The following is a 55976-nucleotide window of genomic DNA, read 5'->3' as shown; positions in this document are numbered from 1 at the left end:
GGCCGGTCTGGCCAAAGCCGGTCACCGAGCAATAGATGATGCCGGGATTGATCGCCTTGATCGATTCGTAATCGAGCTTGTAGCGCTTGAGATCGCCGACCTTGTAGTTCTCCATCATCACGTCGCAGCTCTTGGCGAGTTCGCGGATGATGTCCTGCCCTTCCGGGCTTGCGATATTGACGGTGACGGATTTCTTGTTGCGGTTGGCGCAGAGGTAAAACGAGTTGTTGTTGTTCTGCTTGCCCTCGGGGTCCTTGAGGTATGGCGGGCCGAAGGCGCGCGCATCGTCGCCACCGCCGGGACGTTCGATCTTGATCACCTCTGCACCGAGATCGGCCAGCATCTGCGCCGACAAGGGCCCCGCGAGCACCCGTGTCAGGTCGAGAATTTTGATGCCCGAAAGTGGCAGAGCCGACATGAACTTCCTCCGAAAGTTTTTGGCGTGGTGGCGCGGATCGCGTCCGGCGCTTTGATGCTTGCCGATACACTATTTTATACGGCTGAGCCCTGCGTTGTCGGCATGACGCCATCCGTTCGCCACACTCGCCGGCGCGCAAGGCAGCCGGACTGACCGCAGCGTCAATGCGGCATTGCAGGCAAAGGAACAGCCTGGACGTTGCTGAAAACAGAACGGCCCGCCAAGGCGGGCCGTTCCATCGTCAACCGTAATTACTGTAGCTACCGGTTGCTGCTGGCCTTGGCGCGGCTCGCGCGCCACTCCAGGAATTCGCGGTACAGCGGATCGCGTTCCTGCGGGGCAAGTGCTGTGGCTGGCGAGGTAACCGGCGCCGGCGCCTGAACGGCACCCGATGCCGCCGACACGGCCGAGCCCGGAGGCAGCGGCATGTTGCGGTCGAGCCATTCCTGCGCCGCCTTGAAGCGCGTCCATCCCGATACCGTCGCGCGCGGCGCCATTTCCTTCCACTTCGGATGGAACGGCGGACGCTGCAACTGCGACACCTTGTCGAACATCGTGTCCACCAGCAGCGCCAGGCGGCGGTAGCGGTCGCTGTTCGGCGCCCAGTTATACGAGGCCAGCACCGCTTCGGCCGCGATCGTCTCGACGAAGCCGCCTTCCGGCACCAGGCCCGGGTAGTCCGCCGACGTAAGCTTGGACGGCAGATATTCTTCCTGGACCTGCTTGGCGTACTCGACCGGGACCAGATGCAGGTTGCGATCGGTGATCTGGTTCAGCCACTGCAACGGCTTGCCTTCGATCGCAACGATCGCGTCAACCTCGCCCTTGCGCAGCATGTCCAGCGCCAGACGCGGCTCCTGATAAATCAGATGCGGCCGGATACCGAGACGCTCGAACACGTTGATCGCGGTCACGAAGGTCGAGCTGTCAGGCAGATCGACCACCACGGTCTTGCCGTCGAGGTCACGCATGCTGGTGATCGTCCTGGGCGCGAGGACGTGCATTTCCTCGTTGAACATCTTCGCCACATAGACGAACTGGTTGCGGATATCCTTGGCGAAGTCCTTGCGGTCGAGATAGGACAGCGTGTCCTTGCGGACGATGCCGGCATCGACACCCCTCAGCAACAGGATATCCGACACCGCCTGCACCGATCCGCGGCCCATGACGGGCAGGATCCGCAGGCTGGTACCGCTGTCGAGCACGGATGCGAGATCCGCGCCGACCTGGGCATAGGTGGAGCCGAACGAACCCGTCATCAAGCTCACCGTGTTGGCGTTGAGCTGGTTGGCCAGATCGCGCTTGGTGGCGGTGCCGTACTTGAAGATGGTCTTGAAGGAATCGCTGACGGCGCCCGGATCGATGCCGCTTCGCACCGGGCCGAAGTGCTGCCACTGGCCGTTGGTGAAGCGCATCATCCGCATCTGCTCGATCGGCGCGTGGTCGGACGGGCTGGTATTGATCAGGATGCCCTGCACCATCATCGGAAGCTGGATGCCCTTGAGCAAGCGGGCCTGCTTCATGATGTTTTCGCGCGACAGGTCATCGCCGCAGTTCTTCAGCACCTCGACCGTCAACCTGCCGACCAGATAGCCGAGGACCGCCTGGCCGTTGGTCTTGCTCACGCTCGGGACATAGCGCTGCATGAAGGCGCTCCACTCGCGGAACACTGCGTCGCCCGCCGCAGCCGAGTCTTCGCCCTCGAGCCTGTAGGCCGCAGACAACAGGCCTTCGGCATTTTGCGGGCCCGCCGGCTGAATCACCGCCGAGTACGAATTGGAGATCGACGCGGCAAACTGTAGCGGCTTCCAACCGAGTTCGGCGGCACGCCGGATCGCCATGACAGCGAATTTCGGCGTGGTGAACTCAATGAGGACGTCGGCGCCGGAGGCCTTCAGCTTGGCCATCTGCGCATCAATGGTGGTGTCCGTGACTTTATAGGGGGCCTCGGCCACGATCGGCATCTTGCCACCCAGGCCGTCCTTCAGGCCCTTCAGGTATTCCTTGCCCATTCCGTCCTCCTGATAGAGGACGGCGATCCGGCTGCGGGGATGGTTCTCCAGCAGGTACTGCGCAAAGATCTGAGCTTCAGCCGTGTAGGTCGGCAGGAAGCCGATGGTCCAGGGAAACTCGCGCGGCTGGTCCCAGGCCGCGGCACCCGACAAGGCAAAAAGCTGCGGGACTTTCTTCGAGTTCAGATAGGGCTGGATCGCGGCATTCGTGTTCGTGCCGATGGTCCCCAAGGTCAGGAGGACCTGGTCCTCCTCGACGAGCTTGCGGGTCATCTCCATCGTCTTGGTGGGCTCGTAGGCGTCGTCATAGGTGATCATATTGACCTTGCGGCCATTGATCCCGCCCTCGGCATTGATCTTGTCCAGATAGGCCGCGACGACCTTGGCGATAACGCCGTAGGCGGAGGCCGGACCGGTATAGGGCGCGGTGTTGCCAATGCGGATTTCATTGGGGCCCGGAGGTGCGGCGTGCACCTGATCGCTGATCGCCGAGCCGGCCATCGCGGCCACGACCAATGCGGCCGCTGCATTGCGCCGCGGCGCGGTGAAAAGCCGGCGCAAGGTGCCACGGGCCACTGACCCGGACAATTGCACCGCCGCCCTACTAGTGTAGATCAAAGCCCACATTTACCTGTCCCCCAATACAAACTGTGCCATTTTTCGAGCAGCCAGACGGGCAGCGTTTCAGTCCTACTCGCTGACATTGTGTCTCAATTCGATTGATTTTGTGTCAAGCCCCAGTCGCGGCGCGCAGTTAGTCGACCGTGTGTTCCGCCGCGACAATGCCGACATTAGTGTTACCAAAAGCGTTACCAAACCGGCATCGGCCGCCCCCCGCGAACGCGGATTCGCGGCATAGTTGCGCCAATACAACCTGTTATTGGATTCCCGAGCACCCTTGCCGACGATACCGACTAAAATACGGCATGCGTAGGGCGCCGGATTCCAGGAGCAAGGACGGTCCGCCGAAGCGGGGCCGTCCTGTGGTCAAACCGTGCTGACCGGCCTGATTACTTGGCGCTGGCCTTGGCGCGGTTGGCACGCCATTCCAGGAACTCGCGATAGAGGGGATCGCGTTCCTGCGGGGCAAGTGCTGTGGCCGGCGCAGCACCCGATGCTGCCGACACGGCTGAACCCGCAGCCAGCGGCATGTTGCGGTCGAGCCATTCCTGCGCCGCCTTGAAGCGGGTCCAGCCCGATATCGTTGCCCGTGGCGCCATTTCCTTCCACTTCGGATGGAACGGCGGACGCTGCAATTGCGCGACCTTGTCGAACATCGTGTCCACCAGCAGCGACAGGCGGCGGTAGCGATCGCTGTTCGGCGCCCAGTTATACGAGGCCAGCACCGCTTCGGCCGCAACCGTCTCGACCGATCCGCCTTCCGCCACCAGATTCGGATAGTCCGCCGACGAAAGCTTGGACGGCAGATACTCCTCCTGCAGAGTCTTGGCGTACTCGACCGGGACCAGATGCAGGTTGCGATCGGTGATCTGGTTCAGCCACTGCAACGGCTTGCCTTCGATCGCAACGATCGCGTCAACCTCGCCCTTGCGCAGCATGTCCACCGCCAGCCGCGGCTCCTGATAAATCAGATGCGGCCGGATCCCGAGACGCTCGAACACGTTGATCGCGGTCACGAAGGTCGAGCTGTCGGGCAGATCGACCACCACGGTCTTGCCGTCGAGATCCCGCATGCTGGTGATCGTCTTCGGCGCAAGGACATGCATTTCCTCGTTGAACATCTTGGCGACATAGACGAACTGGTTGCGGATGTCCTTGGCGAAGTCCTTGCGGTCGAGATAGGCAAGCGTGTCCTTGCGGACGATGCCGACGTCGACGCCGCGCAGCAGGAGGATGTCCGCCACCGCCTGAACCGATCCGCGGCCCATGACGGGCAGGATCCGCAGATGGGTGCCGTTGTCGAGCACGGACGCGAGATCCGCGCCGACCTGCGCATAGGTCGAACCGAACGATCCCGTCATCAGGCTGACGGTGTTGGCGTTGAGCTGGTTGGCCAGATCGCGCTTGGTGGCGGTGCCGTACTTGAAGATGGTCTTGAAGGACTCGCTGACGGTGCCCGGATCGATGCCGCTTCGCACCGGCCCAAAGAACTGCCAGTGTCCACCGGTGAAGCGCATCATCCGCATCTGCTCGATCGTCGCATGATCGGATGCGCTGGTGTTGATCAGGATGCCCGGCACCATCATCGGAATCTGCAAGCCCTTGATCGAGCGGGCCTGCTTCATGATGTTTTCGCGCGAGAAGTCGTCGCCGCAGTTCTTCAGCACCTCGATAACGAGCCTGGAGTTCAGATAGGCGTAGACGGCCTGGCCGTTCGACTTGCTGATGCTCGGGACATAGCGCTCCATGAAGGCGCTCCATTCGCGGAACACCACGGGCCCGGCGGCCTGTGCGTCCTCACCCTCCAGGCGGTACATCGCCGACATGATTCCTTCGGCGTTTTCCACGCCCGCCGGCACCATCACCGACGATACCGATTCGGACACCGAGGCGAGGAAATGGATCGGCTTCCAGCCGAGTTCGGCATTTCGCTTGATCGCCATGGTGGCGAATTTCGGCGTCGTGAATTGCATGAAGACATCGGCGCCCGAAGCCTTGAGCTTGGCGATCTGGGCGTCGATATTGGTGTCCGTCACCTTGTACGGTGCCTCGGCCACGATCGGAATCTTGCCGCCGAGACCGTCCTTCAGGCCTTTGAGGTAGTCCTTGCCGAAACCGTCGTCCTGATAAAGCACCGCGACCTTGCTGCGCGGATGGTTCTCCAGGAGATACTGCGAATAGATGTGGGCTTCGGTCTGGTAGCTGGGCAGGAAGCCCATGGTCCAGGGAAAGTCGCGTGGCTGGTCCCACATCGTCGCGCCCGAGGCGACGAAGAGCTGCGGGATTTTCTTGGCATTCAAATAGGGATGAACGGCCTGGCTGGTATTGGTGCCGAGGCTCGCCAGGATAAAGAGAACGTTGTCTTCCTCGACGAGCTTGCGGGTCGCCTCCATCGTCTTGGTCGGATTGTAGGCGTCATCATAGGAGATGAAATTGATCTTGCGACCCCTGATGCCACCCTCGGCGTTGACCTTCTCGAAATAGGCCGCCATCACCTTGCCGATCACGCCATAGGCGGAAGCCGGGCCGGTATAGGGCATGGTATTGCCGATCCGGATCTCATTGGCGCCCGGGCCCGCCGCCAAGCCCTGCCCGAAAGCCGGCCCCGCCATTGCGGCCAGCATCAGCGCCGTAGCCGCCCTGCCCAAAGGCGCGGCGAAAAGCCGGCGGACGGTCCCACCTGCCGGAGAGGATATTTGCTCGATTTGTCGACGTGAATCGATACCAGCCCGCATAGCGGCGCCCCCCTTTTGTATCCCCACAATGTATTTTTATTGTTTTTGTTTTACGTGCTGCGCGTCGCACGAGTGGACAGCGTTTCAACGCTAGTCGCCGACATTGTGTCTCAATCGGACTGATTTTGTGGCGAGTGCAGGCGTTCCGTGCGGCATGGTTACCGCGCACATCTCGACCGAGAAATGCACGGGATAGATGCCCTGCCTGCTAGATCGAGGAATCCTGATCGGCCATCGCCGGACGCGATACCACATATCCGGCACAGGCAAGGAACAGCAGCGCTACAGCCGCGGCAAGGGGCAGCGATGGATCGACGCTGTACCAGAACACGACAAACCCGATCGTCATTCCCGCGCACGCCGTGGCCTTGGCCGGCCGTGGGATGGCTCCCGTGGCGCGCCAATCCCGCAGCGGTTTGCCAAGTGTCGGATGATCGAGCAGCCATGCCTCGAACCGCGGCGACGAGCGCGCAAAGCACCACGCTGCCACGATCAGGAAAACCACCCCCGGCATCAGCGGCATCACGAGGCCAATCACGCCGAGCGCGACCATCACCCAACCGAGGCTGAAGTAGATGATGCGCATCAGGCCTGCCGCCCGTCCTTCCCGTCAAACAAAGACCGCTCGCTTCCCGTTCATGCCACGGCTTGCCGAGCCGTAGCTCGCGGCCACGAGCCCGCCTTCGCCCACTGGGCTTCGGCGCGGCAGCCTTCCCTCGCTTTGCGAGCGAAGGCTGGAGCGGGTGAAGGGAATCGAACCCTCGTATTCAGCTTGGAAGGCTGCTGCTCTACCATTGAGCTACACCCGCGCTGGCGTTGACCTAACACGCCGTGCCGGCGGCCTCAACCCGCCCCGCCGGCCCTCCTCCCGAACACCCTGTGCAGGCCCGGTGCGACCCGGCCCCCACCCCTTAACAGGGGCCGATTCGCCACCTATATTGCTGCTTCCATCAACAATGAAAGGAGGTGATCCAGTGTCTTATACCAAGCGCTGTCACCTCGCTGGGATCGCCCGCTAGGCCTGTTGAAGGCTTGGCTCCGGGCGCTCTCAGGCCTGGACCAGCGAGCACAAAAGTTGGAGCGCGGCGGGAGCCATCCCGCCGCGCTTTTTTATTTGCTGATCAAAAGCCGCAGAGATTGACGAAGCGCGGGCGCCGACCGCGGCGGTCTTCGACGATGCGCTCGCCGCCATTGATGGCTGAACTACCGTAGTAGCGGTGATGGCCGGTGACGTCGTGCCAATCGCCTGACAGCGACGATGACGGCGAGGCGCAGGACCTTGCGGCATCGCATATGATCGTGGCTGCCTTGCTTCGCATGACCGTCTCCGTGAATGGTGCGCGTTGGCTCGCGTTCTGCTCATCAGTCGTGGGCTTGCCAAGGCACGTTCAAGGGGCAACGGGTATATCGTGTTTCCGGACTGTTTCGTGGGCTACCCGTTTGTCGGGATCGGCTGCGGCGAAACGTCCTCGGAAGGGCGGCCAGTCCGGCCCGCCTGGAGCTTCGGCTCTGATTGAAAAGCTGTGTGAAGGAGAAAGCGATGCTCTACGCCATGCTGGCCTATCACGTCGAAGCCGAGGTCACGTCCTGGACCCCGCAGGAGGACGCGGCCCTGATGACCGAACTGCTGGCGGTACATGAGCGGCTGAACGCGAAAAAGCTGCTCGGACCGGCGGCCCGGCTCGGCGGCACGGCGGAAGCCCGCACCTTGCGCGGTCCGGGCGCGGGAACGGTCATCGACGGGCCGTTTGCCGAGACCAAGGAGCAGTTGCTGGGTCTGTACGTGTTGAATTGCGCCGATGAGGACGAAGCGATCGCGATCGCACGCGACCTGCGCCGCGCCAATCCGTCTGCGGTCTACGAAATCCGGCCGATCAGGCTTTATCTCCCCGGCGAGGCGTTGCCGGAAACAGCGAGCGACCCCGGTCAGGCTTGACGCTTCGAGCCGGGTTTGAAGAAGCCAGCGCAGGACGGCGCTATCAGGCACCATCCTGCACGTTGCTTGCATCAATATTGATACTGATATTGCCCTGGGCAAACATACTGACCGTAGCTGTCATAGTAACAGCTAGAGCGGTTGTAGTAGCCGTAAGCGCCCGCCGCAGCAGCCGCGCCGACAGCGGCAGCACCGTAGCCCCAACCCGGACGGTAATAGCCGCGGCCCGGATAACCCGCGACTGGACGACCTGCTATCGGACGGCCCGCTATCGGATGCGATGGCCGTGCGATGCGCCCGGCTTGCATGCCGCCGCCGCGGACGCCAGCGGCGTGAAAGCCGCCCCCGCCGCCACGGAAGCCGCCGCCACCACGGCGAGCGTAGGCGTCATCCGGAATGAGGGTTGCGGTGACCAGCACGGCTGATGCAAGAGCAACGAGAATAGATCGGAGCATGGCGAGTCCCTCCCTGGGGTTGCCGAGGGAGCGTGTGCCGATTGCAGGACACTAGATTGATGTAGATCAACGGATGCAGTCAGAGGTCTTGCCGACAGGGTGATAGGACACAGTTGGGCAATCACATTATCATCGAACTCAAACGACATTCTTGCCGAGCCTTGAGACTTGCGCGCATCGTAGCTCGCTTCGCGAGCGAAGCATTGGGAAAACTGGCTCGCCTAGCCGTAGCTCGCGGCCACAGCCCGCCTTCGCCCGTTGGGCTTCGGCGTGGCAGCCTTCTCTCGCTTCGCGAGCGAAGGCTGGTGGGGAAGGAAGGACTCGAACCTTCGAAGCCATACGGCGGCTGATTTACAGTCAGCTCCCTTTGCCACTCGGGACACTTCCCCGTCCGTCAGCGTCAGGAACCAGCCGCCCGAGTGGCGGAGGACCGGACCATGGATGACGCTGAGGCCGAAAGCGCGGATCGAACCGGCTGCGGCCGGCGCGTTTATGGGCGAAGGGGGGTGGCAAAGTCAACCAACGCGGAGCACCAAAAACGCGCTCATGAGGGCCAAATTGCCATATTCGGGGACCCGTGACACAAGCTCCCCATGAGCGATCGCGACCGAAAGCCGCCGTTCCGCCGTGGTGGCGGCAAACCCTTCGAAAAAGGGCGGAAATTCGCCCGTCCGCCGGGCCAGCGCGACCGGGAATCGAGCCCGGACGGGCCGGTGATTCTCTATGGCTGGCACACGGTCTCGGCCGCCCTGGCCAACCCGGAACGGCGGATCCGAAAACTGTTCCTGACCGAAAACGCCGCCCGGCGGCTGGCGGACGAAAATATCGACACCCGCGTTCCCCCTGACATCGTCCGGCCGAGCGTGATCGACCAGCGGCTCGGCCCCGACGCGGTGCATCAGGGCATGTTGGCGGAGGCCGAGCCCCTGCCCTCGCCGGATATCGATACGCTGCCGCAGCAAGGCATCGTGCTGGTGCTCGATCAGATCACCGATCCGCACAATGTCGGTGCGATCATGCGCTCGGCAGCGGCCTTTGCGGTGAAAGCGATCGTCACCACCGCCCGGCACAGCCCGGAGGCCACCGGCGTGCTGGCAAAATCCGCCTCCGGCGCGCTGGAACTGGTGCCGCTGGTGACGGTGCAGAATCTCGCGCGCGCGCTGACCGAGTTGAACGACCGCGGTTTCATGACGGTGGGGCTGGACAGCGAGGGGACCGAGAACCTCGGCGCGGTGGCGCTGCAGCAGCCCTTGGCGCTGGTGCTGGGCGCCGAAGGCAAGGGCCTGCGGCAACTGACCCGCGAGACCTGCCGCGTGGTGGCGCGGCTCGACGTGCCCGGTGAGATCAAGAGCCTGAACGTCTCGAACGCCGCCGTGCTGGCGCTCTATATCGGCGCGAGCCGATTGGGACTTATGAAATAAGAACGCCCGCTCGCGGAAGCGAACGGGCGTCGAAGCTTTCAAGCTACGATTGGATCAGTAGTAGCGGCGCAGCACGCGCTGGCCGCGATAATAGCCGTAGCGCTGTGCGCGATAGTACGGACGGTTGTAGCCATAGCCGTAGCCGGAGACCGAACCTTCGCGATAGACGGGATACGGCGCAAAATTGCCGGGACCGCTATAGGTCGGGCCCTGGTTGATCCAATAATACTGCTGCTCCGGATCGGGCAGACGCTCGCGGACCCAGCCGCAGGGGTTGCAGCCGCCATAGCCATAACCATAACCGTAGGCCGCGACCGGGGCGACATAGACCGGCGCTGCGCAAGGGGCGTAATAACCGCAGGCCATCGCGGGTGCTGCGGCCATGACGGCCACCGCCGCCACCAATCCTTTAAGTATCTGACGCATTACTCTCTCCTGTCGATGTTTTTCGTTGTCGTAATTTTTCTCAGCGCGGAAGGCGGTGCGGCCGTCGTCGGTCATCCTGCGGCGCGTAGATGATCTCGGGCGGATCGACGGGCACGTTGGATTGTGCCGGTAGCGGCGCTGACTGCGCCGACCAGGACTGATGGTAACTCTCGGCCGGCTGCGGCAATCTTCGGTTCGCCGGCGGCTCGATTTCGAGGCGCCCGTAACCGGGCATGCGGCCAGCGCTCGGATAATAACGGCCGACCTGCGGGACCGGATCGATGTAGCGGCCACCATAAATGGTCGGCTGGACATGGGTGCCCTTGCCGAGGCCCCAGTCGCCCTCGACCACCGCATAGGATGCGTCGATGCCATTAATGATGATGGGAACTCTAGGACGGCCCGGAATCACGATCTCAAAACCGCCGCCGGCGAAGGCCGTCGACGTCATCGCCGCCAAAATTGCCAGTGTCGCGCCAACCCGCATCGCCTGGGATCCCGGTTTCCTAGAGTCCCAATTTAATGCAACTGGCGATTTCAAGGGTTAAGGCGGCTGGCCAAACTGCCGGTAAGGCTAACGCGCAGGGCTGGATCGCCGCTCAATTGCGAGAAATGGCGCTATCCAATCGTTAACGCCGCTGGACCGCACCGCCGCTCGATTGTTATCTGCACGGCGATATCGCACCATCCCGCCCCCCAACGCCAGCCGAAATGCCTGAGATGACGCCCAAAATACCTGCGAAGAACGTGCTCTGGATCATGTGCGACCAGCTTCGCTACGATTATCTCGGCTGTACCGGGCATGGCGTGCTGAAGACGCCGAACATCGATGCGATGGCCAAACGCGGCGTGTTGTTCTCCAACGCCTATGTGCAGTCGCCGATCTGCGGCCCGTCGCGGATGTCGTTCTATACCGGCCGCTACATGCGCTCGCATGGCTCGCACTGGAACGGCTGGCCGTTGCGCGTCGGGGAGCCGACGCTCGGCGATCACTTAAAGAAGATCGGCGTGCGCAACGTGCTGGTCGGCAAGACGCATATGGCGCCGGACCTGGAGGGGCTGAAGAACCTCGGCATTCCGCCCGACTCGATCATCGGCGTGCATGTGTCCGAATGCGGGTTCGAGCCCTATGAGCGCGACGACGGCCTGCATCCGACGGGCAGGCCGCGGCCGGCTTATGACAATTACCTGCGCCAGCACGGCTTTGACGCTGAAAATCCGTGGGAGCACTGGGCCAATTCCGGCGCGGCTGATGACGGCAGCCTGCAGAACGGCTGGCTTCTCGTCCACGCCGACAAGGCCGCGCGCGTGCCGGACGAGCATTCCGAGACGCCCTACATGACGCGGCGCGCGATGGAGTTCATCGCGGAAGCCGAAGATGACGGCAGGCCATGGTGCCTGCATCTGTCCTACATCAAGCCGCACTGGCCCTACATTGCGCCGGAGCCCTACGCCAGCATGTACGGGCCTGAGGACGTGCAGCCGGTGATCCGCTCGCAGGAGGAACGCGCCAACGCGCATCCGGTGTTCGCCGCCTATATGGACATGCGCTACTCCCGCAACATGTCGCGCAACGAAGCGCGCGAAAAAGTCATTCCGACCTATATGGGCCTGATCAAGCAGATCGACGACCAGATGGGCGTGCTGATGCAATTCCTCGAAGCGCGCGGCCTGCTCGACACCACCATGATCGTGTTTACCTCGGACCATGGCGACTATCTCGGCGATCACTGGATGGGCGAGAAGGATCTGTTCCACGAACAGTCGGCCAAGATTCCGCTGATCGTGATCGATCCCTCAAGCGCTGCCGACGCGACGCGCGGCACGGTCAGCGACGCGCTGGTCGAGGCGATCGACCTGGCGCCGACCTTCCTCGACTACTTTGGCGGCACGCCGCCGGATCATGTCCTGGAAGGGCGGTCGCTCATGCCGCTGTTGCACGGCACGATGCCTGCTGATTGGCGCAAGGTGGTGTTCTCCGAATACGACTACGCCATGCAGGACGTCCGCGTGATGCTGAACCAGCCGATCGATCGATGCCGCCTGTTCATGGTTTTCGACGGGCGCTGGAAATTCATTCACGCCTCCGGGTTCCGGCCGATGCTGTACGACCTCGAAACCGATCCGCAGGAATTGGTCGACCGCGGCGCCGATCCTTCATGCGCCGAAATCGTGGCGCGGCTGCAGTCGGAGCTGTTCGACTGGGCGCTGCATCCGAAGATGCACATCACCACGCCGAACGCGAAGATCGCGGCCTATGCGGCTCAGCAGCTGCAGGTTAAGAACGGCATGTTGATCGGCATCTGGGACGAGGCGGAACTCGGTGCGATCAGGGAACGGATCGGGATAAAACCTTAAGCGACCGGCCCCGCACGCGCCAATTATTCTGCTCCGGGCGCCTGGCAAAACCATCGAGGCGCCTCGGTGTTGCGGCGGCGACACGTCGTGTTGGTAAATTGCGGCCGCTCACGCCACGTTTATTGCGGTTCCGAGCGCCCGGGCGCTACGGTCGCCCGGCGAAACACCTTGCAGTCCCCTTGAGGCGCGCAATGAAGCCCTATCGCGGCAATATCGGATCTATCGGCTGGTCATCCTTTTCCCGCCGGGCATCGTGGCGTCGACTGCATGCGATCGCGATTGCGTTTCTGCTGCTCCTGCCGATCGGCGCAAGTCCAACGCTGGCAGCGCCGAGTACCGCGTCGGCAGCCTCGACTGCTCACGTCTATCTGCTCCGCGGCGTGCTCAATATTTTTTCGCTGGGGCTTGATGACATTGCGGCACAACTGCGCGCGCAGGGTATCCCGGTCACAGTCGCGAACTTCGCCTCGTGGTCGTCACTCGCCGACGAAGCCGCCATCGCGTACAAGAGCGGCCGGATCAAGACGATCATTCTGGTCGGCCATTCCTCGGGTGCGACTGCACTGCCCGACATGGTCGCCAAGCTGGATCAGCTCGGCGCTCCTGTGAAGCTGGCCATCGGCCTGGATTCGGTGTTCCGCACCAGGCTGTCGGGGCGCGTGGGACGCTACGTCAACTTCTACATCGCCAACGGCAATGGCGAGCCGGTTGCGAAGACCGCGCAGTTCCAGGGCAAGCTCGAGAATATCAATGTGCAGAACGTTCCCGGCGTCGGGCACATGTCCATCGAAAAGAACCAGATCATGCAGCGGAAGGTGATCAGCGAGATCGACGCAGTCGTGTTCGACCGATCCGCACCGGCTTCGAGGGCGCCGAAGCCGCGGCAGCCTGGAGCGGCAGACGCGTCAAGATCAGGCGCGGCACGCGCCGCAGCGGTACGCCAGTAGTACAAACGCCGTCGCTGAAGCGCCGCAAATTCTGCCGATTTCTCGACGATAGATCACCCCGAGAGCGTCGGGTGGCGCGGCCGGCCGGCATTCAGGGTCAGGCGTAGCCTTACGCCCAAATCGCGAGCGGAATGTGCATGACAAGTCCCACGCAGGTTGCGGCGGTGATGATCCGTACGGCCCTTTCCGCCTGCATCTTGTCGGCTGCTTGCAATCTGGCGGTGGCCGATCCGGTCGCACGCACGGCCCCTGCTGTCGCGACGGTCGCTCCTGATGCGCCTCCGGCCGCGACCCAGCCGCAGGCGCGCGTCTATCTGTTCCGGGGCGCGCTCGGTCCGATCTTTTCGCGCGGAATGGACCGCCTGACCAAGCGCCTCCAGGAAGCCGGTATTCGGGCCGACGTCTATGAATTCACCATTTGCCGGCTGATCGCAGATCAGGCTATCCGCGATTACCGTGACAATGCTGCGCCGATCGTCCTGATCGGTCATTCGATGGGCGGACTGTGCGCCTTGACCTTCGCCGGGATTCTGAAATCCGAAAACATCTCGGTAAGCCTGGTGGTCACCATCGATCCTGCTCACGCAAGCCCGAAGGTGCCGCTGAACGTCGAGCGCTTCATCAACATTTTCCTGTCCGACAGCGTCTTGGGCGGCGGCGACGTGGTGGCGGAGCAGGGTTACCAGGGTCACTACGCCAGCTTCGATCTGAAGCAGCACGAGGAAGTCACCCACATCAACATCGACAAGATGGATTCCGTCCACGAGCAATTGGTGACGGCAATTGCACAGCTTCCGGCGACGCCTTTGCCGCCCAAGGGAGAGGCGCTGCCGCTGCGCTACGTCGTTCCTCCCGATGCCCCGTTGGAGCTGTGGGACAGCGGCACGCAGCAATTCGCCCGTTCGGGCGATACCTTGCAGAGGCTTGCGGCGCTTAACCACGTACCGCTGTGGTCGCTGACCCAGGCCAATCAGTATTCGGACAGTGCACCGCTGTCAGTTGGCCAGCGCGTCCTGATTCCGCGCCGTCTTGTGCCACCTGTCGCGACATCACCGGCACCGCGACCGAAACGATAGATTGCAGATGTTGCAGCGTCAGGTCGGTCGCAGGAACGGAATCAGCATCGGGACGCGGCGGCAATACGATCCATAGGCATCCGCGCCGAGTTCTGCCGTGAGGAAACCCTCCTCCATGCGGGCCTTCAAGCCCATCCCGAGCGAGATCAGCGCCGCACCCAGCATCGCAGTCACAGTTCCGACCGCGATACCCGTCACCAGCATCCCGGCGATAAGCCCCGTATAGATCGGATGGCGCACCATGCCATAGGGGCCGGTGTCAATGACCTGATGGCCTTCCTTGTGAGTGATCGCGTTCGACCAGAAACGTCCGAGATGAATTCTCCCCCACCAGGTGAACGAGATCCCCGCAAGGACAAGGCAAGCCAGCACATAGACGCCGAAATTGCCAAACTGCCAGAGCGGCGTTTCCCCCAGGAGCTTGCCGGTCAATGGCAAGAAGAGAGTCGCTCCCATGTAAATGAGAGAGCGGTACTTGAGCGAGTCCGAGCTCATCACATTCTTTTTGGTCTGCCCGGACCAGAACGATGCGACGACCCAGCTGATGACCCACAAAATCCAGATGATGGCGAGCAATTGTGTGGGCCAGGTCGTGGTCCAGCCACTCAAGGCGAAAGTAAACCATTGCATGTTTGTGGACCGCCTTAAACGAAGGGATCAACCGCCGAGCCGGCGCTCGACGTGAAACGGTCGAGAGCGAGCACTCGGCGCTGAGTCCCATTCAGGTTGATTGTTGCCGGCATCAAGCAGATGCGCAATGGTTTCACGCAATACGGGTTCTACGGGACCCGGCGCATAGCCCAGCTCTCGTTGCGCTCTTTCGATCGACAACGCCCCCGCCCGCAATGCGATACGAACGCCTTCGGCCGTACCGGACGGAGGCCGGCGCGTCACGTGATCGGAGATGAACTCCAGCGTTGCAGTGACCATTTCGGCGATCTTGCCGTTCACGTGAATGCACCGGACGCGACGGCCGCTGACCTCAGCCATGAGTTCGAGAACGCGTCTTAGCGGTATGCTTTCGCCACCGAGCACGTAGCGATGTCCGGCGCGTCCGCGCTCCATCGCCAGGATCAGCCCTTCGGCGGCGTCGCGCACATCGACGAGGTTCACGACAAAATCAAGATGCAATTGAAGGCGTCGGTTGAGAAAATACCGGAGCATCGCCGTTGGCGGGGTAACGTTGTGGTCATAGGGCCCAACGGGCATGGTGGGACAGCCGATAACGACCGGGTACCCGGATGCGGCCGCCTCCATCGCGAACCGGTCGGCGAGCATTTTTGAGCGCGTGTATGGACCCGGCATGTCGTCCGGCAGCAACGCATCGTCATCGACAGGAGCCATCGATGGCGAGGCACGGAATAGAATGGATTCCGTCGAGCAGTGCAGGAAGCGCTTTATGCCGCGCTTGCGCGCCGTCTCAATGACGATCTCGGTGCCACCGAAATTGACGGTGTGAAAATCGGCCTTGCGCGGCATCCACATCCCCGGCAGGCCAGCCAGGTGATAGACCTCGTCGACCCCGTCCATCGCGCGGTCCACCAGGTCCCGATCAAGCACCGATCCCCTGACAGACTCGACCTGCGCCAATGCGCGAGGCAGTGGCTGAAGATCGAGCACCCTCACCTGCCGACCCCGCGCGATAAGCGCCGAGACGAGGTGCTTCCCGATGAATCCACTACCGCCTGTGACCAGTATGCGCGTCATGCTACAGGTGCACTCGAGCTGAACTATCCGCGATCAAGATGCAGCACCTTGCGGCTGCCCTTGGATGATGATGGCGAGATCGCGCCGAAAGCCCAACGCGATAAACAGCTTCGCCATGACGAACATTGGGCCCAGCAACAGGTGGGTCGGATTGTCGACCAGCGCCGGCTGCCGCCCCTCGAACACGCGGTGCCCAATAATCTGCGATGCGACGCCGACAACAATGAAGACGGCCGCAAGTGACCACATGCCGACAGTCGTCGTATGACCAACGATCACGGCAGCGGTTGAGAGCAACACGACCGCGGCTGCAAGGATCCCGGCGCCAAGCGCGAAGTCGAGCAACAACCAATAGACTAGCACCGGTATGACAGCGATGGTTGCCGCACTGGTCTGAATCCCGAATACCGTGATCGGCCACAGGCTGAGCGGAAGGATAGCGGCCAGGAACAGGAACACGATGCCGAAGACATGCATCGCGCAGTTCCAGGGGTCACGATGATATTCAACGTAATCCGCAAGCTGCCGCCGAAAATATGAACCCATGCGGTGCTCATCCCCTGCTGTCAGCAGATGCGACCAGATGGGTCAACCGAAAACCCGGCGCACCTGCTTCGATGGCCAACTCCCATCAGAGAAATTAGGGTAGCTAAACCCGGGAATCATCATCAAGTCAAAGCGCGCGGCACATTTCGCAGCCCATCGCGTGCGCGCGAATACCAGCATTGACAAATCATGTAGTAATTCAGGCGATTAGCACCGTACCTGTCTGGGGAACCGGCACCCATGCGATAATTTCCCGCAGGTGTTGCCGTTCAGCCGAGCAGTCCTGACCGTCTCGTGACTACACGCATTACCCGCGACGCCAAGCACCAGCGCAATCGCTCGGACGTGACGCTCCCAACTCCGCGATCAGGGAGAAGATCGGGATGAAGCCATAAGATCCCGGGTGGCAAATGTGTCAATTTTCAGCTGGTTGGAAAAGCTGTTGGCGGGCGACCAGAATGCAGCGCCGGCTCAGGCGAGCGTCGAGCGCGATGCCCCAAGGGCGCATCGTCGAAGTCAGCCAGACGCTCTCGTCGGGCCGATCAACACCAGACCTTCATCCGAAGCTCATCGTCGGCGAAGACCTCGGCGCTCGGCTGAGTGGCGCCTGCGGCGCCTTGACTGGGGTAAGGGCTTCGTTTTGGCCGGTCGCTCCTTGGTTCGATGCTGCGACGCCGGCTTGTGACCAGAGTTAGGTCCCTGCCCCAGAGCCGACAACGACAAGCTGCCGTTCGGAATCAAGAACGACCCTTGTTCCAAACTGCTGACATTTCCCATCCAGGGTCTGCTGGATCCATTCGATGTCCCGCCACGTTGGAATGGAGAGACGAAAGTTCTTGATCTGCAGTGGAACCAGTTTGAGCGCATGAAGGCTTCCGCTCGTCGGATCCAGGTCGGCGAAATACATCAAGGCAAGGTCGTCGCGGTAGCGCTCGTAACCACCGATGCCTTCATAATCGTTCAGGAAATCACCGCAGCCATACAGAATGAGGCGGTCTCGATAAATTTCGAGCGCTCGCGGATGATGCGAAGAATGCCCGTGAACGATCGACACGCCTGCCTTGTCGATGAGAGCACGGGCCAGAATTTGCTGCTCATGGGGAATGTGATAGCCCCAATTGGATCCCCAATGGATTGAAACGACGACGAGATCGCCCGGCCTCCTGATCGCCATGACCTGGTCGGCGACGTCAGACGCATTCGTCTCAGAGAGGTCAGGCAGCAGGTTGACGCCTGGCGCGTCTGACGTCGCGGCCCATTCGAGAGGGATGCCGCTCGATGTCGATCCAAACGAAAAGATCAAGAGCCGCACTTTGCCAAGCATCAGCACCGCGGGTGCGCGCGCTTCATGATCGTTGCGTCCTGCGCCCGTCGCCTTGACGTTGAGTTTCTGCAAGGTGGTCAGCGTCTCCAGCAAGCCGGCGCGGCCCCAATCGAGCACATGGTTGTTGGCCAATACACAGCAGTCGATCCCGGCCGCCGCGAGACATTCTGCATTCTCGGGGCTCATGCGGTAGTTAATTCCCTTGTTCACGCGGTCGTTGCTGCGGGTCACAGCCGTTTCCAGATTGATGATCCGCGCATCCGGCTGCATGCGCTCCAACTGGCCCAGTGCGGCGCCCCAAACGTAGGAGGGCCCGTTGCGCCGCGGAATGGGCCCGTTCGCCAGCTCGGCGAGCAGCACGTATTCCTCCGCCGATCGCAGGTAGTGTTCGTAAATCTCGGGGCTGCAGGGGTGCGCCAACACCTGGTCGATGCCGCGGCCGCACATGACATCGCCGCACAGAAAGAGCCGCACCCATTTCCGATGCTTAGCCGGCAAATGTCTTTCCTCGAGCATGAAATACCGCTCAGGTTCTTGCGTCAGATGCAGGATCCCCGAACGCCGTCATCACCTCGGCCAGCATCCGCACCTCGTCTCCCGCATAGCGCGGAGAGAAGTGAAACGGCTCGATACGGCGCACATTGGCTTTCCGCGCAATTTCTCCGGCAGCCGTCGTTGTAAGGTGGGCCCGGTCCCTCGCCAACGCGGCATCCGTTCCCGCGAATGCCGCCTCAATGAAGAGGATGTCCGCATTCTGAACGAGCGCCACGATGGCGGCGCGATTGGCCGGCGTATCGGCAACATCCGTAACATAAGCAATTTTCTGGCCGGCGGTGACCGTCAGGAGGTCACGCAGGCACCCAAGCCGCTCGAGGCGATCGCCCGAAGCTGCCGCACCATCGATCCGTATCAAATGATCGTCCGAACGGCCTTCCACAACCGCCTGCTTGAGCCACTGCAGCCACGGACCGACCGGAAGCCCGCGCTCGGATAGTCGATTTTTCCAGATGTTGACATGGGCCGCTTCCTGCAGGGCAAAGCCGAGGCAAGGCGTGCCATGCTCGAGGATGGCGGCTGAGACGCGGCAGGCCCGCTCGTCACATAGGACGCCGTCAAGAATTGTCTTCGACACTGGCGGTTCCGCGGCAAAAGCCGTCTTCAACCGGAACTGCCTGGTCGAGATGGAGTTCGGCGTCTCAAGTTCGCTGACCACAAAGACCAGATCGGCGCCGTAGCTCTCGACCAGATTCCATCGATAGGCCTGAAGCTTGTGAAAGACACGCTCGGCAAAGCCGGCTGGGCCGTAAAGATGTATGGTTTTCTCCTGTCCCACGAGCAAGCGGAGCAGATGATCGAAGCCAACGAAATGATCGATATGCGCATGCGAGACGAAGATCCGATCGACGCGTCGTATCTTCCGCGGTGACAGTGACGCGATTTCCCCGAGATCGAACAGCACACTGTGCGTTTTGAACAGTGTCTCCACATAGACCGTCGGGTCGCCGTAGCGACCGTTGACCAGGCTCGGATGGAAGATCGGTCGCATGACAAACTATTCTGCAGCAGGGTTTTCACGCGACTTGTGCGTCACTCTACCGTCACGGCCCAAGGAACCCTCCTTCTATGCCAAGCTTCTATGCCAGGTCGATTTTGGTCAATGCTTGATGCACCTCCGGATTTAAGCAGATTTTTGGACTCCGCACCGGCCTAGATCGAGCGCGCATCGCGGTGCCATCGGTGCAATGATCATTCATTGCCATGATGGTGAACATGCATTCAAGAAAGTTTCTCGGTGTTCCCTGCAACAGGCCACGTCGGCATTCGTTTTATTCGCGGTACAACGAGTGGAGAGGAACAATGAGAAAACTCGCTTACGTGCTGGCCGCTTTGGCGATTGTCGCCGTCGGTGCGCCCACGGCCGCAAGCGCAGGCGGATTCGGCGTCTATGTGGGCGGCGATCGGGACTATTACGGCGACCGTTACTACGGCGGTCCCCGTTTCGGATTCTATGAACGCGATCGTGGCCTGCATCGCGGATGGTATCACCGCAACTATTATGGCGACCGAGGCGTCGTCATCCGGCGTCATTACTGGGACGACTAGTGAAGACGCTGACTAGTGAAAATGGCCCCCCTCCAAGGGGGCCATTTTTCGTCTGATCGGCCGAGCGTCTATCCTCAATTCGTAATCTTGTAGCCCGTCTCTTTCACGATCGGCTGCCAGAAGGCGGTGTTGGCGGCGAGTTCCTTCGTCAGGCCTTCCGGCGTCGAGCCCACCGGGATCAGGCCGATGGCGCTGAGCTTTTCCTTGACCTCCGGCTTGGCGAGCGCGGCGGCGGCCGCTTCGCTCAGCTTTTTTGCAAAATCCAGCGGAGCGCCTGCCGGCAGCCACATGCCGTACCAGGCATCCGCCACCAGATCGACGCCGCTCTCCCGCAGGGTCTGCGCCTCCGGCAAGAACGGCGAACGAGCCGCGCTGCCGACCGCGAGAATGCGGACGTTGCCGGCGCGATGCTGCGGGATGGCATCGGTCAGCGTGGAAATCGCGAACGGCATATGGCCGCCGACGAGGTCGTTGATGATCGGCGCGCTGCCACGATAGGCCACGCGGGTCAGCTTGACGCCGAGCGCCTGCTCGAGCCGAGATCCCGTAAAATGCGGAATGGTGCCGTTGCTGGGCACGCCGAACGTCGCCTTGTCCGGATTGGCTTTCAGCCAGGCAACGAACTGCTTGAAGTCCTTGACGTCGGCCGGGACGGCTGTACCGACGAACACACAGAACTCGAAGCGCGTGAGCTGGCTGACCGGCACGAAATCCTTTGCCGCGTCGAAGCTCGGTGTGGTCTCGACCATCGGCAGCAGATACATCGTCGGCCCCGTGGTGACGAGGATGGTGCTGCCGTCGGGAGGAGCCCCCTTCACCGCCTTGATGCCGATCAGTCCATCGCCGCCGGTCCGGTTCTCGACGATGATGTTGCGATCGAGCAATGGGGCGATGTGCTGCGCCAGCAGCCGGCAAAGCGCATCCCCGCCGCCGCCGGCCGCAAACGGAAAGATGATCCTGGTCAGCGGCCCGGCCTGCGCGAACGCCTTGCCTGTCACCGCGACCAACGAACATGCGGCGCTTCCGGCCAGAAAATCTCGGCGTTTCATCCTGTCTCCTCCCAGCACGCTATAATTGTTCACCGGCCTGTACGCCGAGGCGAGCCGGGCCTCAGGCCAGCACCGTCTCGACCACCGTCATTATTCCGATCGCGATCGTGGCAAGGCCGACGGCCCCCTGCAGGCCGCGGTTAGCCCAGGTAAGCGAGCGCGCAGAGACCGCAAGCGGCACCGCGATCACTGTCGACAGCGCCCCCATGCCGATCATCGAGCCGACTCCGAACAGCGCGACATAGCCGAGCCCAACGGCGGGGCTGGAGGCCTGCGTCACCGCGAGCACCAGAAGCGCAGCTGAGCCTGCCATGCCGTGCATCAACCCGACCAGCAGGGTCCGCCAGCGGAAGCCGTGGTCATGCGCGTGCGCCGCGCGGGCGTGCGGCGTGGTTTCACCGGCATGGCTATGGGCGTGGAAATGCACCGTGCCGTCGTCATGGCCGTGCCGGTGGAAATGCACGCGGTCGCGCCACAGCCGCCACAGCACATGCGCCCCGAGGCCGACCAGCATCAGGCCGACGGCGGTCTCGATCGGGCGGGCAAAACCGTCCGGAATCGCGCGGCCGAGCAGGATGGCAGCGCCGGTAAAGACGAACAGAGTGAGCGTGTGGCCGAGCCCCCAGGTCAGCCCGTGCTTGACGATATCGGCGACATGGCTGCGGCGTGCGGCGATGCTGGAGACGGCGGCAATATGATCGGCTTCGAGCGCATGCTGCATGCCCAGCAAGAACCCCAGCCCCAGAATTCCGAACATACGCCCCCTGCTCGCTGTATCAGTTGAAGTCCGGCTCAAGCCCGAACTTCTCATTTTGGATTTTGCCTGCGTCTTCTTCACACGAACCGGTAGCCCGCCCGCGGGTCAAGTCCGAGCCAGGCTCGCTCGAAAACGCCATGAAATACCAGCTGGAAGTCTTTGTCAGGTCAAGACTTCATCGAACAGGCTTTTCATCGACGCCCAGGAGCGGCGGTCGGCCTGCTCGTTGCAGACGCGGCGCGCATCATCGAACCGTCGGCAGCCGGGTTGGTGAACCCGTGCAGCGTGTTGCCGTAGGAAATGACGGTAATCGACGTCGCGCGTCTGCGTGCATTTCCCTGAATTTCTCGTGGCTGATCAACCGGCGGCGGACGGAACTTCACACCAGTGTGGAGATCGCACAACCGAAATTGCAAGGTCTCGCGCCGATCCGCGCAGGGCATCACGCTGGTTTGTCTCGGCGCGCGCGCCTGCCGAGGAACGATCAAGCATATGCACGATTGGCTCGCGTCTCCCCGCAATGGAGTACTCCCCATGACAAGATATGGAATGCTAGCCGCCGCGATCTTCGCTTCCGCGCTGGCAACCCCCGCCTTGGCGCAGCAGGTCATCTACAATCCCGGCTATTGCGCGCAGTTCTATCCGAACGCCAATTGCCAGAATCGGGGACCGGGAAGCCCCTATGGCAGCAGCTACTACCAGCGGCAGGCCTATCAAGACCGCGCCTGGCGCAACAGCTATAACCGTTATGACAACAGTGGCTTCTGGCCCGCCGATGTCGCAGCCGGCGTCGGCGGCGGCGCGGTCGGCACTGCGGCTGCGATCGCCACTGCCCCGGCCGCCATCGCCGCCCCGATCGGCGGCGACGAATACGCCCGGCGCAACGGCTTTGTCTGCACCCCCGGCACCTGGTTCCGCGGCGACGACGGCCGCAGGCACATCTGCCAGTGAGACCAGCCGAATCAGCACGAAAAGGCGGCCGAAAGGCCGCCTTTTTCATGCGCGGCCGACGGCGAGAGACTCGCCGAGGTTCTGGCCCTTTGCGGACAAGTCTGGTATTCGAGCCGCGAAGATCGGCCCACGGCGGGAATATTTCACGCTCGCCTATCGCTTCAAATTCGCCGGCTTAGCTCAGCGGTAGAGCAGCGGTTTTGTAAACCGAAGGTCGGGGGTTCAATCCCCTCAGCCGGCACCATGTCCCAAGTCTCAAGGCACGCAGCACTCCGCTTTTTTTGTGCCCACTTCCGACAGCAGAGCTTTTCTTGCCGAGAGGAAGCCGCCGCTCGCGCGGCACGCTCCGAATCATGGAATGCACATGCCCTGAAAAAGTAAAAACCTCCGGCAGGGCATTGCCGGAGGTTTCGGAGGTTTATCATGAAGGAGTATTGCGCCCCTTCAAGATCAACAGGCAGCCAGCTAGCAACTGACCACTTGAGCCCATATTAGATTATATAATTACATGAGTAAATCACATTTTTCCATTTTTTATCGTTTCCAGACTTTTTCTGGTAGTCCACCGATCTCTTTCCGCCGTCTACGCATCACCTGATGCCGGGCCAGCATTTGCGAAGATGAGCATCAGACAAAGAAAAACCCCCGGCAGTTGCCTGCCGGGGGTTCTCCTAGTGTTTCAAGTCTTTCGGGATCAGAAGTTGCGCTGAGCGCGAACGTTCAGGAACACCGTGCTCTGGTCCTTGAACTCGTACAGAGCATTCGGCTTCGGAGCAGTCGCGGTGAACGTCGAGCTGCCAGCCATCTTCTGGTCGAGGAAGAATGCGCCGACTTCAGCCGAGAACGTCAGGTTCTTGACGGGAGTCCAGCGGGTGACCACACCAACCTGGGCGATGTTGTAGTCCGGGTTGCAGCTGTAGGTACCGTTACCAGCAACACCGGTCTGACCGGCGTGAGTTGCCGCGAAGGCTGCGCAGTAGACGCCCTTGGCGGACGCGATGCCAGCCAGGTTGTCGTTGGCACCACCGTCATAACGGACGGAGGCGTAGCTGCCCCAGAGGCTGGTCGACCAGTAGGGATCCCAGTTGTGGTTGAACGCACCACGGATACCCCAAGCCGAGGTCAGGATGATGCCGTTCGTGACGCCCGGCAGGTACAGGCCGTCGGAGACGGCACCGAAGCCAACGCTCTGGTAGCCGCCGGCAATGCCGGTGTCACCGAACATCGCGAAGTTCGGCGACCCGCCGCTCGTCGAGATCACAGCCTTGGTGGCACCCTTGGCGTAGGTGGCGTCGATCTTGATGTCGTCGCCCGCACCGGTCGGGAGGTTCTTGATCTGCAAGGCAGCCGTCACCGCACCGCCCCACTTGTCTTCGGGGTGACCGGAGATTTCCGACAGGTTGGTCGGAGCGCCGCCGGCGCCGAGGGTGTTGTAGGTAGCGCTCACGAGGTGAGCCATACCTGAAATCTGGAACAGACCCCAAGCCTGGTCGACGCGGATGTTACCGACGATGTCGGGAGCGTGCACGCCGCTGTAGGCGTTGGTGCCGACACCGTTGACATTGATGCCGTTGGCAATGTTCCAGACCGCAGTGCGGTTGAAGACGGACGGATCATCGAGACCGATGGTGGCCGACACGCCGTTGCCGAACTGGGCGGTGTACTGGATGTTGTTGACGCCGGTGACGTAGTCCGGACCGCCCATCAGGTACGAGTTGTTGTTGCCCGGATAGCCATTCCACGGGGTCGCGTAGGCCGAAGCCGACTTACCGAAGGTGAAACCAGCGAACTGGATGAACACCATTTCAACCGCGACATAGCCGCCGCCTGCCGTGGAGAGCAGCGCGTTGTTGAGGGGCTGGCCGGTGGTGGCGGCAGTGCCCGGGTTGGTCGTTCCGAAGTTCTGGAACTGGAAGTCGGCCTGACCGAAGGTGCGGACAACGCCGTATTCGGTGGCGGTACGGGTATCAACCGTCAGCGCCATACGAGAACGGGAGAGGAAGTAATCGCGGTAGCGATTGCCCTGGCCGCCGTCGCCGTTATAGAACGGACCGCCATAGACGCCGCCGTTGAACGTGGTGTCAACGCGCAGATAACCACCCAGCTTGATGCAGGTGTCGGTGCCCGGGATGTAGAAGAAACCCGCGCCATACAGGGAGCAGATCCTCACGTACTCGACCGCTTTGGCCTTGACCGGAAGATCGGCCGCCTGCGCCCCGCTCATGGCGATCAGACCCGCCGCTGAGCCGAGAACAAGGCTCTTGATCATATTCATGTTAAACCTCCAAGTTGCTCTCTGCAGAACGAGGGCGGACCTCTGACTTATCCCCCAGAGGACGGCCCGCCCCCGTTCATGAAAACCGCTCAGTCGCTTCGCGCCTTCGGACACACCCGCATGAACGCGAGGGACTTAAGCGAACCACCAAAACGGAACGATCGAGGACCCCCCTGACCGTCTTCAGAACTATGCATGCGCAACTTACGTAATCAAAATACTTTATGAACTCAGCTATATCGATACCAAACGACTGTGTCGCCGGTGCCACACAGCCCCAAAGGCCAATTTGCTTCCGAAATGGCGCATGTACTCTCCGCAATTGGATGAATTTGTTATGAAATCAGCTAAGCTGCTTCGGGCAGACTTGGAGCTGGAAGCGCCATGGGACAGGAAACCCGGAAGGGACCGGACTCGCCAAGCCGCGCCAAGCGCGGAGCCTCGCATGAGTTCGGCGGGCAGAATCACGACATCGCCCGGCAGTTCGCCTGGGAGATCGCCGCCATCAACGTGCATCTCCAGGAGATTCGCTATTTCTGGGCAAAAGCCCTCGGCATCAGCGGCCCGCAATGGATGATCCTGATGGCGCTGGCCGATCTGGATCAGGGAGAGGGCGTACCGGTGAAGGTGGTGTCAAAGATGCTCCACGTTGACCCGTCCTTCGTAACGACCCAGTCGAAAATGCTCGAGAAGAAAGGCTTCATGCGCCGGAAGGCATCGGAGGACGATGCCAGGGTCGTGCAGATGTCCCTGACAGACAAGACCTATAAGCACATCGCAAGCCTGGCTTCTCAGCAGGAGGAGCTCAACAACTTCATCTTTGCGGAGTTCAGTGACCGTGAACTCAGCGAGTTTACCAGCAAACTCTCGGCACTGAAGAACCGCCTTGAGAAGGCCAGCCTGAAGGTTGCCATAGGCATATGAATTGCTGCCGCCCGGCTAAAGCGCGATGAGTTTTCTTCGAAGCATCATCCCGTTTTATCTTTTTGTTTGAGCGTGATCTCCGCGCAAACGCGTTCGCGTTTATCGCGAGGAAAAACCGCTACGCGGCCCTGCGGGTCCGGATCAAGCTCTAGTTCGTTGCCAACTTGAGACGGTCGGCCATCCAGTCGAAAATGAACTCGTTGGCGAGCGTGGGATTGTCGCTATGCCCTTGCGCGGAGGCCGTTTCGGAGCCCTCGAAGATTTTTAGTGAAATGTCGGGCTGATCGACCTTCAACCGTTCGAACAGATGGGTCGCGCGGTCGCTTTCGAGCCAGCCCTCTGCGCCCAAGGTAATCAGGACTGGGCAGCGGAATTTTCGCCTGAGCCAGCCGCCGTCAGCCCCAGCATTCCCGGGGCCCGACGGAAGACGGCCCATCAGAAAAGCCCGCTCCTGCATATCCCAAATTCCGCCGTCGCAAACCGCCGCGGTGAAACGATTGTCGAGAGCGACGCCGCGCGCCACAAAGGAAGATCCTGCCCCGTCACCGAGAATTCCTATCCGGTGTTCGTCGATATCATCCCTCATCGTGAGGTAGTCCACTACGTGGCTGATCGACGTTTCCAGGTCGGGGGGAGCAACGACGTCTTCGAATTTGGTGCTTGCGTCCGAGCCAAACAGGTCCACCGCCAGCAGCGACATTCCCCGCTCGCGGGCGTAGCGCGCGACCTTGAAGAGATATTCCTCCTTCCGATGCCCCGGGTCGCCCATGCATATGACGACAGGTCCGCGACCAGAAGTTGCCGCTGGCAAAAAATATCCTTCCAGCGCGTGACCTTCCTGCCAGGGAATCTCCACGACCTCGCCGGCAGGCGTCAAATGTGAGATGTAGCGGCGAGCGCAGACTCGCATGGCTTCGATTGCGCCCTGCTGCTTCTTGTCGGCGATATCGAATGCGAACGCTGACACCTGATAATAATTGAGGGCGCGGAGCCAGTTGCTTTGTGCGGTCAGTACATGACCTCGCTCCAGGGAAGCGTTGGCGCGCGCATTGTTGGCTTCCGCCATCCTCGTCCATTCCCGATACCAGGACTCGCCGCCGTCGCTTGGATCAATTCGGCTAGCAGCAAGGAAGCATTCGGATATCAACGAGCCGCCTTCCTGGGCCATGCCGAGCAGCTTCACGAATTCGATCGAGAATTCTTCGTAGTCAGGCCATTGAATCCAGCCTCCCGGACTAAAATGAACGTTCATGTCAGTAACAGAATCCGCACAGCGACAGCTCAACCTGCCGGGTTATCATGTTGTATAAATGCAACCATTGTATGTATGCAAGCATACATATGGATAGTTTCGAGGGTTAGCCAGCGCTTCGGCCGGCAATTTTGTTTGGGGCAACTCATATCGGACCAGGCTCGCGCACTGGTAAAAGCTCGCGGATCACCTGCTCGTTAAAAGTGCAGTTCCAGCATGGTTCTCGGATCGCACCCTGCACTTGCTCCGCTCGCCGCTGACGCGCCAGGAACCAGGGCCCGCTCCTTACGTTTTCCTTCCATGAGAATTCGCGAAGAAAACTGCAACATGGTTCTGCTGGCTGCCGTCACATTGGTCAGCGTGGCGATTGCAGGAGGCGCGATGCTGTTTGGGCTGGATGACCAGCCGGTTCGGCTCGCCGATCGAGCCACCGGCGTCGAGCAGGCTCCGACAGCCGACAAGCGCATCATCTATGTCAACGACCAGCCGCCGGTCCGCGTGATCGGCGCGCCCTTCGTCCCGAACACAAATCCCCGCGAACGCTAGCGCCGGCATTAAACAACCCGCGCTTGCAGGAGTGACATCGTCGCTCGGCGTGACGCCCGCATCTGCCCGCCAGCAGACCGAACTGTCACCGTTTTGTCACCTTGCGCGCAAAAGCAAAGGTGTTATCCACCGTTACCTCCGCGGCCGCTTGATTCCACAAAAGCCGTTTGATGGAGTGGCTTGGGCCGAGGTGTTTCCATGAAATGGATGAAGGAACGCGATCTCCTGATCGCGCAGACGATGGCGTTCGTGCAATCGGTAACCGGCAAGATGCCGGAGGCCGAGAAGACGATCGCAGCGCCGGTTGCCCTGCCCGCCGTCGAGCTAGTCGAGTCCGCCCGCGCAGCCGCGCCATTGCCCGACATGCCGTTGCCTGTCATGCCGTTGCCCGACATCAACACTGTGTTGGTAGAGACGACGCCCGCCGTCCCCGCGCCAATCGACATGTCGAAGGAGCTATCAAGGCCTGCTCCCCTCCCGCGTCTCGACCTGCGAGACGATTTCCAGGCCGAGATCAGGGCGCGGGTCGCGAATTTCCGCGCTCATCAAGAGCGGTTCAACCGCGAGCGGGAGGCCTATTGCAGCGCGACCATGGCCAGGGTGCACGCCTCGCTCCGGGAAGGAGAGCCGCCGACGAAGTAGACGTTAGACGCCGGACCGCCCTCCCCGATATGCGTGCGACGTTCAGAGCCAAGCATAGACCAGCGCCATGTTGGCCGCGCAGGCGACCAGCAGGCAAACGGTCAGCGTGAGTTGAACACGCTGGCAGGAGGTCTGAAGGCTCGTTCTCATGGCCGGAACCATCCGGCGATTCTGGCCGGGGAGTCTCGGGGATTCTTTTTTCCGGGATTTACGGCTCGTTAAAGACTCAGAGACTCCACGAAAATGGGCCGAAACGAGCCAATTTGCTCCTGAAACAGCCTGTGGAATGGCGACATGGCAGCCAAGCCCGAAACCCGGACCTGGCTTCCGCGTTGACCGTTTTTACCGGAGCCGACAATGCCCTACGCGCTGTTCTCAAACGATGCCAAGCTCAGCAAGGCTTATCCCACCGCGGCCGATGTCTGGAAGATTGCCCAGAAGAGCGGCCTTGTGGTCGACGTTGTATCCGAGCGAGGCAATGCCGGCCCCCGTCCGGTGCTGGACCACGATTACGAGATCAAGCCGTGCCAGCTCGAGCCGCATGAAGACCCGGCCCGAAACAAGGCCGACGCCGAGCGCGACGCGCAGACGGAATTGCAGTTGGCGTCATAAGGCAGTTGGCGTCAAAAAGACGGTCGGACGCCAGACAAGCGACCAGCCTCGGCCTATGGGTCCTTCGCCGGGACGACATCCGAGCGGCAAATCGGATCTTACGGCGTCGCCGAGGCCAGCGATGCCTGTTCCGCAGACAGGGTGACACAGGCCTTGCGCCGCTGCAGTCCCCTGATCGCGCCGGTTACCTTGCGCACCTTGCCGACCCCGCATGAGGGATCCTGCACGAAGGCGATTTCATAGGGAGCAAGGATAAGCGGTTCGGATTTCAGGACAGTTTGGGCAAGGCACGGAGACGCCGCTGCGGAAATGATCAGCCCTAACGCAAAAGCACGCATGTTCGTTGTCCCACCAGCCGGCCGGAACCATAATATCGGATCATGACGAAAAGTTGCATGCAGCGCGAAATTTTTTTGCGACCGCTAAAACCTGCGTCGCACACTCGCCTTCCGCATTCCCAAAACAAAAAGGCCGGCGTGAAGCCGGCCTTTGCGCAGCTGATAGCAAAGTCGCTGTCAATATCTGGAAGCGGCAGGGCCACCCCAACCGAACCGGTAGTTCACGCCGACCTTGGCGGTGTGCTCGTCGTCGCGGAAGCTGCGGCCGGTGATGTCAGCCGGGCCTGAGGTGAAGGTGGTGCTGCCGAAATTATAGTACTGATACTCGGCCTTGGCCGACCAGTTCGGGGCGAACATGTATTCAAGGCCGCCACCGACGGTATAGCCGTCCTTGCGGTTGCCATTGGTGGTGAAGCCCGTCGGCACGCCGGCCACCGATACCCCGAGATTGTTACCGTCGCGCCAGCCGTAACCGCCCTTGGCGTAGAGCAGCGCCGGGCCCCAGGTGTAGCCGAGCCGGCCGGTCACCGAGCCGAGCTGGTCGGTGTTGGAGGTCACGACGGTGCCGCCCGGAAATACCGTGCCATTATTACCGCCGCCGGACAGCCAACTATATTGGGCTTCGGCACCCAGCACCCAGTTCGGCGCGAACTGATAGTCGAAGCCGCCCTGCACGCCGCCAAGGAAGCGGGCGTCGCTGCTCTGCAGGGAGTTGCTGCCTGCGAAGGCGCCGCCGACATGGCCGCCGAGATAGAATCCGGTCCAGTTATAGACCACCTGCGGCGCGGTATAGGCCGGCGCCTTGGTGTAGGGGCGCGGCGGCATATCGGCCGCAAAGGCTGGAGCCGCCATGGCGGCCAGCGCGGCAGCGCCGAGCAGTAACTTCTTCATCGTCTATCCCCGTTACGAACGTTGCGGATATCAATCCAAACAACGTGACCTCATTTAGGTTGCTTTGCGGCATTGGCCTGCGACCCGACGGCGCGCTGCTGTGACGGTAGAGCAACAAAGCGTTCCAGTTCCCTCGCATGTAAGGTTTTTTTCGAGGTTAACCGGGGGATTTCCCGCTTAGGTGATGTCGGGGATGAATAAAGCGAGGTTCAAGCATCGCCGAAAAGTGATCGGAATTCGTTCACGGTTCCGCCTCAGGAACGCCGCCAGAGGCGGGTGGCCGCCGGCGGCTGTATCCTCCCTCATCCTCGGTAACCCGCCACCTCGACGACGGCATCGGCAAACGCCTGCGGGGCTTCCTGCGGCGGGTTATGTCCGATCCCGCCGGTGAGCAGCCGGTGGACATATTTGCCGGAAAACTTCTTGGCATAGACGCTGGGGTCCGGATGGGGCGCGCCATTGGAGTCACCTTCCAGGGTGACGGTCGGGACCGAGATGACCGGAAACTCGGCCAGCCGCTTTTCCAGCTCGTCGTATTTGGCTTCGCCCGAGGCAAGGCCAAGCCGCCAGCGGTAATTGTGGATCACGATCGCGACGTGGTCGGGGTTGTCGAAAGACGCCGCGCTCCGCTCGAAAGTCGCGTCATCGAAACTCCACTTCGGCGAGGCGAGCTGCCAGATCAGCCTGGAAAACTCGCGACGGTATTTCTCGTAGCCGAGCCGGCCGCGCTCGGTCGCAAAATAGTACTGATACCACCATTGCAGTTCGGCCGACGGCGGCAGCGGCTTGGCGTTGGCCTGCTGGCTGCCGATCAGATACCCGCTGACCGAGACCAGCGCCTTGACGCGCTCCGGCCAGATCGCGGCGACGATGTCGGCGGTCCGCGCACCCCAGTCGAAGCCGGCCACTACCGCCTTTTCAATCTTGAGCGCGTCCATCAGCGCGATCACGTCATTGGCGAGCGCGCCCTGCTGGCCGTTACGCGGCGTATCGGCCGAGAGGAAGCGCGTCGTGCCATAGCCGCGCAGATACGGCACGATGACCCGGAAACCTGCCGATGCCAGCACCGGGGCCACATCGACGAAGGCGTAGATGTCGTAGGGCCAGCCATGCAGCAGGATGACGGCGGGACCATTGGTGGGCCCGGCTTCGGCGTAACCGATACTGAGGACGCCAGCATCGATCTGCTTCAGCGCGGCAAACGAGGTGTGCGTGCCCGGCTTGACCGCCCCTGCGCCGGATTTGGCGTCGCCGGACTGGGCGAACAGACCACCACTCAGGGCGAATGGTGCGGCGGCAAGGGTTATGGCGGCGGCGCTGAGGAAGCGGCGGCGGTCAGGCGTAACGGGCTGGGACATTAGATCTCGCTCCTACATCTTACACGATTAGATCGGACGCGATATAAATAACCCGTCCACGCAATGTCAATTGTTGCGATCTAATCGGATGCGACACAGATCATCACACTCTCGTGTGGGGCCGGGACCGGAGGAAGCTGGCAGCAAGGATCCGGCCGTCCAAGATTCTGCGCCCTCGACGTAAGCGCTACGTGAATCTAGCGCGTCATTTTCTCAAGTTCCGCGAACGGCGCATAGGCTACGCCGGCACAGGGCTCGGCAGCGTTTTCGATAATGCGGTCGAGCCGCCCATCGACAAAGAGGATGGCGCGTTCGCGCGGCTCGCGGTAGCCGCCCTCGGATTCGCGGGCGCTGAACCTCACGCAGACGAGATAGCGCTGCCGCCCGCCGATGACGCGCTCGACCGGCTCGGCCATGGCAGCGTCGCGCACACCGACGGGATTGTTGAGATAGGTCTTCAGAAACGCCAGCACTTCGGCGCGGTAATTTTTGGGAAATGGCTGGCTGGAGATGCCGCGATCTTCCGTAAAGGTGATCGGCTTGCCCTCGTCGCTGGCCGCGCAGGCCGAAAGCGCGATCGGCAATAACATGATCGCTGCGATTTTGACTGAACGCCCCAAGCAAACCTTCAAGCGAACTCTTCCCCTGCCCGATCGCCGTCTCTTAGACCGATCGGCGGCGGAATGGAATTCGCAACTCGGTTATCCCCTCACGCGGCTCTCGAAAAATTGAGCGCGCGCCAGCCCACGGCCATTAGCGAAGCAAATGGCGCGTGGGCTGGCCTGACATTCGCTGGCGCGGGGGCAATGGGGGCGAAACGCGCGCCGGCGAATCAGATTCAGCTACGCTTCGCGGAAGGCGTCACGTGCTTGACCGCGATGTGCGGCTTCGCATGCGTCTTCAGCGCGCCGATGTGCTTGTGGTGGCGGTGATGCCGGTAGTGCTTGTGATGGCGGCCCATTTTGGCATTGGCGTTCAGCGCCTTCGATTTGCCCTGCTCCGCCTTGATGACAGGCGCCTGCGCACTCTTGTTCACCGGAGCTTGAACGGTCTTGTTCGCCGGTGCCTGCGCGGTCTTGGCCGGCGTGCCGGCAAGTGCAGGCGCGGCGAGAACGGAAACGGCAACGAGCGCTGCGGAAATGGTCTTGAGCATGGTTATCTCCTTTTCCTTTTCCCTTGGGACCCGCGGGCACTCCGGTCGAACGGAAGGGCTCGCCGATCATGCAAGCGACGCTAGCGGCCGCGCGCTGAACCCCTCCTGAATCGAACTTTCGGACTCCGTTCATCTGAATAGCTCCGTTCATCTGAATGACATCTTCGTCATGTCCGCTGACGACGGGCCGCCGATGAAAATTGGCGGAATCGCGGTGAAAGGCATCCGGGAATGTTTTCAACCGCCAGGTGTTCAAACCAACGGGCTTCGGTGTAGGATCGCCGGGCTGGCCATCAGGAGATATGCATGAATAAGTTAGCGATCAGGCTTTTGACTCTCGCAATGTTGTCGCTCACGCTTGCGGCAGCCCCTGTCGTTACCGTCGTTTACGCCGCGCCCGACAACGATCCACCGCCGCCGCCAAAGAAGAAGAAATCCAGCGAAGCCCGTCCCGGCAGCGAGACCGCTTTTGCCGACGGCTATCGCGCCGCTTACGCCACGATCTATGAGCGCCACGACTATGCTGCGGCGATCGCGCAATTGAAGGCACTCGGCCGTGACGACACAGCCGCCGTCGCCAATCTGATCGGCTATTCGTATCGTCAGCTCGGCGACTACAAGGTCTCGCAGATCTGGTACGAGCGCGCGCTGAAGGCCGATCCGAACCACGTCAAGACTTGGCAATATTATGGCCTGTGGCAGGTCGAACAGGGCAATCGCGATCAAGCGCAATTTCACCTGAACAAGATCGCTCAGCTCACCGGCACCTCGAGCGAGGAATATCGCTCGCTCGCCGCCGCGCTGGAAAAGGCCCCGGGCACGGGGCTTGTGTATTGAGGTATTGACGTTTCCCCGTCATTGCGAGCGAAGCGAAGCAATGCATTTCACGCCGCGACATGGGTTGCTTCGTCGCTTCGCTCCTCGCAATGACGAAGAAAAAGCCGGCGCAGTTGCAAGGACTGCGCCGGCTTTTTTGCTTTCGAATTTACTTCATCACCTTCTCGACTTCCGCACGAAACGCCTGACGCGTGGCGTCGCGCGAATAGAACATGTGGCCGCCGGGATAGACGACGAGTTTCACCCGGTCCGACCGCGCATAGGCCGGCAACTGGTCGAGAATGACCTTCGAGGCGAAATAAGGCGTCGCAAGATCGAACAGCCCATGGCTGACCAGCAATTTCATTTTCGGGTCGAGCGCCAGAATCTGGCGCAACTGTGAGACCGACTCGGCCGGTCCGCGGCCGAAATCCCAGGCCCTGTACACGGCCTCGTTGAGCAGGTGATACGAACCATCGGGGCGCCAGTTGAGTTTGCGCGTGGTGAGGTCGACGGCCGCGCTGGTCAGCGGCGCCATCAGGGAATCGCCGGACGGATCGCCGAAATGCGAGTAGTTCGAATCCGGATAGGGATCGATGCCCGAAACCGAGGCGTCGTAACGTCCGGTCACGCGGCCGTTGCTGCGGTCGAACTCCCTGCGGAATTCGCCGATTTCAAAACGGCCGGCAAGCCTGCGGCTGACCGCCTGATCAATGCCGGTCAATGACGCAACCTTGTCGGCCAGCCGCGTCGTCGCTTCCTTGTCGGCCTGTCCCTTGACGAGATCGGTCAGAAATTCGCCCTGCGCATAGCGCTCGACGTCGGCGAGGTCGGCGCGCGTCACCTTGCCTTCTCCCTTGGCCTCGCGCGCCACCGCCGCCATGCTCGGCAAAGTGTTCATGTATTGCAGGAGGCTCGAACCGGAGAAGTCGCGGTAGTCGAACAAGGGTGAAACAAGGATCAGCCCACGCACGCCGACGCCCTGCTGGGTCTGCAAATTGCGCACGATTTTCGGTCCGCGGATGCCGCCATAGCTTTCGCCCGCGACGAATTTCGGCGACTGCAGGCGGTCGTATTTCTCCAGCCAGCGCCGGATCACCAGCGCGACCGCGCTGACGTCGCCGTCAACGGAGTAGAACCGCTTGCGCGCGTCCTCGCCGGTCGCGACGAAGCGGCTGTAGCCGGTGCCGACGGGATCGATGAAGACGAGATCGGTGAAGTCGAGCCAGGTCTCGGCGTTGGGCAACAGATCAGGCGTTGCCGATGACACCGCGCCTTCACCCGCGATCGACACCCGCCAGGGACCGGCGGCGCCGAACTGCAGCCAGGCCGACGACGCGCCCGGGCCGCCATTGAACAGGAACGTCACCGGCCGGCTGCCGCGATCGGCGCCGTCGAGCTGGTAGGAGGTGTAGGCGATATCGGCCTGAGGCTCGCCCTTGTCGTCGAACAGCCGGATCGAGCCGGCGGTAGCGGTGAAGTTGAGCGTGCGGCCGGGCAGCGCCAGCGTCTGCCTGGTGGTCGAATCCGGCGGCAGGCGGTGCTGCTCGGCCGCAGACGGCGGCGGCGCGGCAGTACCCCGCCCGGCTCCACCCTTCTGGCCCGATGGCGACGGTGACGGCATAGCCGCGCCCGGCTGCTGCGAGGTGGGCGAACTCGCCTCCTCGGCGCGCGCGCTGCCTACGCAACACACGACCAGAAGGATGGCGGCAAGACGCATGGGGCGCGCCGCCGTGAAACGAAAAGCCATACCTTGCTCCCTGCGCGCACCCCGCGATCCAGCCGCTCCTTACGGATTCTGCCGCAAGACTGCGACAATGGGGTGGTGGTGCACAACACGGAGAAACCTGCCCGAAAATCACAATCCCGACAGCATCCCGTGAGAAAGTAGCCCGCCACGTCCGCTGATTGTCCCCGCCGGCGGTTAGGTGCTATCGGTCGGTTCCGCGGACGTATTTGCCCGGTTTTTTGATCCATCCATGAAACCATTCTGGCGCTGGCGCGACTAATGAACCTGCGCTTTTCAATGGGGTCCCAACAAATGAAACGTACGATTGCTGTCTGTCTCGGACTGCTGGCGCTGGCTTCTCCGGCAGCGGCAGATTCGCCGTCCGCGGTGGTCGAGGAAGTTCAGGGCAAGGTCACCGGCGCGGAGTTCATGGATTATGTGACGCCCAAGGCCGTCATCAAGGTCGGCGACGGCGGCTCCGTCATTCTCAGCTATCTGAAGTCATGCCGGCGCGAGACGATCAGCGGCGCCGGCACCATCGTCGTCGGCACCGAGGAGAGCGCCGTTCACCTCGCCGACGTCAAAGCCGAAAAGACCAATTGCGACGCCAACCAGGCGAACGTGACGACGCGGGAGACCAGCGGCGTCGCCGCCACCGTGCTGCGCAGCGTCGACAGCACCAAGGCAGCTTCCCTGCCGCAGCCACAGCTCACGCTTTACGGCGCCTCGCCATTGGTGGAAGCCAAGGGACGCGGCAAGCTGGTGATTCGGCGCCTCGACGTGCCGGATGAGCGTCAGGAAATTAGTCTGGGCGGCACCCAGCTCAAGGGACGGTTCCTCGATTTCGCCAGCGAGAACGTCGCGCTGGCGCCCGGCGGCCTCTACGCCGCCTCGTTCAAGTCGTCGAAAATCGTGTTCCGGGTGGATCCGCAGGCCAAGCCCGGCGCGACGCCGATTGTCGGCCGGCTGTTGCGGATGGAATAGGCGTGGCGGACCTTCCAGCTTGAGAGTAAGGCGCAGCACGCGCAACAGGATGGCGATCGCCGCCATCGCGCTGATTTGCGCCGCCGCGTCGGTTTCTCCCGCGGCCCGGCCGATCCGCGGGCTCTCCCTCGATATCCTCACGGCGCTGCGCTGGGATGTGTTCGGCCGAACGCAGGATCCCGCCGCTTCGCCGGCGGTCGTCGTCGCGATGGATGAGGAGAGCCTGCGTACCGCCCCGTTCAAGGACGCGCCGATGCTGACCTGGACCGGCGAGATCGGCCGCGTGCTGTCAGCGACGCTCGAAGGCGGCGCCAAGGTCGCCGGCTTCGACATGGTGATCCCGAAATCGATCGAGCAGTCGGAGATACCATTCGGCGAAGGCACGCTCGGCGAGAAGGTCCGCGGCTTCGACCGTGATTTTCTTCGCGCACTTGCCGGTGCGTCGGCGAACGGCAAGGTGGTGCTGGGAGAAATCCTGGGCGGCAACCAGCCGGTCCGGCCGTCGCCGGGGCAGCGCGTCGCGGTTCGCCAGCAGCAGAACATCCGCCCGCTCAACGTCCACGTCGACAGCGACGATATCCTGCGGCGCATGCCGCTGAGTTTTGCCGTCAACGGCACGAGGGTGCCCTCGATGGCGGTCGAGTTGGCCTCGCGGGCGCTGGGCGCTGCCCCCGAATTCGACGAGCGCGGCAGGCTGACGCTCGCCGGCTACCAGGTTCCGGGCCGCGTGCCGAACACGATGACGCTGAATTTCGAAGGCGGCGGCGACGACATTCCGACCTTCACCTTTGCCGATCTGCGCGCCTGCGCGGTCAAGAACGACAAGGACTATTTCCGGCGCTGGTTCGCCGGCAAGGTCGTGATCTTCGGCAGCGTTCTCGACATCGAGGACCGTCAGCAGACGTCCAAGCGCTTTGCCACCGGCATTGAGGGCGCGCGCGTCCAGCGCTGCACGAACGAGAGCACGCCGGTCCCAGCCAGCTTCAAGAAGAGCACGATTGCAGGCGTCTATATCCATGCCACGGCCGTCAACAACCTGATCGCGCGCAATGGCGTGATCGAACCCGGTCCGCTTCCCCGTCTGCTTATCGCGAGCCTGATTGCCGCGCTCGCCGCGGCCGCTGCCTGGCTGTTCCGGCCCGTCATCGCCTTCGCGGCCTGGACGGGCATGATCGTGCTTGGCGTGGCGGTTGCGACCATCGCCTTCAACCATGCGCTGGCGCTGCCGGTGGTCGAACCGTTCCTGGCCAGCCTTGCAGCGTTGTCCGCCACGATCGGCTTCCGCTTTGTCGTCGCGGACAAGGACCGCCGCCTGCTGCAAAAGAGCTTTGCGCTCTATCTCGCCCCGCACGTCATCAACCGCATGCTGTCGTCGAACAAATTGCCTGAGCTCGGCGGCGAGACCCGCAACGTGACGGTGTTCTTCTCCGACATCGAAGGATTTTCGCTGATCGCGGAAAAGATGTCGCCCGACGGCCTGATGGAGCTGATGAACGAATATCTGTCGGCGATGACCGACGTCATCGAGAGCCATGGCGGATATGTCGACAAATATATCGGCGACTCCGTCGTGGCGGTGTTCGGCGCGCCGGCCGACGATCCCGATCATGCCGCCAATGCTGCGCGCGCCGCGCTGGACTGCTGCAAGCAGCTTGCCGAACTCAACGCTTCTTCACCACTCTTCCAGGAATACCGACTGGCACAGCGGATCGGCATCAATTCCGGCGAGGCGCTGGTCGGCAATTTCGGATCGCGGCGACGCTTCAACTACTCCGTGATGAGCGACGCCGTAAACCTGGCGTCGCGGCTGGAGGGCGCCAACAAATTCTACGGCACCACCGTGATCGCTTCCGAGACCACGGTTGCGCTGGCCGGCGAGGCCTTCGCCTGGCGCGAACTCGACGCCATCAGGGTCAAGGGACGAACCCAGGCGCTGAAAATCTACCAGTTGCTGGCACTGGCGGCCGGGCTGACGCCCGCGCAGCAGACATTGATCGCCAACTACGCCGACGGGCTGGCGCACTGGCGGGCCCGCGAATTCGAACGCGCCGCCGAGTGTTTCGGCCATTCGGCCGATATCGACCGCCCTGCGGCGTTGTTTGCCGCGCGGGCCCGGGAATTGGCCCAGAATCCGCCGGGCCCGGACTGGGACCCGATCCGGACATTGCAGGAAAAATGACATCCCGATGACCGCCGGTTTACGTTACCGGCGCGAAAGGGCGGTCCGGCCATCTCGACAAGCCCCGACAAGGTGTATAGACGAGCGCGGCGCAATCCGGCGCCAGCTGTGAGTTCGTCTTCCCATGGCCACTTCCAAGCGATACGACCGGATCGCCTTCGTCGCGAGCGCAAGCGCCGAGGCGCAGGCCGCGCTGGCGCAGCTCGTCAAGCTCTACGGCAACCACGCCTCCGCCGATGCCGACGTCGTGGTGGCGCTCGGCGGCGATGGATTGATGCTGCAGACGCTGCACGCCCATATGCGCTCCGGCAAGCCGATCTATGGCATGCATCGCGGCACCGTCGGCTTCCTGATGAACGAATTCACCACGCACGATTTGCACACGCGGCTGGCAGCGGCCCGGGAATCCCTGATCAATCCGCTGCTGATGCGCGCCACCGACGTGCATGGCGCGGTGCATCTGCATCACGCCATCAACGAGGTCGCGCTGTTTCGCCAGACCAACCAGGCCGCGCATTTGCGCATCCTGATCGACGAACACGAGCGGATGGCGGAATTGATCGCCGACGGCATCCTGGTGGCGACGCCGGCCGGCTCCACCGCCTATAACCTGTCAGCGCAGGGACCGATCCTGCCGATCAACGCCGCGCTGCTGGCGCTGACCCCGATCAGCGCGTTCCGCCCCAGACGCTGGCGCGGCGCCCTGCTCCCGAACTCCGCCTTCGTGGTGATCGAGGTGCTCGAGGGCGAAAAGCGCCCCGTCGCCGCCGCCGCCGACCATGACGACGTGCGCGACGTCCGCCGCGTCGAGGTGCTCTCGGACAAGACGATCTCGATGCGGATGCTGTTCGACCCCGGTCACAGCCTCGAGGAACGCATTCTGCGCGAGCAGTTCGGGTCCTGACGCCGTCGGGGGCTGGCTTGGAACTGAATCCCCTGTCTGAAAATGGTGTCGCGCAAGTCCAATACGCCCGCTTCGCAACCATTCCTTAACGGCCGCCGCGATATGGTTAACGCCAGTATACCGTTTTGCTGGGCCGGGCCGGACCATGTATCGCATCGACTTCAACAAGCTGCGATTTCTGATTTGCGACGACAATCCGCATATGCGCCGCATCCTGCGGACGTTGCTGCATTCGTTCGGCGCGCGCGAAGTCTATGAGGCCGAGGACGGCGCCACTGCGCTCGAAATGTACAGCCACTACGTGCCCGACATCGTCATCACCGATTGGGCGATGCCGATCTTCGACGGCCTCGAACTGGCGCAGATGATCCGGCAGCCGGAATCCAAGGGCAATCCCTACGCCCCCATCATCATGCTGACCGGACATTCGGAGAAGCGGCGCGTGACGGTCGCGCGCGACGCCGGCGTCACCGAGTTTCTGGCCAAGCCGATCTCGGCCAAGGGCCTCTACCAGCGCATCCTCAACGTCGTCGCCAGCCCGCGTCCCTTCATCAAGACCAAGACCTATTTCGGCCCGGACCGCCGGCGCAACACCAACAACACCTATATCGGCCCCGAGCGCCGCGTCGGCGGCGAGGTGGAAGTGATGCAGCAGCCGTCGCTGCTCGACAAAGCGCGTTCGAACGTCTAGCGCGAGCCTGGAGAGACCATCATGGCCAAAGAAAAGCTAGGCACGATACAGGTCAAATCGTTTGCCGATCACCACGTGATCACGCAGCCCAATCCGCTACGCAAGGTGCTGCTGCGCGTTCCCGAATCCGATCTCGACGATCCCGTTGGGCGCGCGGAAAAGGCGCTCGCGGGATTGTCCGGCGAATTCAAGACGTGGATGGCGATCGAGGCCGACCGTCTCTCTGCCGCGCACGCGGTCATCCTCCGCGACGGATTCACCGTCGACAACCGCGAAGAACTGTTTCGCGCCGCCCATGACATCAAGGGCGACGCCGCCACTTTCGGCTTCCCTTCCGCTGGAGCTGCCGCCGAAAGCCTGTGCCGCATCATCGAACACGCGCCCGACCTCGACCAGGTCCCGCCCGAGCTGATCACCCACCACATCAACGCCATTCAGGCGATCGTGCGCGAACGCACCAAGCTCGACACCGCCGTGATGGCTAGCAAGCTCAGCAAGCAACTGCGCGGCGTCGCAGACGAGTTTTTGCTGAAGGTCAACCGCGACCGACCCGAGCATCTCGAAGCGATCCTGGCGCCGAGCATCGTTCCGGCGGAGTAGGACAAAACGGGATTTCTCCACGCGTCGTCCCCGCGAACGCAGCGACCCATACGCCGCGGCTTCTCGATTTAAAACATGCTGGTCGATGACTTCACGTAACCACAACGGCTGTGGTTATGGGTCCCTGCGTTCGCAGGGACGACACCGAATGTGTTGCTGCAGCTTCGTAGGGTGGGTAAAGGCGTTCTTGCGTCGTGCCCACCATCCTTTGCGCTGCTAGAAATGGTGGGCACGCTTCGCTTTGCCCACCCTACAAGATCTACGAAATCTTCGGATCTTACGCCGCGATCAGATCGCGCACGGGCGGCACGAACGCTTCGTCGGCGACCAGTTCCTCGCAGAACATGCGGGCTTCCTCGCGCGCGGACTCGGTCGCAAAACGCCGCAGCAGGATCAACAACGGCTCGGCAGCCTTGCGGTCGGTCTCGCAATAGGTCAGCACGCGCTCGACCATGCGGCGGCGCAATCTTGCGGCGCCGCCGACCGTATCGACAAAACCGGTCTCATGGCTGACCTCGAGCGCGATGCGGAAGGCGCCGAACGTCGATTCGGGGAAGCCGGCACGGATCAGGAGCGCCTGCAGGCTGGCGCCGCCGCGGTCGTGCAGCAGCGCGGTGACGCGGGCCAGCGGCAGGTCGGCCAGTTCGGCGAGCGAAGCATCGAACAGGTCGAGATTGCCCGACAACAGCGCGCGCAGGATCAGGCCCGCGGTCAGTTGCCCGGTGGCGCGCAGGTGCCGGATCAGCCCGGCCATGTCCTCGCCGCGCGAACGCGCCGCGATGTTCACGGCCGAGCGTTCGCGCGCCTCGCTCGCGAGCCGCCCAGCCCGGTCGGCGCTCAGCCAGTTCCGCGCGACGACGAATTGCGCCAGCGTCTCGGAGAGTTTGGCAACCAGTGCCGCGCGGGTCGCGGCGGGCAAGCCTTCGAGCACCAACATCGATTCCCTGATCGCGGCGAGATGGCCGTGACGTTCGACGATGCGGTCCCAGGAAAACGGCGCCAGCTCAGCATAGGCGTTTTCGATCAGTTCGAGCGCTGCGGCCGCCGAGCCGACTTCGGCAATCGCGGCCGACACCGAAGGCGGCAGATGGAGGCGGCGCGCGATGGCGCATTGCATGTCGCTGTTGCCGGTGGCGACGATGTCGACGAGGTCGGCATCGATCAGAAGCGGCGAATGTTCGAGGACGGGAAGCGCGATCGAGGGCTGATCGAGCGATAGCGCCTGCACGATCGCGGCCGGCGCATCCGAACTGCGAGCGAAGACTTCCGCCATCGCCTGGCGAACCAGCGGCGACGGATCATCGAGCTGCATCAGAAGCGCGCCTTCGGCGGCGATGCGGTCGTCGTCGCTGAGATCTGAAATCAACCAGGCCCGCGCCAACGCCCGCGTCGCCTCTGCCCGCTCGCCTGCCGGAGCGGTACGAATCCAACTGATGAACTGCCGAACGATCATGGTCCTGGCTACGCAACCTCAAACGACACCGGAACGCGATGCCACTATTAGAAAAAATAAACCATGACGCTTAACAAAGGGTTCACCATAAACGGCTGGTATTATTGACGTTTTGTTAAGGGAGGGACAACGCCTCGTTAATGTTTTAGGACCGCGTCGCGATAATGGATGCTTTCCTCTCCCGTTTTTTCCGGGAGCCGACCACGATGAAGATCGCCGAAGCGCTCGAGCGGTTCACCAGAAGATGGGCGTTGGTACATCCGGTAGGGAAATCCCGCGTAGCAACCCTGCTCCATCGCTCACCATTGTCGACGGCGTGCGCCAAAGAGCTTCGTGCTTTCCGGTGAACAACTCGGGCCCGACGCGAGCGAACGAAGAATCCGGCGGCCCCTTCGTGACAGGCACGTCCAAAAGCCTTCGTATCCTGCCGGACACCCTCCTCTGTCGCTAGCTTGAGAACGTGCCGTTGCGGTCGCTGAACAGATCGAGCCTTCCGGGGGCGCGGACCTCGGGCTTGTGGCCCGACAATGCCGTGCTCGTGGAAGCAACCGAGGTTGCTGGCGCAACCGAGGTTGCTGGCGTAACCGAGGTCAGCGACGAATTGCTGCCCCACAATTCCTGCACCGCGGGCGAGATCGGCTGGGTGCGTTCGCCGGCCTGGAACAGCGAGCGGAAGATCGGCTCCGTCGAGGCCGAGGCGGTCTGCGACGCTGCTGCGACCGGCGTCACGGCGCGTTGATCCGGGAAGCTCGAGAGATAGGCCGCGTTGTCGATTGCGGTTGCCATTGGCGCGGCGCTACTCGCCACCGCGACGCGCCTTGGCAGGTCGCCGCCTGCGGCCGCCATCGCCGTGCGCGTCACCGGCGAGTTGGCGGCAGCCACGTAGCGCGTGCTCAGCACCGAATAGACCTCGGAGACGCTGCGCGGCTGCCCGGAGCGGTCATAGAAGATCGATTGGTTGGCCGCCGCTGCATTCGGAAACATCCGCACGGCGGAGGCGTTCGGATTGTCCTCGGCGCTCTGGATCAGTTTGCCGGCGCCGCCGACGCCCATGAAATGCGCCATATAGAGTTCGGCGTCGGTCGGGCGGCGGCCGATCTTGCCGGTCAGCTTGAAGCTGTTGGATTGCGTCAGCACCCCCGCCATCGCCGACGCGGCCTCAGGATCGTCGCGCAGCCGCATGATCGAGGCGCGCGCGGTGGGATCGTCGACCGAATAGCGGCCGTCGGAATTTTTGGTGATGGCGTCGGCATATTTATCGTAGCCGAGATGAGGTCCCGCCTCCTTCACCGTGCCGAGCCAGGTCTGGTCGATGAACTGAAACAGCCCGCGCGCCGACGAGGTGGTGGCGGCCGCCTTCGGGTTGAAATTGGATTCCATCTTCGCGGTGGCAAGCAGGTATTCGAAGCTGGCGCCGGTGGTCGAGGCCGCCTGCTTGATCGAGCCCGCGATCCTCGCGCGCGTGGGATCGACACCTGCCGCAGCCGTGGCGCTTGTTGTGTCGACCGCCATGTCTCCGCTGCCCCGCTCCTCGCGAAATCTCGCGCGGGCTCATAAGGCCCCGGCAATCAGGACCTCCGCGGTCGAGACTGCCGCAATCATGGTTAATGGCGGGTTAAGGGCGCTCGTGCCGGTCGTTCCGGGAATAACGAGGTCACTTGCGATAAACCTTGCCTGGATCGAACTGCCGGTCAGCATCGACGAACGACAGGCGCGTGCCGCCATCGGCTGTGTCGACCTTGCGGTAGAAGCATGAGTGCCGGCCGGTGTGGCATGCGGCGCCGGTCTGCTCGACACGGATCCAGACCGCGTCCTGATCGCAATCGGTGCGCATCTCGACCACGCGCTGGGTCTGACCCGACGTCTCACCTTTTCGCCACAACGCATTGCGCGAGCGGCTGAAGTACCAGGCATCGCCTGTCGCGATCGTCTTCCGCAGCGCCTCGTCGTTCATGTGCGCAACCATCAGCACGTCGCCGGTTGCAGCGTCGGTCGCCACGCAGGTCACTAGGCCCGACGCGTCGAATTTGGGCTGGAAGGCCAGCCCCTCTTCGCGCTCGTTGACAGTTGCTGATGTCGACACGGTATTCCTCGCGGAAATTTCGGCGAGGCTACCGGCTCGGTCCTCGCACCAGGGACAGGAAACGCTGCTGCTCCGCCGGATTGTCGCGGAACATGCCGGTGAAGCGGCTGGTGAATGTCATCGCGCCATGCTTGGCGACGCCACGCACCGACATGCAGGTATGCTCCGCCTCGATCAGCACGGCAACGCCGCGGGGCTTCAAGACCTCGTCGATCGCAGCCGCGATCTGGGCGGTCAGGTGCTCCTGGGTCTGCAGGCGGCGGGCGAAGATATCGGTCAGGCGCGCCAGCTTCGACAGGCCGACCACCCGCTCCACCGGCGTATAGGCGATATGCGCCCTGCCGTAGAACGGCATCATGTGATGCTCGCATTGCGAGGTGAATTCGATGTCGCGGACGAGAACAAAGTCGTCATAACCGGCGGTTTCACCGAAGGTGCGGTCCAGCACCTCGGCCGGGCACTGGTGGTAGCCCTGATAGAGTTCGTCGAAGGCTTCGACCACCCGGCGCGGCGTATCCAAAAGGCCCTCGCGGCCGGGATTCTCACCGATATAGCTCAGCAGCGTCTGCACGGCGTGTTCGGCCTCGGCGCGCGACGGGCGCGGCAGGTCGGCACGGACGGCGGCGGCCAGAAATTCGGCGGGATCGAGCTCGGCCGGACGGGCTTCCGGCGCCACATCGGGCGACTTCACCTCGGAAGGCTTGACGTCAGAAGGCTTGCCTGGGCGGAGGGATTTGATCAATGCGTCCATGTCTTCTCCGTTCGACCGGCCCGCAAAGACCGGAGTGTCACCGGGCAGACGGGGCGGTTTACCGCCGGACGCCTGAGTCCCATCCTCAAAACGCTGGCGACCGGACAGGTTTCCATGTCGGGCCGCCCTCGGCAAACGGCCGGGCTGTTTTTCCGCCGTTCCTGTTCATATATAGGACGGTGAAACCCAGCCGCCAAGGGCGCTCGCATAGCCGAGCCCGGGACCCGGATCTATGCTGAACGACATCTACAACAAGCGGATTATCGAGCTTGCGGGCAATATTCCGCGTCTCGGACGCCTCCCCGACCCCCACGCCAGCGCCACCGCCCATTCCAAACTGTGCGGATCGACCGTCAAGGTCGACCTCAAGATGGAAGGCCCCGTGGTCACCGACTTCGCCCATGACGTGAAGGCCTGCGCGCTGGGACAAGCCTCCTCCTCGATCATGGCGAGCCATGTGGTCGGCTCGACCGCTGACGAGTTACGTGAGTTGCGAGAAACCGTGCGCAAGATGTTGAAGGAAAACGGCGGTCCGCCGCAGGGCAAATGGGCCGACATCGCCCTGCTCGAGCCGGTGCGCGACTACAAGGCCCGCCACGCCTCGACCCTGCTGACCTTCGACGCCGTGGTCGATGCCATTGGCCAGATCGAAGCCAGGGCCAAGCAGCCGGCGCAGGCGTAAGGCTGGTCATTCCGGGATGGTCCGCAGGACCAGACCCGGAATCTCGAGATTCCGGGTTCGCGCTTTTGCGCGCCCCGGAATGACGGCTTCAATTTGAAACCTACTTCTGTTGCGGCTGGGCCGGTTGCGCTGGCGCGGTCGCATTGCCGCCGGTCGGAACCGCGGCTTCGGCGGTCTTGGTCGACTTGCCCTGCTGCGGCTGCGCGTCGCCTTCCATGGCGGAGCTGACGAAGCGATCCTGCGGCTTGGCTGGCTTTGCCTCGGCCATCGGCACGGATGAATTGTCCTGCGGGAACACGTCGGCGACCGCATCGGTCGTGACCAGATTGCTCAGGCGCAATTCGCTGCGCGACAATTCGTGCAGATCTTCCCAAGGCGGAACGCTGAGCGCGAGCGACAGCAAATCGCCGGTGCCACCCATTTCGAAGGTGTATTTGGTGAGCCGGCCAATGTCGCGCTGCACGATCATCAGGTCCTGCGCGCTATAGCTTGCAGCCTTGGCGTCGTCGGCGCGGTCACCCATCCAGATCTGGTGCACGCGGACATGCGCGACCGGCGGCACGTAACGCGTCTTGCCCGACAGCAACAGGAACACGCACATCGACTCGCAATAGGCTTCCGGCGCCACACTGGTGCGTTCGCCATTCGGGGTCTGCTTGCGCACGGTGGTGCCGACCGTGGTCAACATACCCAGACTGCGGAACTTGCGGCCGAGCACGATGGAATCGTTGACCGAGCCGCCGCTGGAATCCAGCACGATGGTCGCGCCGGCGAGTTGGCGATTTTTTGCAAATTCCTCGAACTCGCGCGGACTATCCGACGTGACAATGCCGACGGCCGAGACCCAACCTCTGCAATCGGGCTGGCAGGCATTCCATTTGAAATGCATCGGCTGCTTGCGTTCTTCGAGGACGCCGCCGGCATGCGCCGAGTTGCCCAGCGTCGTGATTGCGCCTGGCAATGCGAGACAGAAGGCGGTGGCGCCGAGAAGCGCCCAGCCGCGAAATTTTAGCGACCTTGCAAACCTCAATTTGGTTCCTTCCCCCAAGCCCCCATCAACGGGTGATGGTAATGGTCCCGTTTCGACACGAAATGATTCTGTCATCGATGCGTCGTCAAAACGGTAACTGTCCTGTCCTGTGTCGTCCATAATACCTTGGCTTGCTCCGGCATTTTGCGGTGCGATAGTTGCGAACTGTGGCGTAAATATCTGCACGTCTTAAGTTCCTTGCTTGGGAACTCCCGGAAAACTACGTACATAGCTCGAATGACGCCCGCAGATCAGTCATCGTCATCACACAACCGATGCACGTATTGTGCCAACGGAGTGTCCCGTTTGCCGCGCAACGCCGGGCGCGCGCTGATCTGGATTTACCGGCACACGCTGTCGCTGCTGGTCGGCTACAACTGCCGGCATCTGCCGACATGCTCCGTGTATGGCGACGAAGCGATCGAGCGTTTCGGTTTGTGGGGCGGCGGCTGGATGACGCTGGCGCGGATCCTGCGCTGCCAGCCCTGGGGAACGTCAGGCATTGACAACGTGCCGCTCACGGCACCGCCGGGTGCGCGATGGTATCTGCCATGGCGCTACGGACGCTGGCGCGGCGTCAACCCTTCGTGAGCGCCACGCGCTTAGCGCCAGAAGAAAAATCCGCCTCGCGGCTGCTGCGGCCAGAAATCCGCCGGCGGCCGCGGCGCTATATCCGCCGGCGGTCGCGGCCTTCGCGGGCGCGATGGTGGCGGCGGCGCCTCAGTCGACGCTGTGGCGTCAATGGCGGGCGATCCATCGTCCGGCAATCTCACCGACAGCAGCACATTCGTTTCTGCCGTGCGCCAGCGATAACCGATGCCGAAATCGATCGGCTGCGCGCGGCGGAAGAGTGCAGCATATGACTCCTGGTAGCGATCCGGGAATTCGTCGATCGGTCCGAGATAGCGGCCGAACGGAAACAAGCGCCATTTCTTCGTGCTGTAATAAGCCAGCGGAATTCCTGAATCGTCCTGGATGATGGTGGCGCTGTTGTTGAGCAGGAAGTTGCGCACGGTGGTGAAATTGCCGGAATGCGGAAGATATGACGCGCTTTTGATCAGGCTGTTGCCCGGCGCGAGTGTCTCGCAGAATTTCAGGAACCCGCTCGCCCGCACGCCGGAATTGGAAAGATCTGTTGAGAAGTAGTACAGCGTCTTCTCCTGCCCATCGCCTCCGGCGAAGATGATACGCACGCCGCGCACGGCATTCGGCCCGGGATTTTCGCCGGCGGTGTACGCCGCGCCCTTGTCGTCCAGCGAAATCGGAGTGACGCTTCTGACGGTCATGCCCGAGCGCGCCAGGAACACGTAGAGGATCGGCAAGGTGCCGCTGATCTGGCCCGCCTGCAGATCGGTCTTCATCTGCTTGGTGATGAAGAAGCTGAAGCTCAGGATTGAACCGAGCGAGCGCTCGACATTGTAGAGCGCCGACGCGATACCGCCGCGCGGCAATCGCGTCAGGTCCGGCACCGAGCCAACCGGCTCCAGCGCGCTCAGCACATAGGTCGACGCCTTCGAATAGAACGCGTTCGCATAGAGAAAGTCCGGGCCAGAGAACATGTAGAACATGGTCGGCCGCGGCGCCGCCAGGTTGGTGTCTGCCCAGGCGCGGATTTTCGACAATTGCCGCTGCTCGAGCTGCTCGAACGCACCGTCGAAGAACTTGGCGTGGCGCTGCCAGGCCGGATCCCTGGTGAGCGGCGCGAGCGGCGAGTCCGCCGACGGCATCATGCCCGCGAGAAATTTCGCGGTGTCGTCCACCGTTACGGTCTGGGCGTGGCCGGTAACGACGGTCGCCAGCAGCATGAAAGCCGCAAGCGTCACCATTCTCGGGGAATGCAGCACGTTCATTCGCGACCCGAAGAGACAGCTACAGGACCTGGATCCGCCCGCTTGCGGAAGACGGCATAGATCAGCAGGCCCGACGACATGATCAGGATACTCAGCATCGACCGCAGCGGCTGTTCAGCCAAAAGGTAGTACATCATGAAACCGGTCACGAGCAGAAAGACGAGAGGCGTTACGGGGTATCCCCAGGCGCGGTACGGCCGCGGCAAATCGGGGTGCGTGATGCGCAGCTTGATCACGCCGAGCACGGTGAAGAACGAGCAGAACAGCAGCGCGAACTGGATGAACTCTAATACCGCCTCGAAGCTGCGCGTGAACAGCATCAGGCTGGCGACCGTGAGCTGAAACAGGATGGCGTAGGCCGGCGCGCCGTTGCCGGAGCGGCGGGCAAACGGACGCAGCAACGGAAGATCCTCGCCCATCGTCATCATGACGCGCGGCCCGATCCACATCATCGCGCTGATCGAGGAGATTAGCCCGAAGCAGATCATCGCGCCGACGATGCGGCCGCCGAATTCGCCGAAAATGTAGCTGCCGGAGATGCGGGCGACGTCGATCTGGCCGGCGAGCTTGTCGATCGGCGCGGTATGCAGGAACACCGCGTTGAGCGCGACATACAGCACCAGCACGATCAATGTTCCGATCAGCATCGCCCGCGGCACGTTGCGCTCCGGAAAGCGCACCTCGCCGATGATGTAGGTTGCCGCGTTCCAGCCCGAGAACGAATACATCACGAAGACGAGGCTGATCGCGAACGGCGCGCTGACGATGTGGGTGAAATCGGAAGCTGATGGCGTGAACGACATAGGCTGCGCTGTGCCGATCACGAAACCGCAGGCCAGGAAGGCCAGGATCAGCACGACCTTCAGAATGGTCGCGACCAGTTGGAAGGTCGAGGAGTGCCGTACCCCGGTAAGCTGCACCAGCGACACCAGCCAGACCACGCCGACCGCGAGCACCAGCGGCGGCGCATCAGGCAGCACGGACTTGCCGTACTCGCCGAAGGCCATGGCGGCCAGCGCGACAGGCGCGGCGAATCCGACCGTCGCCGAAACCCAGCCCGCCACAAAACCAAAGGCCGGGTGATAGGCCCGGCCGAGGAAGTTGTACTCGCCGCTCGAGCGCGGAAACATCGCGCCGAGTTCGCCGTATGAAAACACGCCGCACAGCGCGACGATGCCACCGACCGTCCACAGCAGCAGGATCGAAAAGCCTGACGGGATGTCCTTGACCTGAAAGCCGAGGCTGGTGAAGACGCCGACGCCGACCATGTCGGCAACGACGATGGCAACCGCCACCAGGACCGAAACGGTGGAGCCGCCACTGGTGAGCGAGCCTGGCCAAGCCGGGCTTCCCGCTTCTGATGCCGCCATCTCGGACCCCACCTTCAAGCGCCCGCAGCCGAGAGCTGCATCGTGCAGGCTGACGCCCCTCAATTCAAGCAATGTTAACAAGGGTTTAAATTGAGACCCAAAATAGGTTCAATGGTACCGCGACCTGGCCCCGTGCCACTACTGGATTGCGAAAACATCGTGACCGTCCCACAATCGCGACACGATTGGGTGGTCTCCTCAAGCGTCCGGATGTGGGGAGTTTTTCCGGACGCTTAACGTCGCCGCGTGCAAGCTTAACCCCGGTTGACGGTGGATCTTGGGACATTGGGGTGGATGGTCGGAGCTAATCCGAAATTCCAGACAATTGGTCGCGCCATGCGGTCGGCGTTGTCGGCCGGGCCGCGGCGCGTCCTGCAGCTGCGATGGCACTGGGTCGCCCTGGCTGCGCTGATCGTGCCGCTATCCTTTGTGCTCGTTCAGTGCGGCAAGGCGCCCAACGCCGGCCTTCTGGCCGCGAACACGGACGGCGCCAAATCCCGCGCCGCCAAGTCGCAGGCTTCGGCCGATACTTTCGAGGACCGCTTCCTCCAGCCGCAATTCGCCGATCGTTTCCCGACCGACGTCGAAAGCCTGCCGCGGATCCAGCGCCAGGTTGCGCTTACACCGCAACCGGAGCCGCGCGCGGTAAGGACCGAATCCGTAAGGGTCGCCTCGCTGACGCCGACGATGACGTTGCCCCGCACCGGGCGTGAAGAGCCGACCACGCTGGTCAGCATGAAGTCGTCCGCCTTCCCTTATTTCGGCACCAATCCACGTTCGGACGAGCCGTTCCTGAACATCACCAAGGGCGACCGCAAGGGCCACCGCAGCTATGGCGGCCGGGTCTATTGGCAGGACGAAACCTACAACGACAGCCGCGTGCTGGTGCATGTCCCCGAGACGTTCAACGTCAAAAAGCCCGGCGTGATCGTGGTGTTCTTCCACGGCAACGGCGCGACGCTCGAGCGCGACGTCCGCGACCGGCAATTGGTGCCGCAGCAGATCACCGATTCCGGCGTCAACGCCGTGCTGCTTGCACCGCAAATGGCGGTCAACGCCGCCGATTCCTCGGCCGGCAAGTTCTGGCAGCCCGGCGGCTTGAAGCGCTTCATCGATGAATCGGCCGGCCATCTCGCCCGTCTCTACGGCGATCCAAAGTCGGCGCAGGCGTTTGCGAACATGCCGATCGTGATCGTCGGCTATAGCGGCGGCTTCCTGCCGACCGCCTGGAGCCTGGAGGTCGGCGGCCTTCCCAATCGCGTCCGCGGCGTATTCCTGCTCGACGCCGTCTATGGTGAACTCGACAAGTTCGCGTCCTGGATCGAGAAGAACCGGACCGGCTTCTTCGTCTCTTCGTACACCCGCTACACCAAGCGGCACGACCTGGAGCTGATGCAGATGCTCCGCGACAAGGGCATCACCGTCACCGAGAGCATGGACGGGCCGCTGCGGCCCGGCAGCGTCGTGTTCGTGCAGACGCCTGACGGCGTCACCCATCGCGATTACGTGACGCAGGCCTGGACCGAGCATCCGATCAAGGACGTGCTGGTCAAGATGGCGGCAACGCCGGCTTTGACCCAGATCGCCAGCTACGCAAACCGCTAGCCGGCTTCGTCACCCGCGGCGAGCGCACCGAATCGAATCTCGTGGTCACTTCGCCGGATTTGCCGCGGCTGCGGGATCAGCGTTGAGATTGGTCGATGCCGCCGCAGGCCGCGGGTTGTTGGCGGGGCACGACGCCAAGAGCCGCGTCCACGCCGCTCCGAGGCCAAGCGTGTCGATGTCGAATGTCGACAGGTCGGTCTTGCCTTCCGCCGCTGGCATGCGTTCGCCCATCTGCAGGCGGGGAGCGGCCAGCATTGCCTCCATGGCCTCGGGCGCGACGATGTCGCTCCAGATTTCGAACTTGCCGACACGCGCGGGGTACCTGCCAAAGGCCACGGATTTTTCCGGACCCGCCATCAACATCACCGTCTTGTTGACGTCCTTGTTGCTGCCGGCGTCCTGGTCGGCTTCCCGGACGAACATCAGCCTGGCGCGAGTCTTGGCCTCGCAGAACAGCCGCCACTCCATCGAACGGAACGATGTGCCGTCGCCCTGCCTGGCCGACGCGAGCTTGCGAACGTAGGGGCGCGCCGCGGTTTCGAATGTCCAGGGCGTTTCGAGCAGAGAACGCTTGTCGATACCGAAGCGATAGAGCTCAGCCCGTGTCAGGACGTGCAGGCTCTCGAACTTTACCGTCTTGATGAGATCGTCCAGCTCACGGCTGACGCCCATCGAGGTGACGAACGCGGCGCGCTCGCGATCGGCACTGGCCATGCGGCGCTGCTTGTATTCGGCGATCACCTGTGCCGGGATCGACCCGTGAACGACCAGCGTCAGCCTGGAGTTATGAACGGCCATGACGGCATCGGGTGCAACCTCGCGGGTCGTGGCGCCGAGAAGCAGGTAGCCGCAGGCCGAATTGCACATGGCGTTGCGGGTCGTCAGTTCGGCTTCAACCTCACCGCCGGCCGTCTTGATCTTGAGGCAGGCAGCGTCCACCTGGGTTCCGCGGGTGCAGGCGGTTGCGATGGTGCGCCCGATCCGGGCAACGGCCTTCCTGCCGCGCAGCATCCGGGCGATGACATAGGACGGCCTGACCGAACCACCCGGCGAATGGAAATAGATCGGGCGCGTGGTGTCCTTGGCATCACGCAGGAAGCGGCTGACACGCGCCGCCGCTCCCTCATCGACCTGGCCCTCGATCGCGATCCAGCGGTCGCAACCCGGACCGCAGGAATTGGCCGGCCCCTTGGCGTTGTAGATGATCAGCCTCGGCGCAAAGCCGGCTTTTTCGGCCGGCGTTTCGGCACGCAATTCGCCGCTGACCAGCAGCAGGGCTGCGAGAACGAGAAAACGAAACATCGTCAGACCGGCACAATCGGGCGAATGGGCGAGCAGCGGCGCAATACGCAAGGCTAGACAATGCGCGTCAGTCCGGCAATCCCTGGTGGCGGACGATCGGCCCTTGCCGTTCTTTGTGATCACGATATGGCGTGATTTTCTCGATATTGCCCGATTGCAGGAGCCGAATCCCCTGCTATACCGCTGCTTTCCCGCTTACCTGCGCTCGTTCGCAGGAGTGAGCTCTAGGAGATGCCAATGCCTGACCAGAATACGCCCGCATCGGGATTCCAGTTCGGCCTCGCCAATTTGAAACCGGCCGAACCCGTGCAAAAGATCACCCTCACCTTCCCCGACGGCGCCAAGCGTGAATTCGCCAAGGACATCACCGGCCTCGACATTGCCAGGGGCATCTCGCCCTCGCTGGCCAAGCGCACGGTGGCGATGGCGCTCGACGGCGTGGTCGCCGATCTCAACGATCCGATTTCGGACGACGCCAGGATCGAGCTGATCAACCGCGAAGACCCCCGCGCGCTGGAACTGATCCGGCATGACTGCGCCCATGTGCTGGCGGAGGCGGTGCAGTCGCTGTGGCCGGGCACGCAGGTTACCATCGGCCCGGTGATCGAGAACGGCTTCTATTACGACTTCTTCCGCAACGAGCCATTCACACCGGAAGACTTTGCCGCGATCGAAAAGCGGATGCGCGAGATCATCGCGCGCGACAAGCCTTTCACCAAAGAGGTCTGGGACCGCGAAAAAACAAAACAGGTGTTCCGCGACAAGGGCGAGGCGTTCAAGGTTGAACTGGTCGACGCCATTCCGGGCGACGAGCCGATCAAGATCTATTTCCAGGGCGACTGGTTCGATCTGTGCCGCGGCCCGCACATGAGTTCGACCGGCAAGATCGGCAACGCCTTCAAGCTGATGAAGGTGGCGGGTGCCTACTGGCGCGGGGACGCCAACAATCCGATGCTGACCCGCATCTACGGCACGGCGTTCGCCAGGCAGGAAGAGCTCGACGCCTACCTCAAACAGATCGAGGAAGCCGAGAAGCGCGACCACCGCAAGCTCGGCCGTGAGCTCGACCTATTCCACTTCCAGGAAGAAGGCCCGGGCGTCGTGTTCTGGCACCCGAAGGGCTGGACCATCTTCCAGGCGCTGATCGCGTATATGCGCCGCCGCCTGACCGGCGACTACGACGAGGTCAATGCGCCGCAGATCCTCGACAAGGTGTTGTGGGAGACCTCCGGTCACTGGGACTGGTACCGCGAGAACATGTTCGCGGCGCAGTCGGCCGGCGACGAGGCCGAGGACAAGCGCTGGTTTGCGCTCAAGCCGATGAACTGCCCCGGCCATGTGCAGATCTTCAAGCACGGCCTGAAGAGCTATCGCGACCTGCCCTTGCGCCTTGCCGAGTTCGGCGTGGTGCATCGCTACGAGGCATCAGGCGCCATGCACGGCCTGATGCGCGTGCGCGGCTTCACCCAGGACGATGCGCATGTGTTCTGCACCGAAGCGCAGCTTGCGGAGGAGTGCCTCAAGATCAATGAACTGATCCTGTCGACCTACGCCGATTTCGGCTTCGACGGCGAACTCACGGTCAAGCTCTCGACCCGGCCGGAGAAGCGCGTCGGTACCGACGAGATGTGGGACCATGCCGAGCGCGTCATGGCGACGGTGCTGGCGGAAATTCAGGCCAGCGGCAACAACCGCATCAAGACCGAGATCAACCCGGGCGAAGGCGCGTTCTACGGGCCGAAGTTCGAATATGTGCTGCGCGACGCCATCGGCCGCGACTGGCAATGCGGCACCACGCAGGTCGACTTCAACCTCCCGGAACGTTTTGGCGCGTTCTACATCGACGCCGACGGTTCGAAGAAGGCGCCGGTGATGGTGCATCGCGCGATCTGCGGCTCGATGGAGCGCTTCATCGGCATTCTGATCGAGCATTTCGCCGGCAATTTCCCGCTCTGGCTGGCGCCGACGCAGGTGGTGGTGACGACCATCACCTCCGAAGGCGACGAATACGCCAAGGTGGTCGCCGCCGCCGCGCGGCGGGCGGGCCTGCGCGTCGAGATCGACCTGCGTAACGAGAAGATCAACTACAAGGTCCGCGAGCATTCGCTGGCAAAAATCCCGGCCCTGCTCGTCGTCGGCAAGAAGGAAGCCGAGACCCATTCGGTCTCGATCCGCCGGCTCGGCAGCGACGGGCAGAAGGTGATGCCGACCGACGAGGCGCTGGCCGCCCTCGTCGAAGAGGCAACGCCGCCAGACGTGAAGCGGGCGCGAGCGGCAGCCTGATCATAATCGGTCTAAATCGGCTTCCGCTGGACCGGCTGCGCCACTATCTCTAGCACAGCCATTCCCGACGAGAGAAAAACTTCGTGCCTGACGCCCTTGAACTCCTGAAGATCCGCCGATCGGTGAAGCCCCGCGAAATGAGCGGGCCTGGCCCGACGGCCAGCGAACTCGACACCATCCTGACCATCGGTGCCCGGGTGCCCGATCATGGCAAGCTGACGCCGTGGCGCTTCATCGTATTCGAAGGCGACGGACGCCTCCGCGCTGGCGAGGTCATCGCGCGAGTGTTCGCGAAAAAGAATCCGGCAGCGCCGACCGCCGATATCGAGATCGAAAAGCGCCGGCTGATGGATGCACCGCTGGTGATCGGTGTGGTCAGTTTCACCAGACCGCACCCAAAAGTACCGCCCCTGGAGCAGGAACTGTCGGCCGGCGCGAGCGCGATGAACATCGTCAACGCGGCCACCGCGCTAGGCTACGGTGCCTGCTGGCTCACCGGCTGGTTCGCGTTCGACCGCGACGTGCTCGACGGGCTAGGATTGAAGGCGGATGAAAAACTCGCCGGCTTCATCCATATCGGAACACCGTCGAAACCAACCGAAGACCGCCCGCGCCCGACGCTGTCGGATATCGTGACGCGGTTCTAAATTCGCCGCGGCCGTCATTGCCGGGCTTGACCCGGCAATCCATTAATCTCGAGAAGACTCTTGCGAAGAGGATGGATGCCCGGATCAAGTCAGGGCATGACGAGTTGCCATTGCCTCAGGCGGCCTTCGAGCCTCGCTTGTCGAACCCGGATAGCAACGCTGCCAGTTCGGATGCTGGTCTTGC

54 protein-coding genes and 3 tRNA genes (2 of these 57 running past the window's edge) are annotated in these 55976 nt (G+C 62.5%); 23 read left to right on the top strand and 34 right to left on the bottom strand.

Annotated features, from left to right (window positions below; translation table 11 throughout):
• From AC0QUY_RS12380 to AC0QUY_RS12355, 6 genes are all read right to left on the bottom strand, one after another.
• On the bottom strand, window positions 1–418 hold the start of the coding sequence (locus AC0QUY_RS12380) for a CaiB/BaiF CoA transferase family protein (protein WP_475387033.1). 809 nt of this gene lie to the left of the window's left edge; 418 of the gene's 1227 nt are visible here — the first part of the coding sequence; its start codon is at window positions 416–418; its stop codon lies beyond the left edge, outside the window.
• A gap of 260 nt (window positions 419–678) precedes the next feature.
• Window positions 679–3057 (bottom strand): ABC transporter substrate-binding protein, encoded by a 2379-nt coding sequence (locus AC0QUY_RS12375; RefSeq protein ID WP_475387032.1) that lies wholly within the window; start codon window positions 3055–3057, stop codon window positions 679–681.
• Window positions 3058–3440: 383 nt separating this feature from the next.
• Window positions 3441–5675: an ABC transporter substrate-binding protein gene (locus tag AC0QUY_RS12370; protein WP_475387031.1), complete on the bottom strand. Its 2235-nt coding sequence runs from the start codon at window positions 5673–5675 to the stop codon at window positions 3441–3443.
• A 319-nt stretch (window positions 5676–5994) separates the two neighbouring features.
• On the bottom strand, window positions 5995–6372 hold the full coding sequence (locus tag AC0QUY_RS12365; protein ID WP_475387030.1) for a YbaN family protein: 378 nt from the start codon (window positions 6370–6372) through the stop codon (window positions 5995–5997).
• A gap of 149 nt (window positions 6373–6521) precedes the next feature.
• A tRNA-Gly gene (locus AC0QUY_RS12360) sits at window positions 6522–6595 on the bottom strand.
• Between the two features lie 312 nt (window positions 6596–6907).
• On the bottom strand, window positions 6908–7105 hold the full coding sequence (locus AC0QUY_RS12355) for a hypothetical protein (protein WP_475387029.1): 198 nt from the start codon (window positions 7103–7105) through the stop codon (window positions 6908–6910).
• A 221-nt stretch (window positions 7106–7326) separates the two neighbouring features.
• On the opposite strand from AC0QUY_RS12355, the gene AC0QUY_RS12350 reads away from it, so the two are divergent.
• Window positions 7327–7722 carry a YciI family protein gene (locus AC0QUY_RS12350; RefSeq protein ID WP_475387028.1) on the top strand — a complete coding sequence of 132 codons (396 nt, stop codon included), beginning with the start codon at window positions 7327–7329 and terminating at the stop codon, window positions 7720–7722.
• Window positions 7723–7793: 71 nt separating this feature from the next.
• Here AC0QUY_RS12350 and AC0QUY_RS12345 read toward each other — a convergent pair whose 3' ends face one another.
• On the bottom strand, window positions 7794–8177 hold the full coding sequence (locus AC0QUY_RS12345; protein ID WP_475387027.1) for a hypothetical protein: 384 nt from the start codon (window positions 8175–8177) through the stop codon (window positions 7794–7796).
• 303 nt (window positions 8178–8480) lie between these two features.
• A tRNA-Tyr gene (locus AC0QUY_RS12340) sits at window positions 8481–8566 on the bottom strand.
• 204 nt (window positions 8567–8770) lie between these two features.
• On the opposite strand from AC0QUY_RS12340, the gene AC0QUY_RS12335 reads away from it, so the two are divergent.
• A complete protein-coding gene (locus tag AC0QUY_RS12335) occupies window positions 8771–9598 on the top strand; it encodes a TrmH family RNA methyltransferase (protein ID WP_475387026.1) in 828 nt (275 codons plus the stop codon).
• 54 nt (window positions 9599–9652) lie between these two features.
• Here the strand turns inward: AC0QUY_RS12335 and AC0QUY_RS12330 are convergent, their stop codons facing one another.
• Together AC0QUY_RS12330 and AC0QUY_RS12325 are read right to left on the bottom strand one after the other, a co-directional pair.
• Window positions 9653–10024, bottom strand: a complete 372-nt coding sequence (locus AC0QUY_RS12330) for a hypothetical protein (RefSeq protein WP_161853897.1) — start codon at window positions 10022–10024, stop codon at window positions 9653–9655.
• Between the two features lie 40 nt (window positions 10025–10064).
• Window positions 10065–10511, bottom strand: a complete 447-nt coding sequence (locus AC0QUY_RS12325) for a hypothetical protein (protein ID WP_475387025.1) — start codon at window positions 10509–10511, stop codon at window positions 10065–10067.
• Window positions 10512–10744: 233 nt separating this feature from the next.
• Here AC0QUY_RS12325 and AC0QUY_RS12320 point away from each other — a divergent pair, with 233 nt between their 5' ends.
• The 3 genes from AC0QUY_RS12320 (at window position 10745) to AC0QUY_RS12310 (ending at window position 14405) form a co-directional block, all read left to right on the top strand.
• Complete coding sequence (locus AC0QUY_RS12320; protein ID WP_475387024.1) at window positions 10745–12382, top strand: alkaline phosphatase family protein; 1638 nt, start codon at window positions 10745–10747, stop codon at window positions 12380–12382.
• 191 nt (window positions 12383–12573) lie between these two features.
• Entirely contained in the window at window positions 12574–13329 is a 756-nt protein-coding gene (locus AC0QUY_RS12315; protein WP_475387023.1) for a hypothetical protein, read from the top strand.
• 137 nt (window positions 13330–13466) lie between these two features.
• The gene (locus tag AC0QUY_RS12310) at window positions 13467–14405 is read left to right on the top strand and encodes a LysM peptidoglycan-binding domain-containing protein (protein WP_246738168.1); all 939 of its coding nucleotides are present in this window, start codon (window positions 13467–13469) and stop codon (window positions 14403–14405) included.
• An 18-nt stretch (window positions 14406–14423) separates the two neighbouring features.
• Here the strand turns inward: AC0QUY_RS12310 and AC0QUY_RS12305 are convergent, their stop codons facing one another.
• From AC0QUY_RS12305 to AC0QUY_RS12285, 5 genes are all read right to left on the bottom strand, one after another.
• Complete coding sequence (locus tag AC0QUY_RS12305) at window positions 14424–15035, bottom strand: methyltransferase family protein (protein WP_161853894.1); 612 nt, start codon at window positions 15033–15035, stop codon at window positions 14424–14426.
• Window positions 15036–15062: 27 nt separating this feature from the next.
• A complete protein-coding gene (locus AC0QUY_RS12300; RefSeq protein ID WP_161853893.1) occupies window positions 15063–16112 on the bottom strand; it encodes an NAD-dependent epimerase/dehydratase family protein in 1050 nt (349 codons plus the stop codon).
• A gap of 33 nt (window positions 16113–16145) precedes the next feature.
• A complete protein-coding gene (locus tag AC0QUY_RS12295; protein ID WP_475387022.1) occupies window positions 16146–16658 on the bottom strand; it encodes an Mpo1 family 2-hydroxy fatty acid dioxygenase in 513 nt (170 codons plus the stop codon).
• 691 nt (window positions 16659–17349) lie between these two features.
• Window positions 17350–18498, bottom strand: a complete 1149-nt coding sequence (locus tag AC0QUY_RS12290) for a CapA family protein (RefSeq protein WP_475387021.1) — start codon at window positions 18496–18498, stop codon at window positions 17350–17352.
• A gap of 10 nt (window positions 18499–18508) precedes the next feature.
• Window positions 18509–19528: a ribonuclease Z gene (locus AC0QUY_RS12285; protein WP_475387020.1), complete on the bottom strand. Its 1020-nt coding sequence runs from the start codon at window positions 19526–19528 to the stop codon at window positions 18509–18511.
• A 311-nt stretch (window positions 19529–19839) separates the two neighbouring features.
• On the opposite strand from AC0QUY_RS12285, the gene AC0QUY_RS12280 reads away from it, so the two are divergent.
• Entirely contained in the window at window positions 19840–20085 is a 246-nt protein-coding gene (locus AC0QUY_RS12280; RefSeq protein ID WP_161853888.1) for a hypothetical protein, read from the top strand.
• Window positions 20086–20159: 74 nt separating this feature from the next.
• On the opposite strand, the gene AC0QUY_RS12275 is transcribed toward AC0QUY_RS12280, so the two are convergent.
• Together AC0QUY_RS12275 and AC0QUY_RS12270 are read right to left on the bottom strand one after the other, a co-directional pair.
• On the bottom strand, window positions 20160–21134 hold the full coding sequence (locus tag AC0QUY_RS12275) for a Bug family tripartite tricarboxylate transporter substrate binding protein (protein WP_475387019.1): 975 nt from the start codon (window positions 21132–21134) through the stop codon (window positions 20160–20162).
• A 61-nt stretch (window positions 21135–21195) separates the two neighbouring features.
• Window positions 21196–21891, bottom strand: coding sequence for a sulfite exporter TauE/SafE family protein (locus AC0QUY_RS12270; RefSeq protein ID WP_475387018.1), 696 nt, complete (start codon window positions 21889–21891; stop codon window positions 21196–21198).
• 534 nt (window positions 21892–22425) lie between these two features.
• Here AC0QUY_RS12270 and AC0QUY_RS12265 point away from each other — a divergent pair.
• Window positions 22426–22842, top strand: coding sequence for a hypothetical protein (locus AC0QUY_RS12265; protein WP_475387017.1), 417 nt, complete (start codon window positions 22426–22428; stop codon window positions 22840–22842).
• A 169-nt stretch (window positions 22843–23011) separates the two neighbouring features.
• Window positions 23012–23086: transfer RNA gene (locus AC0QUY_RS12260), tRNA-Thr, on the top strand.
• A 450-nt stretch (window positions 23087–23536) separates the two neighbouring features.
• Here AC0QUY_RS12260 and AC0QUY_RS12255 read toward each other — a convergent pair.
• Window positions 23537–25117 carry a porin gene (locus AC0QUY_RS12255; protein WP_161853883.1) on the bottom strand — a complete coding sequence of 527 codons (1581 nt, stop codon included), beginning with the start codon at window positions 25115–25117 and terminating at the stop codon, window positions 23537–23539.
• Window positions 25118–25501: 384 nt separating this feature from the next.
• Here AC0QUY_RS12255 and AC0QUY_RS12250 point away from each other — a divergent pair, with 384 nt between their 5' ends.
• Complete coding sequence (locus AC0QUY_RS12250) at window positions 25502–26041, top strand: MarR family winged helix-turn-helix transcriptional regulator (RefSeq protein ID WP_161853882.1); 540 nt, start codon at window positions 25502–25504, stop codon at window positions 26039–26041.
• A 148-nt stretch (window positions 26042–26189) separates the two neighbouring features.
• On the opposite strand, the gene AC0QUY_RS12245 is transcribed toward AC0QUY_RS12250, so the two are convergent.
• Window positions 26190–27224 carry an alpha/beta hydrolase family protein gene (locus AC0QUY_RS12245; protein ID WP_475387016.1) on the bottom strand — a complete coding sequence of 345 codons (1035 nt, stop codon included), beginning with the start codon at window positions 27222–27224 and terminating at the stop codon, window positions 26190–26192.
• Window positions 27225–27620: 396 nt separating this feature from the next.
• On the opposite strand from AC0QUY_RS12245, the gene AC0QUY_RS12240 reads away from it, so the two are divergent.
• From AC0QUY_RS12240 to AC0QUY_RS12230, 3 genes are all read left to right on the top strand, one after another.
• Window positions 27621–27839, top strand: a complete 219-nt coding sequence (locus AC0QUY_RS12240; RefSeq protein WP_246738165.1) for a hypothetical protein — start codon at window positions 27621–27623, stop codon at window positions 27837–27839.
• A 198-nt stretch (window positions 27840–28037) separates the two neighbouring features.
• Complete coding sequence (locus tag AC0QUY_RS12235) at window positions 28038–28481, top strand: hypothetical protein (RefSeq protein WP_475387015.1); 444 nt, start codon at window positions 28038–28040, stop codon at window positions 28479–28481.
• 357 nt (window positions 28482–28838) lie between these two features.
• The gene (locus AC0QUY_RS12230; RefSeq protein WP_161853878.1) at window positions 28839–29093 is read left to right on the top strand and encodes a hypothetical protein; all 255 of its coding nucleotides are present in this window, start codon (window positions 28839–28841) and stop codon (window positions 29091–29093) included.
• 98 nt (window positions 29094–29191) lie between these two features.
• Here AC0QUY_RS12230 and AC0QUY_RS12225 read toward each other — a convergent pair whose 3' ends face one another.
• From AC0QUY_RS12225 to AC0QUY_RS12205, 5 genes are all read right to left on the bottom strand, one after another.
• Window positions 29192–29431: a hypothetical protein gene (locus AC0QUY_RS12225; protein ID WP_475387014.1), complete on the bottom strand. Its 240-nt coding sequence runs from the start codon at window positions 29429–29431 to the stop codon at window positions 29192–29194.
• 177 nt (window positions 29432–29608) lie between these two features.
• Window positions 29609–30322 carry an outer membrane protein gene (locus tag AC0QUY_RS12220; protein ID WP_475387013.1) on the bottom strand — a complete coding sequence of 238 codons (714 nt, stop codon included), beginning with the start codon at window positions 30320–30322 and terminating at the stop codon, window positions 29609–29611.
• A gap of 302 nt (window positions 30323–30624) precedes the next feature.
• The gene (locus AC0QUY_RS12215) at window positions 30625–31680 is read right to left on the bottom strand and encodes an alpha/beta fold hydrolase (protein ID WP_475387012.1); all 1056 of its coding nucleotides are present in this window, start codon (window positions 31678–31680) and stop codon (window positions 30625–30627) included.
• A gap of 197 nt (window positions 31681–31877) precedes the next feature.
• Window positions 31878–32270 carry a hypothetical protein gene (locus AC0QUY_RS12210; RefSeq protein WP_475387011.1) on the bottom strand — a complete coding sequence of 131 codons (393 nt, stop codon included), beginning with the start codon at window positions 32268–32270 and terminating at the stop codon, window positions 31878–31880.
• A gap of 248 nt (window positions 32271–32518) precedes the next feature.
• Complete coding sequence (locus AC0QUY_RS12205) at window positions 32519–32833, bottom strand: His-rich protein BRANT (RefSeq protein WP_475387010.1); 315 nt, start codon at window positions 32831–32833, stop codon at window positions 32519–32521.
• 306 nt (window positions 32834–33139) lie between these two features.
• Here AC0QUY_RS12205 and AC0QUY_RS12200 point away from each other — a divergent pair, with 306 nt between their 5' ends.
• Complete coding sequence (locus AC0QUY_RS12200) at window positions 33140–33670, top strand: tetratricopeptide repeat protein (protein ID WP_161853872.1); 531 nt, start codon at window positions 33140–33142, stop codon at window positions 33668–33670.
• 148 nt (window positions 33671–33818) lie between these two features.
• Here AC0QUY_RS12200 and AC0QUY_RS12195 read toward each other — a convergent pair whose 3' ends face one another.
• A complete protein-coding gene (locus tag AC0QUY_RS12195; protein ID WP_475387009.1) occupies window positions 33819–35399 on the bottom strand; it encodes a S10 family peptidase in 1581 nt (526 codons plus the stop codon).
• A gap of 291 nt (window positions 35400–35690) precedes the next feature.
• On the opposite strand from AC0QUY_RS12195, the gene AC0QUY_RS12190 reads away from it, so the two are divergent.
• The 5 genes from AC0QUY_RS12190 to AC0QUY_RS12170 all read left to right on the top strand — a co-directional run bounded on the left by AC0QUY_RS12190 (window position 35691) and on the right by AC0QUY_RS12170 (window position 40736).
• Window positions 35691–36362 carry a hypothetical protein gene (locus AC0QUY_RS12190; RefSeq protein WP_475387008.1) on the top strand — a complete coding sequence of 224 codons (672 nt, stop codon included), beginning with the start codon at window positions 35691–35693 and terminating at the stop codon, window positions 36360–36362.
• Window positions 36363–36411: 49 nt separating this feature from the next.
• A complete protein-coding gene (locus tag AC0QUY_RS12185) occupies window positions 36412–38541 on the top strand; it encodes an adenylate/guanylate cyclase domain-containing protein (RefSeq protein WP_475387007.1) in 2130 nt (709 codons plus the stop codon).
• Window positions 38542–38665: 124 nt separating this feature from the next.
• On the top strand, window positions 38666–39445 hold the full coding sequence (locus AC0QUY_RS12180; RefSeq protein ID WP_161853868.1) for an NAD kinase: 780 nt from the start codon (window positions 38666–38668) through the stop codon (window positions 39443–39445).
• 145 nt (window positions 39446–39590) lie between these two features.
• On the top strand, window positions 39591–40136 hold the full coding sequence (locus tag AC0QUY_RS12175; protein WP_161853867.1) for a response regulator: 546 nt from the start codon (window positions 39591–39593) through the stop codon (window positions 40134–40136).
• Between the two features lie 21 nt (window positions 40137–40157).
• Window positions 40158–40736 carry an Hpt domain-containing protein gene (locus tag AC0QUY_RS12170; protein WP_161853866.1) on the top strand — a complete coding sequence of 193 codons (579 nt, stop codon included), beginning with the start codon at window positions 40158–40160 and terminating at the stop codon, window positions 40734–40736.
• A gap of 277 nt (window positions 40737–41013) precedes the next feature.
• Here the strand turns inward: AC0QUY_RS12170 and AC0QUY_RS12165 are convergent, their stop codons facing one another.
• The 4 genes from AC0QUY_RS12165 to folE form a co-directional block, all read right to left on the bottom strand.
• Window positions 41014–42189 (bottom strand): DUF2336 domain-containing protein, encoded by a 1176-nt coding sequence (locus AC0QUY_RS12165; RefSeq protein WP_475387006.1) that lies wholly within the window; start codon window positions 42187–42189, stop codon window positions 41014–41016.
• A 447-nt stretch (window positions 42190–42636) separates the two neighbouring features.
• On the bottom strand, window positions 42637–43701 hold the full coding sequence (locus AC0QUY_RS12160) for a transglycosylase SLT domain-containing protein (RefSeq protein WP_475387005.1): 1065 nt from the start codon (window positions 43699–43701) through the stop codon (window positions 42637–42639).
• Window positions 43702–43843: 142 nt separating this feature from the next.
• Complete coding sequence (hisI, locus tag AC0QUY_RS12155; protein ID WP_475387004.1) at window positions 43844–44272, bottom strand: phosphoribosyl-AMP cyclohydrolase; 429 nt, start codon at window positions 44270–44272, stop codon at window positions 43844–43846.
• Window positions 44273–44300: 28 nt separating this feature from the next.
• Window positions 44301–45023, bottom strand: coding sequence for a GTP cyclohydrolase I FolE (gene folE, locus AC0QUY_RS12150; protein ID WP_475387003.1), 723 nt, complete (start codon window positions 45021–45023; stop codon window positions 44301–44303).
• A gap of 232 nt (window positions 45024–45255) precedes the next feature.
• On the opposite strand from folE, the gene AC0QUY_RS12145 reads away from it, so the two are divergent.
• Window positions 45256–45705, top strand: coding sequence for an iron-sulfur cluster assembly scaffold protein (locus AC0QUY_RS12145; protein ID WP_161853861.1), 450 nt, complete (start codon window positions 45256–45258; stop codon window positions 45703–45705).
• A 100-nt stretch (window positions 45706–45805) separates the two neighbouring features.
• On the opposite strand, the gene AC0QUY_RS12140 is transcribed toward AC0QUY_RS12145, so the two are convergent.
• Window positions 45806–46735 carry a COG3904 family protein gene (locus AC0QUY_RS12140; RefSeq protein WP_161853860.1) on the bottom strand — a complete coding sequence of 310 codons (930 nt, stop codon included), beginning with the start codon at window positions 46733–46735 and terminating at the stop codon, window positions 45806–45808.
• Between the two features lie 237 nt (window positions 46736–46972).
• Here AC0QUY_RS12140 and yidD point away from each other — a divergent pair, with 237 nt between their 5' ends.
• Window positions 46973–47326: a membrane protein insertion efficiency factor YidD gene (gene yidD / locus AC0QUY_RS12135; RefSeq protein ID WP_475387002.1), complete on the top strand. Its 354-nt coding sequence runs from the start codon at window positions 46973–46975 to the stop codon at window positions 47324–47326.
• Window positions 47327–47337: 11 nt separating this feature from the next.
• Here the strand turns inward: yidD and AC0QUY_RS12130 are convergent, their stop codons facing one another.
• Both AC0QUY_RS12130 and AC0QUY_RS12125 read right to left on the bottom strand, forming a co-directional pair.
• Complete coding sequence (locus tag AC0QUY_RS12130; protein WP_475387001.1) at window positions 47338–48585, bottom strand: hypothetical protein; 1248 nt, start codon at window positions 48583–48585, stop codon at window positions 47338–47340.
• On the bottom strand, window positions 48582–49955 hold the full coding sequence (locus AC0QUY_RS12125) for an APC family permease (protein ID WP_475387000.1): 1374 nt from the start codon (window positions 49953–49955) through the stop codon (window positions 48582–48584). The genes AC0QUY_RS12130 and AC0QUY_RS12125 overlap by 4 nt, the downstream gene beginning before the upstream one ends.
• A gap of 294 nt (window positions 49956–50249) precedes the next feature.
• On the opposite strand from AC0QUY_RS12125, the gene AC0QUY_RS12120 reads away from it, so the two are divergent.
• The gene (locus AC0QUY_RS12120) at window positions 50250–51560 is read left to right on the top strand and encodes an alpha/beta hydrolase (RefSeq protein ID WP_475386999.1); all 1311 of its coding nucleotides are present in this window, start codon (window positions 50250–50252) and stop codon (window positions 51558–51560) included.
• 45 nt (window positions 51561–51605) lie between these two features.
• On the opposite strand, the gene AC0QUY_RS12115 is transcribed toward AC0QUY_RS12120, so the two are convergent.
• Window positions 51606–52862 carry a hypothetical protein gene (locus AC0QUY_RS12115; protein WP_475386998.1) on the bottom strand — a complete coding sequence of 419 codons (1257 nt, stop codon included), beginning with the start codon at window positions 52860–52862 and terminating at the stop codon, window positions 51606–51608.
• 237 nt (window positions 52863–53099) lie between these two features.
• On the opposite strand from AC0QUY_RS12115, the gene thrS reads away from it, so the two are divergent.
• The gene (gene thrS / locus AC0QUY_RS12110; protein WP_161853856.1) at window positions 53100–55145 is read left to right on the top strand and encodes a threonine--tRNA ligase; all 2046 of its coding nucleotides are present in this window, start codon (window positions 53100–53102) and stop codon (window positions 55143–55145) included.
• A gap of 83 nt (window positions 55146–55228) precedes the next feature.
• A complete protein-coding gene (locus tag AC0QUY_RS12105) occupies window positions 55229–55792 on the top strand; it encodes a nitroreductase family protein (protein ID WP_161853855.1) in 564 nt (187 codons plus the stop codon).
• A gap of 115 nt (window positions 55793–55907) precedes the next feature.
• On the opposite strand, the gene AC0QUY_RS12100 is transcribed toward AC0QUY_RS12105, so the two are convergent.
• Window positions 55908–55976, bottom strand: the end of a protein-coding gene (locus tag AC0QUY_RS12100; RefSeq protein ID WP_475386997.1) for a putative bifunctional diguanylate cyclase/phosphodiesterase. It continues 2412 nt past the right edge of the window; 69 of the gene's 2481 nt are visible here — the last part of the coding sequence; the start codon falls outside the window, past its right edge; the stop codon is at window positions 55908–55910.

This window comes from Bradyrhizobium sp. WYCCWR15520, from assembly GCF_056174665.1.
The sequence above is the reverse complement of the archived record's forward strand: the minus strand, read 5'-3'. Positions and strand labels throughout refer to the sequence as shown.

Coding starts and splice junctions, on each gene's coding strand:
- AC0QUY_RS12320 (WP_475387024.1), top strand. CDS start 10,745: ATGACGCCCAAAATACCTGCGAAGAACGTGCTCTGGATCATGTGCGAC.
- AC0QUY_RS12280 (WP_161853888.1), top strand. CDS start 19,840: ATGAGAAAACTCGCTTACGTGCTGGCCGCTTTGGCGATTGTCGCCGTC.
- AC0QUY_RS12235 (WP_475387015.1), top strand. CDS start 28,038: ATGAAATGGATGAAGGAACGCGATCTCCTGATCGCGCAGACGATGGCG.
- folE (WP_475387003.1), bottom strand. CDS start 45,023: ATGGACGCATTGATCAAATCCCTCCGCCCAGGCAAGCCTTCTGACGTC.
- AC0QUY_RS12325 (WP_475387025.1), bottom strand. CDS start 10,511: ATGCGGGTTGGCGCGACACTGGCAATTTTGGCGGCGATGACGTCGACG.
- AC0QUY_RS12180 (WP_161853868.1), top strand. CDS start 38,666: ATGGCCACTTCCAAGCGATACGACCGGATCGCCTTCGTCGCGAGCGCA.
- AC0QUY_RS12165 (WP_475387006.1), bottom strand. CDS start 42,189: ATGATCGTTCGGCAGTTCATCAGTTGGATTCGTACCGCTCCGGCAGGC.
- AC0QUY_RS12200 (WP_161853872.1), top strand. CDS start 33,140: ATGAATAAGTTAGCGATCAGGCTTTTGACTCTCGCAATGTTGTCGCTC.
- AC0QUY_RS12185 (WP_475387007.1), top strand. CDS start 36,412: ATGGCGATCGCCGCCATCGCGCTGATTTGCGCCGCCGCGTCGGTTTCT.
- AC0QUY_RS12240 (WP_246738165.1), top strand. CDS start 27,621: ATGGTTCTGCTGGCTGCCGTCACATTGGTCAGCGTGGCGATTGCAGGA.
- AC0QUY_RS12250 (WP_161853882.1), top strand. CDS start 25,502: ATGGGACAGGAAACCCGGAAGGGACCGGACTCGCCAAGCCGCGCCAAG.
- AC0QUY_RS12330 (WP_161853897.1), bottom strand. CDS start 10,024: ATGCGTCAGATACTTAAAGGATTGGTGGCGGCGGTGGCCGTCATGGCC.
- AC0QUY_RS12315 (WP_475387023.1), top strand. CDS start 12,574: ATGAAGCCCTATCGCGGCAATATCGGATCTATCGGCTGGTCATCCTTT.
- AC0QUY_RS12170 (WP_161853866.1), top strand. CDS start 40,158: ATGGCCAAAGAAAAGCTAGGCACGATACAGGTCAAATCGTTTGCCGAT.
- AC0QUY_RS12220 (WP_475387013.1), bottom strand. CDS start 30,322: ATGAAGAAGTTACTGCTCGGCGCTGCCGCGCTGGCCGCCATGGCGGCT.
- AC0QUY_RS12305 (WP_161853894.1), bottom strand. CDS start 15,035: ATGCAATGGTTTACTTTCGCCTTGAGTGGCTGGACCACGACCTGGCCC.
- AC0QUY_RS12310 (WP_246738168.1), top strand. CDS start 13,467: ATGACAAGTCCCACGCAGGTTGCGGCGGTGATGATCCGTACGGCCCTT.
- AC0QUY_RS12300 (WP_161853893.1), bottom strand. CDS start 16,112: ATGACGCGCATACTGGTCACAGGCGGTAGTGGATTCATCGGGAAGCAC.
- AC0QUY_RS12190 (WP_475387008.1), top strand. CDS start 35,691: ATGAAACGTACGATTGCTGTCTGTCTCGGACTGCTGGCGCTGGCTTCT.
- AC0QUY_RS12335 (WP_475387026.1), top strand. CDS start 8,771: ATGAGCGATCGCGACCGAAAGCCGCCGTTCCGCCGTGGTGGCGGCAAA.
- AC0QUY_RS12210 (WP_475387011.1), bottom strand. CDS start 32,270: ATGTTATTGCCGATCGCGCTTTCGGCCTGCGCGGCCAGCGACGAGGGC.
- AC0QUY_RS12145 (WP_161853861.1), top strand. CDS start 45,256: ATGCTGAACGACATCTACAACAAGCGGATTATCGAGCTTGCGGGCAAT.
- AC0QUY_RS12160 (WP_475387005.1), bottom strand. CDS start 43,701: ATGGCGGTCGACACAACAAGCGCCACGGCTGCGGCAGGTGTCGATCCC.
- AC0QUY_RS12370 (WP_475387031.1), bottom strand. CDS start 5,675: ATGCTGGCCGCAATGGCGGGGCCGGCTTTCGGGCAGGGCTTGGCGGCG.
- AC0QUY_RS12270 (WP_475387018.1), bottom strand. CDS start 21,891: ATGTTCGGAATTCTGGGGCTGGGGTTCTTGCTGGGCATGCAGCATGCG.
- AC0QUY_RS12285 (WP_475387020.1), bottom strand. CDS start 19,528: ATGCGACCGATCTTCCATCCGAGCCTGGTCAACGGTCGCTACGGCGAC.
- AC0QUY_RS12130 (WP_475387001.1), bottom strand. CDS start 48,585: ATGAACGTGCTGCATTCCCCGAGAATGGTGACGCTTGCGGCTTTCATG.
- AC0QUY_RS12120 (WP_475386999.1), top strand. CDS start 50,250: ATGGTCGGAGCTAATCCGAAATTCCAGACAATTGGTCGCGCCATGCGG.
- AC0QUY_RS12290 (WP_475387021.1), bottom strand. CDS start 18,498: ATGCTCGAGGAAAGACATTTGCCGGCTAAGCATCGGAAATGGGTGCGG.
- AC0QUY_RS12295 (WP_475387022.1), bottom strand. CDS start 16,658: ATGGGTTCATATTTTCGGCGGCAGCTTGCGGATTACGTTGAATATCAT.
- AC0QUY_RS12255 (WP_161853883.1), bottom strand. CDS start 25,117: ATGAATATGATCAAGAGCCTTGTTCTCGGCTCAGCGGCGGGTCTGATC.
- yidD (WP_475387002.1), top strand. CDS start 46,973: ATGACGCCCGCAGATCAGTCATCGTCATCACACAACCGATGCACGTAT.
- AC0QUY_RS12225 (WP_475387014.1), bottom strand. CDS start 29,431: ATGCGTGCTTTTGCGTTAGGGCTGATCATTTCCGCAGCGGCGTCTCCG.
- AC0QUY_RS12115 (WP_475386998.1), bottom strand. CDS start 52,862: ATGTTTCGTTTTCTCGTTCTCGCAGCCCTGCTGCTGGTCAGCGGCGAA.
- AC0QUY_RS12375 (WP_475387032.1), bottom strand. CDS start 3,057: ATGTGGGCTTTGATCTACACTAGTAGGGCGGCGGTGCAATTGTCCGGG.
- AC0QUY_RS12345 (WP_475387027.1), bottom strand. CDS start 8,177: ATGCTCCGATCTATTCTCGTTGCTCTTGCATCAGCCGTGCTGGTCACC.
- AC0QUY_RS12205 (WP_475387010.1), bottom strand. CDS start 32,833: ATGCTCAAGACCATTTCCGCAGCGCTCGTTGCCGTTTCCGTTCTCGCC.
- AC0QUY_RS12125 (WP_475387000.1), bottom strand. CDS start 49,955: ATGGCGGCATCAGAAGCGGGAAGCCCGGCTTGGCCAGGCTCGCTCACC.
- thrS (WP_161853856.1), top strand. CDS start 53,100: ATGCCTGACCAGAATACGCCCGCATCGGGATTCCAGTTCGGCCTCGCC.
- AC0QUY_RS12365 (WP_475387030.1), bottom strand. CDS start 6,372: ATGCGCATCATCTACTTCAGCCTCGGTTGGGTGATGGTCGCGCTCGGC.
- AC0QUY_RS12230 (WP_161853878.1), top strand. CDS start 28,839: ATGCCCTACGCGCTGTTCTCAAACGATGCCAAGCTCAGCAAGGCTTAT.
- AC0QUY_RS12350 (WP_475387028.1), top strand. CDS start 7,327: ATGCTCTACGCCATGCTGGCCTATCACGTCGAAGCCGAGGTCACGTCC.
- AC0QUY_RS12275 (WP_475387019.1), bottom strand. CDS start 21,134: ATGAAACGCCGAGATTTTCTGGCCGGAAGCGCCGCATGTTCGTTGGTC.
- AC0QUY_RS12195 (WP_475387009.1), bottom strand. CDS start 35,399: ATGGCTTTTCGTTTCACGGCGGCGCGCCCCATGCGTCTTGCCGCCATC.
- AC0QUY_RS12265 (WP_475387017.1), top strand. CDS start 22,426: ATGACAAGATATGGAATGCTAGCCGCCGCGATCTTCGCTTCCGCGCTG.
- AC0QUY_RS12355 (WP_475387029.1), bottom strand. CDS start 7,105: ATGCGAAGCAAGGCAGCCACGATCATATGCGATGCCGCAAGGTCCTGC.
- AC0QUY_RS12175 (WP_161853867.1), top strand. CDS start 39,591: ATGTATCGCATCGACTTCAACAAGCTGCGATTTCTGATTTGCGACGAC.
- AC0QUY_RS12215 (WP_475387012.1), bottom strand. CDS start 31,680: ATGTCCCAGCCCGTTACGCCTGACCGCCGCCGCTTCCTCAGCGCCGCC.